This is a genomic window from Bradyrhizobium campsiandrae, from assembly GCF_014529705.1.
GTDB lineage: Bacteria > Pseudomonadota > Alphaproteobacteria > Rhizobiales > Xanthobacteraceae > Bradyrhizobium > Bradyrhizobium campsiandrae.
Genome location: NZ_JAANIH010000066.1, coordinates 1 through 48,810, shown reverse-complemented (window position 1 = coordinate 48,810; position 48,810 = coordinate 1). Strand labels below are relative to the sequence as shown.

Genomic DNA, 48,810 nt, shown 5'->3' with positions numbered 1-48,810 from the left:
CCTCGCTGGTGAACGCCAGGGCGTCGACGCCTGCTTTACGCTGATCTGGTCCCGCCGCAACGGCGACTGATCCGACTGGATTGATGTGCCGCATCGCCTTCGGAACGGATTCACGGGCGCCGGCCACAACGCGCCTTCCCCTTATTAGTCTTGAGCGGAAAGTGTCTGGCTTTCCACAATGCGCCGGTCGTGGGCGTGAGCATCATGAGCTTGGCCGCGCGCCATCAGGCGCGCGGCCAAAAACTTTCGACATCCTTGCGATGAGAAGCCGGGACCGCGTGGCGGTCCCGGCCGTGCCGATTACTCGGCGGCGGCGGAATACGCGTCAGGGTTTGTCTCCGTGACGAGATCGGCCTGTGGCTGCTCTGTACACTCCTGCGCGGTTCGCGGTGTCCGCATCAGCACGGGCAGCCAGCCGGTTGCGATCACCAACTGTTCGGCAGCTTCCGCCATGTCCTGCTTCTTCATGTCCGCCATCCGGTCAGCGGCCTCGATACCGACGGCTTCCCGCACGGCGGCAAGAATGTGCGGCTTGGTGACCCGACCGAAATAGGTCCGCGCGGTCGGTATCCAATGCGCGGTCATGTCGAGCGACACGGCCTCCGCCAGCCTGTCCGCCGTTGCCATCGCCCGGCGCCTGCGCTCCGTCGGCAGTTTTACAGCGTTGACCGTGAGCGCTGCGCAATGCGCGAACAAAGCCATGCGGCTGTCAGGGTCCAACTCCACGATAAACGTCCAGAGGCCACACACGTCGCGGGGCATCTGCGCCGCCCAACGGGCGTGGTGATCCGCCCATGCCTTCCCCGCTTTGGTATCCTCGATACCATCCGCATGGGAAGCCAGCATTGTGCTTGCGGGGCGGATATCGAGAGCGTGGGCGTCCGCGCCGCGATAGAAGATTTGCGCCGACAGCGCATGGGTGACAGCGACGACGGCGATCTCCGGCTGCTCGCTCAGAGCGAGGCGAAGCCCGAGGGTGCGGAGCGCGGTGAGATCGCGGATCAGGATGTCCGACAGCGGCTTGTGATCGTCGGCGTCCTCGTCCTCCCCTTCCAAATTCCCACTCCGGGCCATACCGTTCGGGACTGTTCCGCCGTCGTCATCGAGGGTGCCATCCTCCTCGCCCTCGTCGCTCGCGTTCACTGCCTCCGTGTCTGGCTTCTCGTCCTCGGCTCTTACAAAACCGCGCTCGATGCGCACGGTGCCGTCATGATTGAGGATGACAAAGGCCCCGCAACGGGCAATGTCGGCGGGATTGTAGGCCTGACGCTTGGCCTCAAGACGCTCGATCTCGGCCTCAAGCTCGCCGAAGCGTGCATCGACCTCATCAGGCAGTTCCTCGTCGCTTTCATGCTGGGCCGTCAGGCTGTCGAACTCGCACCTGACGGCGTCCAGAGCGGCCTGATCTTCCGCCGACAGTTCTACCGCTTGCGGATAGGTCCGACGCAGCCCGTGGCTGTGGGGGAAGTCCAGAAAGACCTGCGCCCATTTCCAGCCCTCAGCCTCCATCAGGGCGTTGGCCTCGCGCCCAAGCTTCGCCACGACCAGCATATCGAGAAGCGCCACGTCCTCGAAATAGCCGCCGCGATCCTCGGTGAAGAGGTCGCGCAGGATCGTGCCGCCCACTTCTGTATACTTTTCCGCGCCGACAAAGATCGCGCGGCGATCCGTGGCGGCTACATTAGTTTCGGTCAGCAAGCGGCGGATCGTGCTGGCGTCCCGGTTATGGGATAGCCGCTCGTAGGCGGCCTCCTGCCGGGCATGGTCCTCGGTGATGGCAAAGGCCATCAACTGGTCGAGCGCCAGATCGCCGTCGCGGTAGACTTGCATCAGCTTGGGCGAGACAGCACCCAAGCGCAGGCGCTGCCGCACTACGTGAGGTGTCACGCCGAACCGGGCAGCAATCTCCTCCGCACCGAAACCGCGTTCGTCCGCGAGCTTCTTGAAGGCCTCGAACTGGTCGGCGGGATGCATGTTTTCCCGGGTGACGTTTTCGTCGAGGCTGATTTCGTGCGGATCGTTGGCGGTGTCGATGACGCAACGGATCGGCTCGGTCTTCTTGATCTCCTTGCGCTTGACACGCAGAAGCTGCGCCAGCCGGCGGCCTTCGCCGATGGTGACAAAATAGAACCCGGTGGCCGCGCCACCCGCATCCAGTTCCGGCTCGACGACAAGGTTTTGCAGGATGCCCTTCGCGGCGATGCTGGCCGCATAGGCCTCAATCGACGCCTCGCTGTGCGGCGTCTTGCGGGCATTTTTCGGGGATTTCTTGAGCTTGTTGAGCGGAATGAAACGCTCAGTCCCGCTCTCGACAACGGTTTCGACATTCTTGGCAGACATGATCTTGCTCCTTTGAGCTTGGGTTGCAGCGCTGCGCTGCACCCCTGCCTCGCGGCGAGCAGCGGGGTAGCAAGGGCAAGAGAACTCTTCGGCACCGTGGAATAAATGGAGGGGCCCCGGCTTTCGGGGAGGAGGCCGTTTATGCCGCGAAAGGCCGAAGAATTTTCTTGTCCCGCGCGAGGGCGGAGCCATTAGCAAACCGGCAGGAGCATCTGGCGAGTGCCGGGAAAACGGGATGCACTGTTCTTCCGCGTTTCTGGATTCTGAGTAGAAACAGCAATCGTCGGGCCAGAATCCAATTCCTTCCCCGGAAAACGCGGCATCGAAGTGGCCTCGATTCTGGAGACCGCGTCAGTGGTTGCAACGTGGAATGTTGCGGCGTCCAGCGCCTATTATGTGCGCGGCGCCGAATACTATCTTGGCAGCCGAGAGCCGGAGGGCGTCTGGTATGCGCCGCGCGGCGACCTCGGCCGGCGGGATGCAGCAACGGTCCAGCGACAAGAATTCGCCCGCCTCTATGAAGGGCTCGGCGAGAACGGGCAGTCGCTCATCACCAACTCAGGCGGCAAGGCGATTCGGCGTGTCCCCGCCTTCGACCTGACATTTTCCGCGCCGCGCTCGGTGTCGCTGGCGTGGGCATTCGCGGATGAGGATCTGCGGCGCAACCTCGAAGCTGCCCAGGAGCGCGCCGTCCGTGCCACCCTTGCCACGATCGAGCAGGAAGCCATATACGCGCGCCGCGGCAAAGATGGCGCATACGTCGAAAAGGTCGCGCTGACGGCCGCGTTGTTCCAGCACGGCGAAAGCCGACCGGCGGAGCATGCCGATGGTCGCCTCTTCGGTGATCCGAACCTTCACACCCATGCCGTCGTCCTGAACATGGCGACACGCGCCGACGGCACGGTGGGTGCACTGCATTCCACCGTCTTGCGCGACTGGAAGATGGCGGCCGGCGCTGTCTATCATGCCGCCCTCGCAAACGAGATGACCGATCTCGGCTTCGGCATCGATCGTGTCGGGCGGAACGGCACGTTCGAGCTGGCCGGCATCGGCGACCAAGCCATCACCTATTTTTCTGCGCGGCGGCAGGAAATCGAAAAGGAGCTGGCGGAGGCGGGCACGACCAGCGGTTCATCGGCTGCGCTGGCCTCCGCTGTCGCCAAATCAACGCGCCACGCGAAAGAGCTGGACGCTGATCGCGAGACCGTCTGGCGTGAGGCGGCGCAATCGGCCGGTCTTGACGGTGATATCCGCGCGGCGCTCCAGCAGCGATCTGCCCGGGAGTTTGTCGTCGGGGATGCCGGGCGCATCTTCGCCGAGCGGGTGGCGACATTGCCGGCAGAATTGACGCAGCATGAAAGCGTCGTCGACCGCCGCGAATTGGTTCGCTCCGTTCACGCGGCAAGTGTCGGGCTCGGCCTGCCACTGTCGCGGGTTGACGGGGAGGTCGATCAGCTTGTCACCTCCGGGACATTCGTCGAAATCGGCCGCGATGCTATCGGTCAGGTGCGCTATTCGACGCCGGAGATGATCGCGATCGAGCGTGATCTGGTTGCGACCGCCTCAAGACTGGCTGACCGGCGCGGGGTCGGGATCGATCCTGCCGACATCAAGGCGCGAAGCGCTGCGCAAGGGTTGAGCGCCGAACAGACCTTCGCCGCTGAAGCCGCAACCGGCCCAAACGCCATCGTCGTCATCGAAGGCGCGCCCGGCTCAGGCAAGACCACGACGCTCGCGCCGATCGTCGGGGCCTATCAAGCGGCGGGGCATCGCGTCATCGGCACGGCCACCGCCTGGCGTGTCGCCCGCGCCATTCAGCAGGACCTGAACATCGAAGCGCGGGCCACCGCGTCCTGGGTCGAACGCCTCAAGAAGGGCGAGCGCTTCCTTGACGACAAGTCGGTTCTCATCGTGGATGAAGCCGGCCTTCTGTCCTCGCGGGAGATGCATGCGCTGCTGTCGGAGGTCGAACGCGCGCAAGCCAAGGCGATCCTCGTCGGCGATCGCCGGCAATTGCAGGCGATCGGCGCGGGCCCGGGCCTCGATCTCGTCGTTCGCAGTGTCGAGGCCACGCGCGTTGACACCATTGTCCGCCAGCGTGACGCCTGGGCGCGGCAGGCCGTGACGGATTTTGGCACGGGTCGGGCCAATGAGGCGCTTGACGCATTCCAGGCGCACGGCTGCTTCGAAGAAGCTCCCACCTACCGGGCTACGCTGCAGCGGATCGTCGAACTCCGGAACCATGCAAGAGCCGAGCATCCCGACAGCTTCACCCTCCTGATCGCCCGGACCAACAAGCAGGTCGCGGATATCTCGCGGGCGGTTCGCGCTGAACTCAAACGTGAGGGCGTCATTCACAGCGCGGAAGCCAGCGTCGAGGCGGTCACGCCATCGGGTCAGACAACCCGCATCGAAATCGCGGCCGGCGACCAAATCCGCTTCCAGCTCCGCAACGATCAGCTTGGTGTCGTCAACGGCACGGTTGCGACCGTGACCGCCGTCCATCCCGATCCGTCGAAAGAACCGAGTACGCCCGGCAACATCCGCATTGAGGCGGTCATCGACAGGCGCCGCATCAGCTTTGTTCCCGCCGACATCGCCGACGAGCGCGGGCGAGCCAGGCTCGGCTGGGCCTACGCAAGCACCGTGCACGGCGCGCAGGGCATGACCGTCGATCGGGCGGTCGTCCTGCTCGATCCCCGGTTCGATCGCCATGCCGCCTATGTAGCCGCAAGCCGCGCCCGCGACGAAACCCGGCTCGTCGTCGATCGCTCCCAGATAGAGGCGCTTCTTTCTTCCCGTCTGCCGCTGGATCGCACACAGCAGGCCGAACCCGCATCCGCGGAAGACCGGCGCGCGCAGCTCGCCGGGCGATTGTCCAGCGGACACACCAAGACGTCGACGATCGCCGTGATCGAACAGGCCGCTCTCCCGGTGAAACATGCCGACCGACTTCACAGCCGGCCATCGGCAGATCGGGCGATGCAGCCGCCCACAAAGCCACCTGCCGCGCAGGAGGCCGCCCGCGCCGCTCCGCGATCCAGCGCGCGCACACCTGACCGCGGGTTGGAATATGGCCGTTGAGCGGAAAGCGGCTCGCCCACCGCGGCGGCCGGCGACAGGGCGACGAAGAAATCTGGACAAGGAGGCCGGCTGGTCGGTTGAATTCGAGATCGACCGCTCTCTTCGCGTTTCCGACGCCGAGATCCAGGTGTTGGAAACCTGGCTCGGCAAGCAACTGGATGCGCTGTTTGGGGGTGCTCGCTCACCACGAAGCGGCACCGCCGTGCCCGATGAGCCGATGAACCCTCTAATACGGAAGCGGGGATGACGCCCGATGGGCTGCATGGGTCCCAGGACGGCGATACTTCCACTCGCGGAAAACAAACAAATCCGTCGGAATTGTCAGATCTTGATGTATTCATTGACATCACGAGTCTTTTGATGTAAGAATTTCCATCAATGGCCAAAGCGCGCAAGATCACGCGAACCCGGCTTGTCGTCAGCCCCGGCTTCGCCGAACTGGTTGTGTGGGAAGTTCCCGAGCCCATCTCGGGCAGTCCGCACAAGTACAAATACCGGCTCGCCTATGTGGTGAACGGCGTCTGCCGCGTGCGTTACGACAATGAGCGCGGCAAGGGCGATCATCGCCACCTGGATGGCAAGGAAAGCCCTTATGCGTTTCGTGGTCTGGAGCGGCTGCTGGCGGATTTTTGGCGCGACGTGAATAAACGGAGATAGAGCATGCGGACGGTTATCCTGGGCGTCGAGACACAAAACGACCTGACGCGCCGCATCCTGGCGACTGCGCACGGGCAGCGTAAGGCTGGCGACGACCGAATTTCATTCGAGAGTGTCAGCGACCTTTGGCGGGTGCTGGCGCCCAAGCGCATGGAGATCGTGCGCGCGATGACCGGAGCCGGCCCGCTGACGATCCGGGAGGTCGCGCGTCGGGTCGATCGAGACTTCAAGGGGGTTCATTCCGACGTGACGCTGCTGCTGGGCGCGGGGATTTTGGAGCGGACGGAACGTGGGGGCGTTGAATTTCCCTATGACCGCGTTCATGTGGAATTTGACTTGATGGCGGCGTGACGTCCCCGCCCGATCAATAGTAAGATTGAAACAGCGCGATCACGCGAAATCGCGCGAGACCGTAGAGATTTGTCAATGACCCAGAACTTGCAATCAAGAACAAGTCTTGCCGCAACGGACTGTCCCGCGCCGTTGAGAGCCGCTGTTTATCTGCGGGTCTCGACCGGGCGGCAGGCGGAGGGCGAGGTGTCGATTCCTTCGCAGCGCGACTTGACCACGCGTCATTGTCTGTCGAGCGGCTGGACTGTCGTCGATGAGTATGTCGAGCCCGGGGCCAGCGCGACCGACGATCGGCGGCCTGTGTTTCAGGCGATGCTGGAACGGGCCTGTGACGCAGATCATCCTTATGATGTCATCGTCGTGCATTCCTTTTCGCGGTTTTTCCGCGACGGGGCCACGATGGAGTTGACGATCCGCAAGCTTCGCCGTCACGGCGTTGAGGTCGTCTCGATGACGCAGCCGACTGGCACCGATCCGTCGCAGGAGATGATGCGCCAGATCATCGGCATCTTCGACGAGTACACCTCGAAGGAAAACGGCAAGAACGTCACGAGGGCGATGAAGGAGAACGCCAAACAAGGGTTCTGGAACGGCGCTTCAGCTCCGCTCGGTTACTCCATTGTCGAAGCCGAGCGGCGGGGGCAGAAAATCAAGAAGCACCTGGCCGTCGAGCCCGTCGAGGCCGAGACCGTCCGGCTCATCTTTCGCCTCTACGCGGAAGGTGACACCAGGACCGGCACCCCACCGCTCGGCATCAAGCAACTGGTCAAATGGCTCAACGGACGTGGTTATCGGACCAAGGCGGGCGGGACCTTTGGCGTCGGTCCCGCGCACCATATCCTGACCAACACCGTCTATGTTGGCCGCTGGCGTTACAATGTTCGGTCCGCCAGGACGGGCGAATGTAAACCCGCCTCGGAAATCGTCGAGATCGCAACTCCCACCATTGTCGAGCAAGACCTGTTCGATCGCGTCCAGGCCCGCCTCGTGGCCAATAATCCCAAGGTCACAGCCCCGCGTGTGGTCACTGGTCCGATCCTTCTGACCGGACTTGCCAAATGTGCTCATTGCGGCGGGGGGATGACGCAGCGGACCGGAACCTCCAGCACGGGGCGCATCTACGCCTATTACACCTGCGCCAGCCGTGCGCAGAAGGGACCAACGGCCTGTCGGGGGAACACGATCCGGATGGCTTTCCTGGATGATCTGGTTCTGACGGCGCTCAAGGAGAACATGTTCACGCCCGAGCGTCTGACCGAACTGCTCTCCGCGATTGCCGCCCGGCGCCGGGAACGCACCGCCGCCGTTGATCGCCGCCTCGCTTCGTTGAAATCCCAGGTCGTCGATGCCGAAGATCGCCTCAAGCGGCTCTATCGCGGAATCGAGGAGGGCATCGTCGAACTCGACGATCTTCTTCGCGAGCGAATCGTCGAACTCAAAGCCGACCGCGAGAAGGCTCAAGCGGCCTATGACCACGCAGCATCGCAAGCGCTGCCATCGGCCAGCATTGACCCTGAAAAGGTTGCTGCGTTCAGCAATCTCATGACCGATCTCCTCGATAATGGCGAAACGCCCGCGCGCAAGGCGTATCTGCGCACGCTGATCGGCGCTATCATTGTCGGTGACAAATCGGTGAAAATCGTCGGCAGCAAGGAAGCCGTCAGAGCGGCTATTCTCGGCAAACCCAGCCCCCTCCAAAACGTTCGTGGTTTGGGACCGGAATGGCGCGCTCGGAAGGATTCGAACCTCCGACCCTCGGAATCGAAATCCGATGCTCTATCCAGCTGAGCTACGAGCGCCCTGGCCCCAGGTATTGGGCCGAAACCCGAACTGCCGTGGTTTTGCGCTGGCAGGCCAGCCCATCGAGTTCGGACCGGTCCGAATTAGCAGAGAGGTCAGACAATAAAAAGCCCCCTCAACCTTATTCGAGGCGCGGAGGAAGGCGTTGTTACCAAGTCGTGTTGAACAGGCCGAAATGCGGCTGCTGTGCCACCAGCATCATCGGCTGGCCACGCTGCGGCGCAGGACGGGCCCGGGCCACCTTGCGCTTGGGCTGAGCCGGCGCCTGGACCTGCGGAGCCTGGGTCTGGGCAAGCTGAGCCTGCGGCTTGGCATCGGCTTTCGGAGTGAACTGGGCAAATGTCTCGCGCACCCGGGACTTCGCCGACAGGTCGGCCAGCGGGTCCGCCTGCGTCGGCGGCTGAGGGGTGGCGGCGGCCGCTGTCTTCACCACAGGCGCTGCGATGGTGGGCTGGCTGGTATCGAGCACCACACGCTCAGGCAGATGGCGATCGGACCGAATCCGGATCAGCGGCTGGTCATAGCCCGCACTCGCAACAGCCTGCACGGCCGGGGATGCCGGCCAAACCAAACCCGCCGCGAACAACAGTGCGAGCAGTGCTCCACCGACGAACATGAAATACCGAAAGATGGGCATTGGCCACGCTCCGCCCGCCGCACCCGCGCGTGGGCTTTTCGCCTCAACCGGCGATCCTTCAATTGGTTCCTGCGCCCAGCCCTCAGGTTCAAATGGCAACGCCAACAATTTGGCCAAGGGGCGACCATGGTAACTTTTCCGATAGCCGAATGCGGCCCCTAGGCGCGCCGCGCCGTGACCAGCGAACACTTCGCCTGATCGGCGTTCACGTTGACAAATCCGACCGGGATTCGCGCAAAGGTCTTGCGGCTTTTCATGCCGACGATGTCGGCCAGAACGCGACTGCGGTCAGTCAGATGGCTGCCGTCGCGTCGCGTGAAAGCGCAGACGATCTCGACATCCCTTACGGCATAGTCATTGTCATTTCGCACGGTGAAGGTCACGAGTGCCTTCGCGCCGAGCCCACCGCGGCGCCAAGTCTGCGACGAGATCCTCAGCCCGTCGAGGCCGGCAGCCTGGATCGCGGAGGAGGTATCGGAGGCGCTCGCCGGGGCAGCTGGATCGATGCTTGCCAGCGCCAGTCTCACCGGCTGGGTCTGCGCGACGTTGCCCTGGGAAGGCGGCATCAGCAACCAGACCGCGCTGCCAACGACGATCGCGGCCAGCAGCCACAGCACGCCACGCTTGAACCAGATCTTTGCGGACCCGGGGCGCGGCCAACCCTCGCCATTCCTGACGAAGCTTCCCAGTCCAATCCGGCCAGACCCTGCGTTCATGGCTGCGCCACCCGCCTCCTCCCTCAATCCACGAGACGCACCAAGGTTCCCGCGACCGTGCCAATCTTGGACGGGACCGCAGTAGCGATCGTCGATCGGGGCCGCTAACATGCGCTGCCACATCGCCAAGCCCCTATTGGGAGGAATTGAAATGCCTGTCGTCGTCACCTGGGATCACGTCCATCTGCGCAGCCCCGATCCGGAAGCGACCGCGGCTTGGCTACGGGATATCCTCGGCGGCGAGATCGTGCGCGCACCGGGGCGGATAGACGTGAATCTCGGTGGGGCGAAGATCTTCATCGCGCCGCTGCAGGGCGACAGCGCCGTCAGCCCACCACCCCCGCACCCGCACCAGGGCCTCGACCATTTCGGCCTGACCGTGAAGGACATCGACGCCGTCGCCGCCGAGATCAAGGCCAAGGGCGTGACGTTCACGCGCGAGCCGACCACGATCCGACCCGGCGTCCGCATCTGCTTCATCCGCGGGCCCGAAGGCATCTCCATCGAGCTGCTCGAACGCGACAAGAAATACACCTGACACGGACGATTGGCGCGCCGGGAGGCTTACTGCCGCGCTAGGTCATGCTACCGGGCATAAAGCAGCGGATGGTGACGCCCATATAGCCGTAGATCGGCCATACCATGGTACGTCCAACCCGGTTGGGCTCCGAGATCACGGCCTCCTCGGGCACGTCGACCCAGACCAGCTCCTGCTCCTTGCCTTCGATGACATAACCGAGGCGCGGGATGCGGACACGATAGTGCCCATCCTTGCTCTCCCAATCGGAGTCCGAGATCGCGGAGCCGTCGGCATCGGAGCAGCATGGCCCCTTGCCGCTGCGCAAGCCGTCGAACCAGGCCTTCAGCTCGGCGCTGGTGTTGACGAACTGGCCGCGGTCGCGTGCGTGCCCGAGGGGGGCCACCGCCGCGATCAGGGCCAGCGCACAAGCAAGACCTGCCGCGCTGCGCCAGCGTGTCGGACGGCCAGTCCGCCGTCGTTGTTTACTAAAATTGGTGGGACGCGCACTGTACAGATGCGGCTCATCGCCGCCGGAATTGATCCAGTTGCTCACGTTCGTCTTGCTCCAGCACCCCGCGGCCAGTGCAACAATGGTTATGCATTTCGCGGGCCAACTCTGATTCGCAACGACTGGCCCCACTGCATGATCAGACAGTCATTTCAGCGTCACACACAAGCCGGGACGATTACGGTTCGCCTGCCGTCACGGGGGCATCGCCGCCGCCAAAACTGCCGCGTTGCGCGGGGAGTTGCGCTTTGGCATAAAAGCTCACCGGTTACGCCATTGGGCGATGGCGGCCGGCCTCGGGACGTTATGAAGAACGGCCTCTATTCGATTCACGTGAGCCTGCTCGATGGTCGAACAGGCAAGGGCAGCGGCGTGATTCTTTTTCGCGACGGCAAGATTCTTGGCGGCGATGCCTACCTCTATTACACCGGCAGCTACGTCGTGAAGGACGACCACAGCTTCAAGGGCGAGGTGCTGGTGCAACGGCACACTTCGCCGCGCGGCGATGACAATCCGCTGTTCGGTGGCCCTGCCCCGGTCGGTATCGGCGTCAGCGGGACCTACACGGACACCCGCGCGGAAATGACCGGCACCGCGCTAGTCGGCAAGGCCAGTCTGATTTTCGGCGCCACCCTGCACAAGCTCGTAGACGTCGATTAGCCACAGATCTATTCGGCAGCCTGCTCCAGCGGCGCGGTGCGCGGCAGGATGATCTGGATGCGCGTGCCGCCGCCCGGTTCGGAATCGAGGTCCAGCCGCCCACCGAGCCGGTTGGTGACGATGCTGTAGACGATGTGCAGTCCAAGACCGGTGCCGCCCTGGTCGCGCCGTGTCGTGAAGAACGGATCGAAGGCACGGCGACGCACGTCGAGCGACATGCCGCAGCCATTGTCGGAGACGATGATCTCGACATTGTCCTTGCCGGACTCGCGCACCCGGATGTCGATGACGCCCGCGCGTCCATCCGGGAAAGCGTGTGCCACGGAATTCAGGAACAGATTGGTCAGCACCTGGCCGTACGGACCGGGATAGCTGTTCATGGTCAGGTTGGGCTGGCACTCCACGTTGAGGGTCAGGTTCTGCTTGCGCAGGCCCGGGCGCAAGCTCATCACGACCTGCTCGGTGAGGTCGGCGAGGTCGAAGGTGCGCTGGTCCGAATAATTGCGGTCGGCCGCAACCTGCTTGAACGACTGGATCAGTTCGGCCGCGCGGTTGAGATTGGAGACGAGCTGTGAGGACGCATCGCGGCTGGTGTTGAGATAGTCGTTGAGCGTCGAGCGGCGAAGCTCGCCGCGCTCGACCTCGGCGCTGAACATCGCCGTCTTGCGCTCCAGCGCGGAGGCGACAGTCAGGCTGATGCCGACGGGATTGTTGACCTCATGGGCGACGCCGGCGACGAGGCGCCCGAGGGCGGCGAGCTTTTCCGCCTCGATCAGCGAGGCCTGGGTTTCGCGCAGATTGCGCAGCGCGGTTTCGGCGGCGTCCTTGGCCTTGCGCATCTCCTGCTCGCCGCGCTTGCGTTCGCCGATGTCGAGCGCCACGGTGACGATCCGTTCGATCTCGCCCTCGGCATCGAGCAGCGGCAGCTTGTTGACCAGCCATTGCCGCATGTTGCCGGAAGCGTCCTGGTACTCCTCCTCGTAGAAACCCAGCCCCTTTCGCAGGGCCAGCACGCGCTTGTCGTTCTCGTCGGTCTTTGCCGCGCCATAGCGCGACATCAGATCGGCGGTGGTGTGGCCGAGCGCCTCGCCAGGCTCGATGCCGAAGATGCCGGCCATATAGCGGTTCATCAGAACGTAGCGCAGGTCGCGGTCCTTGACGTTGATGACCGCGGGTACCGTGTCGATGACCTGCTGGAGCAGGCGCCGGCCTTCGGCGATGGCGTCTTCCGCCCGTTTCTGGTCGGTGATGTCGCGCAGCGTGCCCTCATAGCGGACGATCCTGCCCTGCTCGTCCCGCACGCCGGTTGCGCTGTCGGAAAGCCAGAGAATGTTGCCGCTGCGCTGGCGTACCTGATACTCGAACTCGCGCACCATGCCGTCGCGGTGCATCAGCCGCTGATATTCCTCTCGGGCCTCGGGATGGACGTAGATGGTATGGGCGATGTCGTTGATGCTGTCGATCAGGTGTTGTGGGCTGTCATAGCCCATCATCCGCGCCAGTGCCGGATTGGCGTTGAGCAGATCGCCCGCAGGCGTCGTCACGTAAATGCCGTCGACCGAGCCCTCGAACAGTTTTCGATAGCTCTCTTCGGCCAGCCGCTGCTCGGTGAGCGCACGTACCGCCGCCTCGCGGGCCGTATCGGCCTCCTCCAGCGCGCGACGGAACACCTCGGCGGCGCGTGCGATATCGCCGATCTCGTTGTCGAGATCGGCCGAGGGGATCGAGGTCCTTTTCTCGCCCGCCGCAAGCGCACGGATGGAGCGCGCGATCTGGGCGAGCGGACGCACCGTCCGCCGCACCACGAAGCCGGCGGCGAGGATGCCGATCAGCACGCCCATGCTGCCGAGCACGATGCTCTGCCAGCGCGCCTCCGCAAGCGTGCGGGCGAAATCGCGCGACAGCACATGGCCGCGGCGGTCGCTGACGTCGCGAAGCAATTCGGTGACGCGGCCGATCAGCCGGCCCTCGGTGCCCAGCACCTCCCGGTCGATATCGGCGATCTGCCGTTCGCGGACGGCGACCGCGATGAGGGCATCGGCGTAGTTGTTCACGGCCGACTTCAAGCCGCTGTCCGCGATCTCCATGGCCCGCATGCTCTGCGCGGCTTGCTCGGCAGCGGACGGATTGCGCGCCAGCAGCCCGAGCGCAATCCGGCTCTGCGCCTCCGACAGGCGGGCGGCGAGTTCGCGGTCCCGGCTTGCGGAAACCGCTGCGTCGAACTGGTCGCGCAGCGGCGGCAGCCCGGCGAGCAACTGGGCGCGGCGGTCGATCAGGGTCGAGATCCGCTCCAGCCCGCTGCGATAGGTCGCAAGCCGCTCGGAGACGCCGTCGATCATGTCCTGCTGCTCGGGGGCAAGCTCGATGCGGGTCTTCTTGAGGAGGTCGCTCAAGGTCGAGGCGGCTTCCCCGACCTGCTTGAACTGGATGCCGGCGCCGGGATCGGTGACGAAGTCACGGGCAGCGAGCCGTAAATCGTTCATGCGGCGGTCGATATCTTCGGCCAGATCGCCGACGCTTTGCAGCCGCTGCAGCTCGGCGAAGGTCGCATCGATATGCCGGATCGCGATCACGCTGGCGGTCGAGGTGACGATGATCACCGCCAGAACCAGGATGAAGCTGCCGAACGTCATCTGGCCGATCGACAGCGAAAACGATCGCTTCGGCGGCGAATTCGGTGGCGTTTCGACGGGCATTGGGGCGGAACCGGACTCCATATGAACCCAATATACGCCGTCTCGCCCCCTGGGGGGAACATGCCTCCGACCTCCGGAACGGCCTGTTTTTCATGATGGTTTAGCGACAGCCGGCCGCCGTGCCGGGATCGTCATGGCGGCCACCCCGAGGACGACGCAGGCAAGGCCAATCCAGGCGGTCCGGCTCAGGGTCTCACCCAGGATAGCGACGCTGATCGCAACCCCGATTGGAACGCGCAAATAAGCCTGGGCCGTGGTGCCGACCGAGCCGAGCGTCTGGATCAGGCGGAAATAGATCGCGAACGCCGCCGCGGTCGAGAAGGTCGCAAGCGCCAGCAGCGCCAGGACCGAGCTCAGCGAAGGCGACAGCGTCCAGGGTTGCTCGAGCGCGAGCGAGGCCGGGATCAGCGCGGCCGCTCCCGCCAGCAGCGAGCCGGCGGCGGGCGCCATGGGATCGAGGCCTTTGAAGCTGCGGCCGAAGATCGCGGCGCAGGCGTAACAGATGGTGGCGGCGACGATTGCGGCTTCCGCAACGAGGCCGCGTCCGATGTCATGGAACGCATCGACGCCAACGATCAGGAGGATGCCGGCCATGCCCGCGACCACGCCGAACAGTTTTCGCGGGGTGGTCGCTTCGTGGCGGGTGACGATGGCGGTGAGCAGGAAGGTGAAGATGGGCCCGGCCGAATTGAGGATGGTCGCGAGCGCGGCATCGACGTGGCGCTCGCCCCAGGCGATCAGGGTCCAGGGGATGACGCTGTTGAGCACGGCCTGGAACGCGAAGCGCTGCCAGGTCGGCCCATCCGTTGGCATTCTGATGCCCCTCGCCCGCATGACGACGAGCAGCAGCAGGCCCGCCACCGTCGTGCGCGCGGCGATCAGCGTCACCGGCGGGATGGTGGCGACGCCGAGCTTGATGAAAGTGTAGGAGCCGCCCCAGAGCGTCGCCAGCGCGACCAGCAGCGCCAGCTCGACGGCGATGTTGGTGTCCTGCCTGGTATCCATGACGCGCCCCGTCCTTTCCACGACGGACGGAACCTAGCGCGTTGGCGCTCACCAATACTTCGTTGCGTGTCGAAGTGTATTAACCGACCGCACCCACCTCGAATACCTCGCCGTCATAGCCGGCTTCGCGGGGAATGCGGAGCTGTCGGCCGGTGTCGGTCTTGGTCATGACAGGCATCACCGTGACGATGGACATGCCTTTGGCATGGTCGAGTGCAGACTTCACCGTGGGCTGCTTCGCCAGCCGGATCAGATTGCGCGTGGTCGGGAACGGCAATTTGAAGCGGCCACTCTCGCCGCCTGCCACCGCCTCGCGTGCCGACAGCCAGATCGAGTCGGTCGACTCGCGGCCGTCATGGAGGCCGAGCTGGTCGGGCGGCGCGGCCGCGAGGAAAAACCAGGTATCGAACCGCTTGGGCATGCCCTCCGGCGTGATCCAGTGCGCGTAAGGCACCAGCGTGTCGAGCGCGAGCTGAAGGCCGTTGTCGGCCAAAATGCTGAGAAAGCTGGTCTTGTGCTCGTTCAGCGCAACGCGATGCGCGTCGGCGATCTCGCCGGCGCGCTTGGCATCAACCGGCGAGCCGGAGTCCTTGGAGCGCGCCAGCAGGATGCCGCTCTCCTCAAAGGTCTCGCGGATCGCGGCGATTCGGAAACCGCGCTCCGCTTCGCTCAAGCCCTCGCCGCCGGAATAGAATTCGGGGCGGGCAACGATCTCATTGTCACTGGCATCAACGCTGCCTCCGGGAAACACCAGCGCGCCCGAGTTGAACTCGATCTGATGATGGCGAACCATCATGAAGATCTCAACCTCCTGCGCGCCGTCGCGCAGGAGGAGGATCGTCGACGCCGGGCGCGATGGTGATGTCTCTGCCATTCAACTAGCCTGCAGCGCTGGATTGCGGGCCGAGATTGGCGCGCTTGTCGACGCGGGCAACGCGCGACAAGAGGTACTCGACCTCCGCCTTCGCCGCCGGCGTGATGGTGGCGCCAGGCTTGCGCTGGGCGCTAGAGGCGATGATGCCGCGTTTCTGCAGCACATATTTGCGCACGGCAAGGCCCGCACCCGGCTGCTGCTCGTAGCGGATCAGCGGCAGATGGGCGTCGAACAGATCATGCGCGGCGTCGCGCTTGCCGGCCTTGGAGAGGTTCACGACATCAATCAGCAACTCCGGGAACGCATAGCCGGTCATGGCGCCATCGGCGCCGCGCTCCATCTCGAAATCGAGGAACAGGCCGCCATTGCCGCAGAGGATCGAGAGCGGACGGAGCGAGCCGTCCTTCTGGAAGTTGCGGAGCGCCGAGATTTTCTCCAGTCCCGGCCAATCCTCGTGCTTGAGCATCACGCAGTTCGGATTGTCCATGACGATCTTGCGGATCACGGCCGGCGTGAACACCACCGACAAGGTCAGCGGATAGTCCTGAAGCACCCAGGGCACATCGGGGCCGATCGCCTCGGCCGCCTGTTTGAAATAGCCAACGATCTGGTCGTCGGTGCGCAAGCTCGGCGGCGGCGCAATCATGACGCCGGCCGCGCCTGCGTCCATCGAGGCCCTGGCCAGAGAGCGCATGGTGGCAAAGCCCGGCGCGGAGACGCCGACGATGACCTGCATCTTCTTGGCGCGCTTGACGTAGCGCACCGCCACCTGCTCGGCTTCAGTGGCATCGAGCTTCGGGGCCTCGCCGAGGATGCCCAGCACCGTGACACCGTCGCAGCCGACCTCCTCGTAGAAGTCGGTCAGGCGGTCGATCGAGCGCTCGTCGATCCGGCCGTCGTCGTGGAACGGCGTCGGCGCGATTGCGAAGGTGCCCTTGGCGTCGGCGGTCAGTTTCATCGTCGTCCTTGTTTCTCTCTGTCGTGTCGCTAGAACCGCCGCGCACCCATCTTGATTTGCTCCTCGGAGAAGAAGATCTCCTTGGCATGATCGACGATGTCCTGGGCGTTCCAGCCCGTATGCGGCGGTTTCCAGCCTTCCATTTCCATCATCCGCATTTCGCGCACGCCGCGGGGCCCGGACACGCCCAGCACCTTGCCGGTCTGATCGCCCGACAAATCGCTGACCATGTATAGCACGGCCGGCGCGATGCCGTCCGGCCCCAGCGCCGCGCCGGGGTTCTCCTTATAGCGGGGCAGGTCTGCGGTCATGCGGGTCAGGGCCCCCGGCGCCAGCGTCCAGATCCGGATGTTGTACTTGCGGCCCTCGATCGCGAGCACGTTGGAGAGGCCCCAGATGCCGCCCTTGGCCGCGCCGTAATTGGTCTGGCCGAAATTGCCGATCAGGCCCGAGGTCGAGGAGGTGTTGACGATGACGCCGCCGCCGTTTTCGCGCATCCAGCGAAACACCGGCATGGTGCAACAAAAGGTGCCCTTCAGATGCACCTTGATGACCTTGTCCCAGTCGGCCTCGCTGGCCTTGTGAAAGGTCTGATCGCGGAGAATACCCGCGTTGTTCACCAGAATGTCTGCGCGGCCGAAATGCTTGATGGCATCGTCAAACACCGACTGGCCGCCTTCCATGGTGGAGATATCGGCGCCGTTGGCGACCGCCTTGCCGCCCTCGGCCTTGATCGCGTCGACCACAAGCTGCGCCATCGATTTGTCGGCACCGGAGCCGTCCCGGGGACCGCCGAGGTCGTTGACGACGACCGCGGCGCCTTCCCGCGCGAACAGTTTTGCGTAGGCCTCACCGAGCCCCCCGCCCGCGCCGGTGATCAGCGCGACCTTGCCGTCGAGTAGTCCCATGGTGGCTTCTCCCTGTTTGTTTTTCTTACCTCGCCCCGCTTGCGGGGAGAGGTCGGATCGCCCTTGCGATCCGGGTGAGGGGGTACAGGCCTCACGACTGTCACAGGGCGTGGTGAGAGCCCCTCATCCCACCCTCTCCCCGTAAGAACGGGGCGAGGGAGACCACGGCCCGTGCGCTCCTATCCTAAGACCGTCTTGCCGTTCTTGATCACCGTCACCCCGCGCGACTTCACCTTGGCTTCGAACGAGACCACGTTGCCGTCCTTCCAGAGGTCCATGGTCACGGTCTCGCCGGGATAGACCGGCGAGGAGAACCGGGCGACGTGCTGGCGGAAGGCTGACGCATCGTAGTCGGCATAGGTCTGCAGCACGCCGCGGCAGGTGATGCCGTAGGTGCACATGCCGTGCAGGATCGGGCGCGGGAAGCCGGCCTTCCTGGCGAACTCGGGATCGGAGTGCAGCGGATTGCGGTCGCCGCAGAGGCGGTAGACCAGCGCCTGGTCAGGGCGCGTGACGATGTCGATGGTCTTGTCGGGGCTACGCGAGGGAATCTTGTGTGGGTCCGGCTGGATCAGGTTCGGCCCGCCAAAACCGCCGTCACCGCGGGCGAAGCGCGAGGCGACCAGCGTTGCCAGCTTCTCACCCTTCTCGTTCTTCAGCACGGTCTGGTGGCTGATGACGACGCCCTTGTCCTTGCCCTTGTCGTAGACTTCGAGCACCGAGGAATCGGCGGTGATGTTGGCCGCGACCGGCAGCGGCTGATGGAAGGTGATGTCGCGCTCGCCGTCGACCACCATGACGCGGTTGAGGTTCATCTCGCCAGGACCCGAGCCCCACGCTGCGACGGAGGCGAAGGTCGGCACCACCTTCAGCGGCCGCGGCGTGAACGTGCCCTCGTTGACGAAAGCGAGTTCGTTCTCATCCATCGGATCGGCGCCGAGACCAATGCCGTAAGCGTAGAGCATCACCTCGCGATCGGTGTAGGCATATTTCTGGCCGAGGTTTTTCAGGCCTTTCAGGTCTTCGTATCTGGCGGACATGTTGCTGGCTTCCTCCCGGTAGTTGTCTCAGCGAGCAGCGGCGCCCGTTAGTGTGCCCTCTCCCCTTGTGGGAGAGGGCTGCGAGAGCCGTGCAGCAAACTCGTTTGGGTGAGGGGTTGCTTCCGCACAGAAAGTTTTCCGTCGAGAAAACCCCTCATCCGGCGCTTCGCGCCACCTTCTCCCACAGGGGGAGAAGGGAATAACAACTACGCCACCGTAAAGAATGGCAGCGGTGCGCCGTCGGTCGGCTTGAACACCACCTTCACCTTCTGGCCGATCTTCAGCTTCTCGAGATCGCAGTCGACGAAATTGGTCTGCACCGACGGTCCCTCCTTCAGCGTCACGTAGCCGATCGCATAAGGACCGGTCGGCGATTTCCGCATCAGGCTGTAGGTGTAGATCGTGCCCTCGCCCGATGCCTGCTCCCACACCGTCTTGTCGGAATAGCAGAACGGGCAGATCGAGCGCGGGAAGTAATGCGCTTCGCCGCATGCGGTGCAGCGCTTGATCATGAACTTGCCCTCTTTCGCCGCGTCCCAGAACGCTGATGTCTCAGGGTTCGTGACCGGGGCCGGATACTTTTTCACTTCGCTCATCACACGCGCTCCAGAATGGCCGTCGAGGCGGCGTGGCGAACGCCCAAAAGGCCGCCGGTGCCGTGGGCGATAGCGAGATCGCAATTCGGAACCTGCACCTTCGGATGCGCCTCGCCGCGCAGCTGCCTGACGGCTTCGAGGATCTTGGTCATGCCACCACGGTTGACCGGATGGTTGCTGCACAGGCCGCCGCCATCGGTGTTGAACGGCAGCTTGCCGACGCCCGAGATCAGATTGCCGTCGGCGACGAACTTGCCGCCCTCGCCCTTCTTGCAGAAGCCGAGGTCTTCGAGCTGCATCAGCACCGTGATGGTGAAGCTGTCATAGATCGAGGCGTATTTGATGTCCTTCGGCGTGATGCCGGCTTCCTCGAACGCGCGCGGGCCGGACCAGACACCGGCCGAGTATGTGAGATCGAGATCCTTGCCGCCGCGCGGGCCCTTCATCGCCTCGCCATGGCCGATCAGGCGCACAAGTGGCTTCTTCAGGCTCCTCGCGATCTCCGGCGTCGTCACGATCAGCGCACCGCCGCCGTCGGAGACGACGCAGCAATCCATGCGATGCAGGGGATCGGAGATCATCGGCGAGTTCAAGACGTCCTCGACGGTGACGACGTCCTTGAGCATCGCATGCGGATTGTATTGGGCGTGATGCGAGGCCGCGACCTTGATCCAGGCGAGCTGCTCGCTGGTGGTGCCATAGTCGTGCATATGGCGCATGGCACACATGCCATAGGCATTGTGCGTGGTCGCGCCGTAAGCGGACTCGAAATCGGCCTCGGCACCGGCCGCGCGCGGCGGCATCACGCCGGTGCGCGGCTTGCCGGCGAGCGTGATGAGCGCGATCGAGCATTTGCCGGCCGCAATGGCTTCGGCGGCATGGCCGAGATGGATGATGTAGGAACAGCCGCCGGTCTCGGTGGAATCGACGTGGCGCAGCTTCTTGGTGTTGAGGCCGAGATAGTCGACCATCGGCCAGGCGCCGCCGGGCGCATCGCCCGCGCAGAAATAGCCGTCGACATCGTCCTTGCTGATCCCGGCATCCTCGATCGCCCCCTTGGCGACCTCGGCATGAAGCTGGGCGGTGGATTTGTCCGGCGCATGCCGGGTCGGGTGTTCGTAGATCCCGGCAATGTAGGCTTTGCCCTTAATGGTCAAAACAGAGGTCTCCGCTCGCGTTTCTTCTTCGCTCTTTTTTCTGAACCGCACCGGACGGATTGGCAAGCGCGGAAATATTCCGCCCTGCGGGTGCAGCGGGTGAGCGCAACTTCTCGCTTGCGGTGGCTAAAATCCTAAAGGTGTTTTGCCCGACGGCACAAGCGATTTTTCGCTTTCTGCGAAAACGGGCCGATCGATCGAAAACAACCCCATGCACAGTAGAACGGGGACTGATTTCAAAGAGAAATTTGTAGGGTGGGTTAGCGATAGCGTAACCCACCTGTTGCTTTCAACACGGTGGCGGAACGGTGGGTTACGCCTAGCGGTTTGCGCTTCGCGCAATCCGCAAGGCTAACCCACCCTACGAGACCGTTTTACTCCGCCGCGATCTGCCTTGGGGCCGGCGGCGGGTTGGCCAAATCAGCCGCGAGCTGCGCGTACCGCGCCTTGGCGTCAGCGACCGCCTTCTCCTTCACCGGGCCGTAGCCGCGGATGCGGTCGGGCAGCGAGAGGAGTTCGACCGCGGTGTCGTGCGTGACCGGCGACAACAGCCCGAGCACGGTGGCGACGTCCTTCTCGTAGCCCGCGATCAGGTCGCGCTCGAGCTTGCGGTCGGCGCTGCGGCCGAAGATGTCGAAGGGCGTGCCGCGCAGGAATTTGAATTTTGCCAGCACGCCGAACACCTTCAGCATCCACGGGCCGAAGGCGCGCTTCTTCGGGCGGCCGAGGGCGTCGACGCCGCTCGCCAAAATCGGCGGGGCCAGGTTGAAGCTGAAGGTGTAGTCGCCCTCGAACTGGTCCTGGAGCTGCTTTGCGAAGGCGCCATCGGTGAAAAGGCGCGCGACCTCGTACTCGTCCTTGTAGGCAAGCAGCTTTGCGTAGTTGACCGCGACCGCGCGCGGCAACGCATCGCCGTAGCCGCCCTTGACCGCGGCATCGCGGACCTGGTCGACCAGCTTACGATAACGTTTTGCGAGGCGGCCGTTCTGGTAGGCAGTGAGATGCTTGCTGCGATGCTCGATGATTTCGTCGAGCGTCATGGCGTCCAGCGTCCTGGGCGCGGCGACTTCGTCCGTTCCCTTCAGCATCTCGGCGAGACGCGCAGGGTTCGCGACCGCGAGGCGGCCGAGACGGAAGGCTTCCTTGTTCATCTTGATCGAGACGCCATTGATCTCGATGGCCTGCTCGATCGCTTCGGCCGACAGCGGAAACAGCCCCTTCTGATAGGCGTAGCCCATCATCATCATGTTGGTGGCGATGGCATCGCCGAGCAGCTGCTCGGCCGGCGTGGTAAAATCGAAGAAGACGGTGTCTTTGTGCAGCGCCGTCTCCAGCAGGCCGTTGAGCTTGCGGGTCTGGAAGTTGAAGTCGCGGTTGAGAACGAAATCGGCGGTGGGGATGACGTGGCTGTTGATGATGCCGCGGGTGCGGCTGGTATCACACAGCGAGATCGTGTCCTTGGCGACCGCGACCACCTCGTCGGCGGCGAGCACGACGTCGGCGGTGCCGGTGACGATGCGCGAGCACGTCACTTCGGCCGGATGGTCCGACAGCCGCACGTGGCTCAGCACTGCGCCGCCTTTCTGCGCCAGGCCGGACATGTCGAGGATCATCGAGGCCTTGCCTTCGATGTGCGCGGCCATGCCGAGCAGCGCGCCGATGGTGAGCACGCCGGTGCCGCCGACGCCGCCCACGGCGATGTTATAGGGCTTATCGAGCGTCGGCTTTGAAGCGGGCTCGGCGATCGCCCCGATGTCACCGAGATCGGCCGGCGCGCGGTGACGCGGCTTGCCGCCGTCGACGGTGACGAAAGACGGACAGAAGCCCTTCAGGCAGGAATAGTCCTTGTTGCAGGCGGACTGGTTGATGGCGCGCTTGCGGCCGAACTCGGTTTCCAATGGCTCGACCGAGATGCAGTTCGACTGCACCGAGCAATCGCCGCAGCCCTCGCAAACGGCCGGGTTGATCATGACCCGGCGCGCCGGATCCTCCATCAGGCCCCGCTTGCGGCGGCGCCGCTTCTCGGCTGCGCAGGTCTGGACGAACACGATCGCGGACGTGCCCTTGTATTCGCGGCACATCTTCATGACGTCCTGAAGCTCGTCACGATGGTGCAGTTTCACGCCCGGCGCGATGGTGCTGGCTGGATAAGCATCGGGATTTTCCGAGACCAGATAGATCTCGCGGATGCCCTCGGCGTGGAGCTGGAAGGTGATCTGCTGCGGCGAAAGATCGCCGTCGTGGCGCTGGCCACCAGTCATGGCGACCGCGTCGTTGTAGAGGATCTTGTAAGTGATGTTGGTCTTGGAGGCGACCGCCTGGCGGATGGCGAGAAGGCCGGAGTGGAAATAGGTGCCATCGCCAAGGTTGGCGAAGATGTGGTTCTCGTTGGTGAAGGGCGCGATGCCGACCCACGGCACGCCCTCGCCGCCCATATGGGTGAAGGTCTCGGTCGAGCGGTCCATCCACAAGGCCATGAAATGGCAACCGATGCCGGCCATCGCGCGGCTGCCTTCGGGAACTTTCGTCGATGTGTTGTGGGGACAGCCGGAGCAGAAGTAAGGGGTTCGGGAGACAGGCGCCGTGGGGATCATCTGGGACGCTTGGCGGCCGTTGAACCAGTCGGCCTTGGCGCGGAGCATCTCCGCGATCTCGGGGTTGAGATCGAGCTTGAGAAGTCGCTCGGTGAGCGAGGTCGCAAGCGAAGCGACGCTGAGCTCGGCGGCGAAGGTCAGGAAGCGCTTGTCGTGCTCGTCCATCTTGCCGACGATGCGCGGCCGCACGTCGTCGCGCCAGTTGAACAACACCTGCTTGACCTGATTCTCGACGATCTCGCGGCGCTCCTCGACGATGAAGATCTCCTCCAGGCCGACGGCGAATTGATGCACGCCCTCCGGCTCCAGCGGCCAGGGCATGCCGATCTTGTAGAGACGAAGCCCGATCTTGGCGGCGACCTCCTCGGTGATGCCGAGCTCGCGCAGGGCTTGCCGGACGTCCTCATAGCTCTTGCCCGAGGCCATGATGCCGAAGCGGGCGTTCGGCGAATCCATGGTGACGCGGTTGACCTTGTTGGCGCGGGCAAAGGCGATGGCGGCAAAGCCCTTGTAGTCCTGCAGGCGGCGGTCCTGCTCGAAGCGGTCGTCGGGCCAGCGCAGATTGAGGCCGCCGGGCGGCAGCTCGAAATCCGGGGGGATGATGAAGGGCTTCATCTCGTCGGTGAGGTCGATCTCGGCGGTGGTCTCCACCGTCTCCGTGATCACCTTCATGCCGACCCAGCAGCCGGAATAGCGCGACATCGCGATGCCTAAGAGGCCCATCTCGATCATCTCGTGGATGCTCGAGGGATAGAGATACGGCATCAAGGCCGAGATGAAGGCGTGGTCCGACTGATGCGGAACGGTGGAGGATTTGGCGCCGTGGTCGTCGCCGGCAAGGCACAGCACCCCGCCGTTCTTGGCGGAGCCGGCGGCATTGCCGTGGCGGAAGACGTCGCCGCAGCGGTCGACGCCGGGGCCCTTGCCGTACCAGATGCCGACCACGCCGTCGTATTTCGCGCCGGGCGAGAGGTTGAGCTGCTGCGAGCCCCAGACCGCGGTCGCCGCCAGATCCTCATTCACGCCGGGCTGGAATTTGATGTTGTACTGTTCGAGGTGCTTGCGGGCGGCGAAGAGCTGCTGGTCGTAGCCGCCGAGCGGCGAGCCGCGATAGCCGGAGATGAAGCCCGCGGTGTTCAGCCCATTGGCGCGGTCGCGGCGGATCTGGGCCATGGGCAGACGGACCAGCGCCTGGATGCCCGTGGTGAAGACGTGTCCTGTCTGCTGGGTGTATTTTTGATCGAGACTGATCGGACCCTGGTTGATGCCCATTCTTGTCCTCTTCCGCCCTTTTGGGCGTTTGGCCACTTAAGCCGTTGCCTGCCCGTTGTTTTCAGCTAGGGCGCGCCGACCACCGCCGCCACTCTATGTCGGATATTTAACGCTCCGCATCACAAATCTGGAGCTTCCGCGACGACGGGAAAAAAACGCAATTTCGTGGCCGGAAAGGCATTGGCGATTTTCAATTTGTGTCACCATACCCCTGTCGCCGCGAAACGACATGACGCCGTCACGATCCGGCGCTCGACGAATGGTCGCAGGAGAAGGCCTTTGATGCGGACGATTCTGGCTGTTGTGTTGTTGTGCAGTGCGGTTACGACGGCCGCTCTCGCCGCCGAGCCATCGCCCGAGCTGATCGCCTATGGCAAGACGCTGGTCGAGGCCGGCGACTGCGCGGGCTGCCACACCGCCGATCCCGCCAAGCCGTTTGCCGGGGGCAAGCGCATTGACACGCCGTTTGGCGCGATCTATGCGCCGAACCTGACCCCGGAGCGCGACACCGGCATCGGCGCCTGGACCGACGCTGATTTCACCCGCGCCTTGCGCTACGGCACCGCGCCTGACGGCTCGTTGTATTACCCCGCCTTCCCCTACCCCTATTTCACCCGCATGACCAAGGACGACACGCTGGCGATCCGCGCCTATCTCGGCACGCTCGCCCCCCTCGTCAGCCGCAACAAGCCGCCCGAGCTACGCTGGCCGCTGAATTATCGTCCCCTGATGCGGGCCTGGAATGCGCTGTTCTTCAAGCCCGGCCTGTTCGAGCCGGACCAGAGCAAGAGCGCGACGTGGAACAGAGGCGGCTATCTCGTCACCGGGCTCGGCCATTGCGGGGCCTGCCATACGCCCAAGAACTATTTTGGCGCGGACAAGACCGCGCAGGCGCTGTCGGGCAGCGAGCTCGATGGCTGGTACGCGCCGCGGCTCGACGGTGCCGCGCGGAGCGGGCTGCAATCGTGGAGCGCCGAGGACATCACCGAGTATCTCCAGAGCGGCCGCAATGCGAAGAGCCATGCCGGCGGTCCGATGGCGGAGGTGATCGTCAACTCGACCTCGAAGATGAGCGATGCCGATGTGCGTGCGATCGCGGTGTATCTGAAGGACCTGCCGCCGGTGCGACGCGAGCCGAAGGTGACACCGCCTGACGATGCCGAGATGAAAGCGGGCCAGGCGGTCTACGCAAAATTCTGCATCGCCTGCCATGAAGCCGACGGCTCGGGCGCGCCGCGCATCTATCCGCCCTTGCCGGGCAATGCGCTGCTGCAATCCATCAACCCCTCCTCGACCTTGCGCGTCATCCTCGACGGCGCCCACACCGTGACGACGCCGCGCGCCCCGAACACCGGGGAGATGCCTGGCTATGCCAAACAATTGTCGGACGCAGAGATCGCGGCGGTGACCAACTACATCCGCAATTCCTGGGGCAATGCCGGCCCGCTGGTGACACCGGCGCAGGTGGCGAAGGCGCGCGGACAGGGGCCGTAGTCAACGCTCCTTCTCCGTCATTGCGAGCGCAGCGAAGCAATCCAGAGTCCCTCCGCGGAAAGATTCTGCATTGCTTCGCTGCGCTCGCAATGACGACGTGGGTAGAGCTGTGGAAGAGAACGCCTAGCGTTCCTCATCCCCCGTGAAGACGAATTTCGGCATCTCCCATTTGTAGCGCACCGCGAGCAGACGAAAACTGATGCCGAGGACGAAGGTCAGGATGGTCCAGAGCTCGGCGTTGAGCTTCAGGCCGAACGCGGTGGCGTAGAATAACCCCGTCACCACCGAGACGCTGGCGTAGAGCTCGGAGCGAAACAAGAGCGGCACGTCGTTGCAGAGCACGTCGCGGAGCACGCCGCCGGCGCAGCCCGTCACCATGCCGGAGACGATGACGATCGGCAGCGAGGCATCCATCTGCCAGGCGATGTCGCAGCCGGTCATGGTGAAGACGACGAGCCCGATGGCGTCGAGCACGATGAAGGCAGTCTTCAGCCGGTGCACCAGTCGTGCGACCAGGATGGTGAGGAAGGCGGCACCGCCGGCGAGTGCGAGATAAACAGGGCTTTGCACCCAGACCAGCGGATAATGCCCGAGGAAGAGATCGCGCAGCGTGCCGCCGCCGAGTGCGGTGATGCAGCCGAGGAAGCAGACCCCCAACCAGTCCATGCTGCGGCGGCCGGCTGCGAGCGCCGCGGTCATGCCTTGCGCTGCCACCGCGACCAGCGAGAGGACATGCAGCACGCTATCGCTCGGCGGCAGGTTCCACATCGCCTTGTTTCCTTGCTTCCCCGATGGAACCGCTCACGGTTCCGACATCGACAGGTTCCCGATTCCGCGTCCGAGGGCAACATGCGACGAAAGCATAACGCGCGCGGAACAGAACCGCGCATCCACGGGTTGTCAGACCGCAATCAACGAGGAGATCTATCGATGGCTGACGACCGTTTTCCCAACGATCCGTACCGCCCGAGTCTCGCCGACGATGAGTACCTTCGCGCGGCGCGGAGGGATGCCGACCTTCAGGCCGATCCCGAGCTTGGCGAAGGCCCCGCCTCCAGCGGCAAGATCGCGCTGTTCGCGGTGGCTATTGCCCTGGTGCTGGGCGCCGTGTTCTATGGCCTGAACAATAGCGGCACGGGCAACCAGGCGAGCAACACGCCGGCGACGCAGACCGCCCAGCAGACGGCTCCTGCCAATCCGGCCGCGCCTCCCGGCATGCGTGACGTGACGCCGCGCAACAACACCGAGCCGGGCGTGACCACGGGTGCTGCGCCGAGCAAGCCGGCCCCGGATACGCAGACACCGTCTGACGGCGCGAAGTAACGAATCACGACACGACGCGACAGCGGCGGGATCGAAAGATCCCGCCGCTTCGCTTTTTAGCCGAACATCTTGTTGAGCTCGCCGCCGGGATAGCCGCCGCCGAGCTCGTTGAACGTTCCCTTCTCCGCCATCTCCTGGGCCGCGCGCATGAAGCCGCCCCAGGCGGCGCGCGCGAGCGAGCCGCCGACGCTGATCCGGCGCACGCCGAGATCCTCGGCCTCCTGCAACGACAGGCCGGAGCCGCCGATCAGCAGGTTGAACGGCTTGGGGGCGACAGCCTTCACCACCGCGGCGATGTCCTCGCGCGTCTTCAGGCCCGGCGCATAGAGACAGTCGGCGCCAGCATCCGCATAGGCGGTGAGCCGGTCGATGACGAGCTTGAGGTCGGTCACGCCCCAGAGATACGCCTCGCAGCGGCCGACCAGCAAGGTGCCGCTGTCGCCGATCGCCTTGCGCGAGGCCTTGATGCGCTCGACCGCGAGCGCACGCTCATAGAGCGGCTTGTCCTTGTCGCCGGTGGAATCCTCGATCGAGAGGCCCGCAACACCGGTGCGCACGCCGCGCTCGACATGATCGGCGACCTGATCCGGCTCGACCGCAAATCCGCCCTCGAAATCCGCATTCACGGGGATGTCGACCGCAGAGCTCAATGCTGCCAGATGCTGACAGACATCGTCCACGGTGACGCGATTGTCGGCCTTGCCGATGGTCCAGGCAAAGCCCGCGCTCGAGGACGCAATCGCCTTGAAGCCGAGATGCTGCAACGCCTTGGCGCCGCCGACATCGACCGGATTGGGCAAGATGAAGCAGCCGCTCTCGTGCATCTTCCTGAACGTCGCGCGCTTGTCAGCAGTCGTCACATGCATGTTTCGCTCCCTTGTTGGCCGCGCAGAGATAGGCACGTACCTTCATGAGCGCTAGTGCGCGTCGTGCACGGCGCGGCTGTCCTTCGGCGCCTCTTCGCGATCATTCATGCCGTAGTCCCTGATAACGCTGGCAATGCGCAGGTGATAGTCGGCGAAGATCTTGGCCCTGCCCTTGGCCTGGGTGCGCCGGTGCTCCATCGTGTTGCGCCAGGCTTGCACGGCGGCCTCGTCCCGCCAGAACGACAGCGACAGGATCTTGCCCTTCTCGGTCAGGCTTTCGAACCGCTCGACCGAAATGAAGCCGTCGATGGTCTGCAGAAGCGGCTTCAGATCGGCCGCGAGGTCGAAATAATCCTGGCGATGGTCCGGCTTGGGCCAGACCTCGAAGATCACGGCGATCATGGGCGTCTCCTCGTCAGTTGACGGCCTACACTACCACCTTGCGCAGAAAGGTGCGCTCTTCGGCGAGGATGAATTTGTTGTCCTCGGCGAAGTGGAAGTTTGCCATGCCCTCGGCATCCTGCCGCAGCCGCGCGCGATAGGCTTCATACGCAGCAAGGCTGTCGAATGTGATCAGCGCGAAGGCGATGTTGTTGGTGCCCTCATGCGGCATGAAATAGCCGATCAGGTCGCCGCCGCATTTCGGGATGATGCTGAGCCAGCGCTTCGAATAGTCCTCGAACTGGGCACGCTTGAAGGGATCGAGCTGGTAGCGGATGAAGACGGTAACGGACATAATGGGGGCTCCTGATTTTTCCCTCGTCATTGCGAGCGCACGAAGCAATCCAGGAATCTCTCCGTTGAGACAGCCTGGATTGCTTCGTCGCTGCGCTCCTCGCAATGACGAGGCCGTGAGAGGCTACGCCCTTGCCCTGCTACAATGCTTCGGCTACCATCGAAGCATGAAATCCGGACCCGACATCGCCATGGTCGCTGCGCTGGTCGGCGACCCCGCCCGCGCCAACATGCTCACGGCGCTGATGAACGGACGCGCGCTCACGGCGAGCGAGCTGGCGCAGGAAGCGGGCATCACGCCGCAGACTGCAAGCTCGCATCTTTCCAAGCTCGAGGCCGGCGGGCTGGTCGAGCCGGAGAAGCAGGGCCGTCACCGCTACTACCGCCTCACCGACGACGACGTCGCCGGCGTCCTCGAAGGCCTCGCCGGCCTTGCCGCGCGCACCGGCCACATGCGCGTGCGCACCGGGCCGAAGGATCCGGCGCTGCGCCGTGCGCGGATCTGCTACGACCACCTCGCCGGCGATCTCGGCGTGCAGATGCTGGACTCGCTCCGGTCGCGCCACCTGGTGAAGCAGAAGAAGCAGGACATCGAGCTGACGGCCGAGGGCGAACGCTTCCTGGCCAAACATCTGCAGATCTCGCCTGAGATGCTCAGCCATCCCCGCCGCCCGGTCTGCAAGGCCTGCCTCGACTGGAGCGAGCGGCGCCACCATCTCGCCGGCACTTTGGGCGCCGCCATGATGCAGCGCTTCGCCGAGCTGAAATGGGCCGCGCGCGATGCCACCCCCGGCAGCCGCGTGGTGAACTTCACCCGCACCGGCGAGAAGCAGTTCGCCGCGCTGTTCGGGAACGGCAAGGACTGATCACGCTCTGCTCGTGACGGCACACAATCGCGTGTGAACGCTCGCTCTCGTCGTGGCCGGGCTTGACCCGGCCATCCACGCCTTTATTGCCGCTGGCACGTGGATGCCCGGGCCTTTTGCGCGAAGATGCGCTTCGCGCTTTTGCCCGCGCATGACGGAGATCCTTATGACCCGCATCTTCTCGACCGTCCTCGCAGCCGCCCTGCTCGCTCTACCACTCGCCACATCGCACGCCGCCGACGCACACCAGCGCGAGCCCTATGGCATCGCGCTCGAGGGCTTTGCCTATCCCTATGCGGTGCATCTGCTGCCGGTCGTGAACGACGGCGAACAGCTCAACATGGCCTATATGGACGTGGCCCCGGCGCAGCCGAATGGCCGCACGATCGTGCTGCTGCACGGGCGCAATTTCCCATCGAGCTATTGGGCCCCGGTCATCAAGATGCTGGGCGAGGCCGGCTACCGCGTCGTGGTGCCGGACCAGATCGGCTTCGGCAAATCGTCCAAGCCGGTGGGCGAACTGCATTTCGACACGCTCGCGCGCAACACCGTCGCGCTGCTGGATCATTTGGGGATCAACAAGGTCGACATCGTCGCGCATTCGCTCGGCGGCATGCTCGGCGTGCGCATCGCGCGCGCCTATCCGGATCGCATCGCCCACCTCGTGCTGACGGCGCCGATCGGCCTCGAAGACTATCGCCTTTACGTGCCGCCGACGCCGACCGAGACAATCATCGCGGCCGAGGACAAGCTCACCGCCGACGGCTATCGCAAACAGCTCCAGACCAATTACGCGATCAAGCTGCCGCCGGAGGCGATCACGCCGTTCATCGACGCGCGCTTCAACATCAAGGGCAGCGCAGACTACCCGCGCTGGCTGCGCGCCTTCGTCTCCTCCGGCCAGATGATCTATCGTGAGCCGGTCGCGCATGAGATCACCGAGATCACCGAGCCGACACTGTTCATCATGGGCGCCGACGATCACAACGCGCCGGGCCGACCGAATGCGCCGGAATCCTTGCGGGCGAAGATGGGACAGAACGCGGAGCTCGCAAAGGCGTTTGCCGCGAAGATGCCGAATGCGCGGGCCGAGGTGATCCCGGACACCGGGCACCTCGTCTTCCTGGAGGCGCCGGAGAAGTACAAGGAGCTGGTGCTGGGCTTTCTGGGTCACTAGCGACGTGGCCTGTCGCTTCAGGCCATATGGGGGCAGTGTTCAGGCCGCATTCAGGTCATGATTGGCAGGTTTGGATCGCGACGTGCCGGCACGTGCCAGATTTAACGTGTCGAATCGTGTCTTTTGATTCAATGTGCGCCGCAAGCGCGCAGCCCGGGGATTTGCCCCAAGGACAAGAAGGCCAAGGACAAGAAGGATCATCAAATGAAATATCTGTTTGCCGCCGTGATGCTCGCCAGCGCGGTTGTCAGCTTCAGCGAGGCGGCCAGCGCCGCCGGCGGTTGCGGCCCGGGCTGGTACCGCGGCCCTTACGGCGGCTGCCGTCCGATGCGTGGTCCTGTTGTCGTGGCCCCCGGTCCGGTCGTGGTTGCCCCGCCTGTCGTCGTGGTGCGTCCGCGCGTTTGTCCCTATGGCTTCCGCTGGTACGCCGGCCGCTGCCGTCCGTTCTGATTGCTTGCATCAGCGAAATGGCCGCCTGCGCGGCCATTTCTATTGAGAGCCCGAGACCAAAAGGGGATCGCCATCGCGATCCCCTTTTTCATCCCGGCTCGCCGTTACCAGTGGCGCCAATGGCGGCGGTGCCAGCGCCGGCGCCAACCCCAGTGACGATGGCGCCAACCCCAGTGACGGTGATGCCAGTGGCCGTGACCCCAGCGCACTTGCTCGGGCTTGAGCTGGGCCGCTTCCTCGCTGCTGGTGACGGCGGGATGGGCGTCCGGATTGGCTGATGGCATGCTGCCGTTCCCGAGCACCTGCGGCGCCAGCGGCGCAGCCTGTGCGGCGGTGGTGAACGCGGCAGCTCCCGCCGCGACCCCGATTGCAAGTTTCAAAAAGTTCCGGCGCTCCATGGAGATATCCTTTGATTCATCGATCGCGTGATGCAGAGGAAGTGTCGCGACGGCGACATGAACTGCGGCTGAATCGCGCGTTCAGGTTCCTTGCACTGGTGACAGGACGGCGCGCTCCCGCGTAGATTGAGATCCACGATCCGCGGCAGTCGAAGAGCGAATACTCATACCCTCTCGCACAAATTCAATTTCCCCAAGCAGTTGAGGAGAGCACCTTGAAACGATGGCAGCAATTGGCGCGCACGCTGGGCGCCTTCGCATTCCTTTTCACTGTCGGCAGCATGGCCGGACAACAGGCCCATGCCGACGGCTCGGTATCGTCCCTGCATATGGGCTACGGCGCGGCCACGCCGGCCGAGTTCGATCGATTCCTGTCGGTGATCCAGCAATACAACGCCTCGGGCGAGCGCTTTCGCATCGACAGCCATTGTCAATCCGCCTGCACGATGTTCCTGTCGATCCGCAATGTCTGCGTCACGCCAGGCGCGACCTTGTTGTTTCACGCCGGCGGATCCATGAAAAAGGGCATCCTCAGCCCCGCGCGCACGCAGCAAATGGCCAGCACCTACAACGCCGCCCTGCGCCAATACGTCACCGACAACCATTTCATGGACACTTTCGCCTTCCATTCGATCTCGGGAAGCGACATCGTCAAACGCTTCGGCTATCCGGCCTGCCGGTAGGCTGGCGGGTTGCGACCCTGCCTGGAGAGCTCCGTGAAAAAATTCGCGCCCACTGTCGGGACGCGCCGCCTCCGTCCGTCCTCGGCTTGAGACAGCGCGGAGACTTCGCATGGCCGACCTCACCCTCACCACCTACGACTGGGTTCCCCCGCCGCCGCGCGGCTATGTCCGCGACCTCAGGGTGCGCTGGGCGCTGGAAGAGGCTGCGCTGCCCTATCGCGTCGTCAGCACGCCTTTCAACGATCGTGGGCCTGCGCATCTCGCGCACCAGCCGTTCGGCCAGGTGCCGTGGCTGACCGACGGCGACATCTCGATCTTCGAGAGCGGCGCGATCCTGCTCCATCTCGGCCAGCGCAATCCGGAGCTGATGCCATCGGATCCGCGCGGCCGGAGCGAAGCAGCGGAATGGGTGTTCGCCGCGCTCAATTCGGTGGAGATGGCAAGCCTGCCCTGGACGATGTCGAAATTCATGAAACATCCGACCGACACCGCGGCGTGGAAGTTCGTGGACGATTTCCTCAAGCTTCGCCTCAAGCATCTCGAGCCGGTGCTTGCGGCGCGCGAATGGCTGGCAGGCTCCTTCTCCGTCGCCGACATCCTGATGGCGGACGTGCTGCGCGTCGTCGACGGCTTCGACGGTCTGGCAGACAGTCTCGCCTGCCGCGCCTATGTCGCGCGCGCCACCAGCCGCCCGGCCTTTGCCAAAGCCCACGCGGACCAGATGGCGCATTTCGCGGCGGCGGATCCGGCGCGCGGGATGTGATCCACCGCACATCGTTAACCCGGAGTTAGCCATACGCTCAGGGACACCGGAACGAAGCAATTTGCTTCAAATTATCGACTCAAGTTTCTTGCCGCGGAAGGTGACACATGGCCCGCATCGATTATCTCAGAGAGCAGATCGCCCGTGCCGAGCGTCTGGCGAAAGCGATCCTCGACCAGCAGACGGCAGAGCGGCTGCAAGCCTTCGCCGCCGAATGCCGCGTGGAACTGCAGGCGCTGACCGTGAGGACTGCCGCGTGAGGCGCAGCGCTACACCAGCTTCATCGGCGTGTCGGCCACCACACGCAAATCGATGCTGCCGATCAGCGCCGAGCGGCGTGCCTCCGCAGCACCGATCGCATCGTCCGTCTGCCGCAACGTGCTGATATTCGAGCCGAGCGAGACGATGCCGCCGAGCACCAGCGCGATCGAACCGAGCGCGGCAGTCTGACCCAATCCAAACAATCCGAGAATGGTGATCAGCAGCAGCGCCGCACCGCTGCCGATCGCGATCTTGGAGGCCAGAATGTACTTCCGACACCGCTCGGCGATCTCGGCGAGCCGCTCGATCCGGTCTTCGATGTCGGAGATTTCGTCGGTGAGATCATCTTCGGTCATAGGATTTTGATCGAACCTGTAGGGTGGGTTAGCCTTGCGATTGCGCGAAGCGCAATTCGCTGGGCGTAACCCACCAAGATCTCGGCACGGTCAGTTCCGCTGGTGGATTACGGCTTCGCCTAAACCACCCTACTCAGTTCTCACAACGGCAAATTGTCGTGCTTCTTCGCCGGCGCCTCGACCTTCTTGTCCTTCAGCATCGCCAGCGCGCGCGCGATGCGCTTCCTCGTCGAGTGCGGCATGATGACGTCGTCGATATAGCCGCGCTCGGCGGCGATGAAGGGTGAGAGGAAACGATCTTCGTATTCCCTCGTGCGGGCGGCGATCTTGTCGGGGTCGCCGATGTCAGAGCGGAAGATGATCTCGACCGCGCCCTTGGCGCCCATGACAGCGATCTGGGCGGTCGGCCATGCGTAGTTCATGTCGGCACCGATCTCCTTGGAGGCCATGACGTCGAAGGCGCCGCCATAGGCCTTGCGGGTGATGATGGTGACGAGCGGCACGGTGCACTGCGAGTACGCGAATAGCAGTTTCGCGCCGTGCTTGATCAGGCCGCCATATTCCTGCGCGGTGCCCGGCAGGAAGCCCGGCACATCGACGAAGGTGACGATCGGGATGTTGAAGGCATCGCAAAAGCGAACGAAGCGCGCCGCTTTCCGCGATGCGTCAGAGTCGAGCACGCCGGCCAGCACCATCGGCTGGTTGGCGACGAAGCCGACAGTGCGCCCCGCAATGCGGCCAAAGCCGGTGACGATGTTCTTGGCGAAGGCTTCCGCAATCTCGAAGAAGTCGCCCTCGTCCACGACCTTCAGGATCAATTCCTTCATGTCGTAGGGCTTGTTCGGATTGTCGGGGATCAGCGTGTCCAAGGACATGTCGATCCGCTCGATGGAATCGAAGCTCGGCCATTCCGGCACGCCGTCCGAATTGTTGGACGGCAGGAAGTCGATCAGGCGCCGCATCTGGAGCAGCGTCTCGACGTCGTTCTCGAAGGCGCCGTCCGCGATCGAGGAGCGGGTGGCGTGCACCGAGGCACCGCCGAGCTCTTCGGCGGTGACGACCTCGTTGGTGACGGTCTTCACCACGTCGGGGCCGGTGACGAACATGTAGCTGGTGTTCTTCACCATGAAGATGAAGTCGGTCATGGCAGGCGAATAGACATCGCCTCCGGCGCAGGGGCCCATGATGACGGAGATCTGCGGGATCACGCCCGAGGCGAGCACGTTGCGGCGGAACACGTAGGAATAGCCGGCGAGCGCGGCGACGCCCTCCTGGATGCGGGCGCCGCCCGCGTCATAGAGGCCGATGATGGGCGCGCGCGCCTTCATCGCCATGTCCTGCAACTTCGTGATCTTCAGCGCGTGCGTTTCGGAGAGCGAACCACCGAATACGGTAAAATCCTTCGCGAAGACGAACGTCTTGCGGCCGTTGACGGTGCCCCAGCCGGTGACGACGCCGTCGCCGGGGATCTTGTTCTTCTCCATGCCGAACTCGGTGGAGCGGTGCTCGACGAACATGTCGAACTCCTCGAACGATCCCTTGTCGAGCAAGAGCTCGATGCGCTCGCGCGCGGTCAGCTTGCCGCGGGCGTGCTGCGCCTCGATGCGCTTCTCCCCGCCGCCGAGCTTGGCGGCGGCACGACGATCTTCAAGCGCGTCCAGAATATGTTTCATTTGCTCCCGCCAGTTCTTAAGCCTTAAGTGCGGTGCGTTCTAACACGGCATTTTGCGGACCGGGAAGCCGCTTTCGGCGCCGCAGGGCTGCCCTGATGCAGCGTGAAAGCGCAAGGAATTCCAAGGTTTTGCCCCCCGGGAGACGAGCATGAGCGAAGCAACGGCCGAGACCGGCGCGGCAACGGGCGGCGTCAACATCCTGCTGCGGCTGGAGGGCCTGACCTTGTTTGCCGGGATGGTGGTGCTCTACTGGGCCTGGGATGGCTCCTGGTGGGTCTTTGCCCTGCTGTTCTTGGTCCCCGATCTGAGTTTCCTGGCCTACCTCGTCGACGCCAAATTCGGCGCGCTGGTCTACAACGCCGCCCACAGCTACATGGCCCCGGTGGCGCTGCTGACGCTGGGTTTCGGCCTCGCCTCGCCCCTCACCCTGTCCATCGCCCTGATCTGGCTCGCCCATATCGGCATCGACCGGGCGCTGGGCTATGGCCTGAAATATGCTGCAGGCTTCGGCTTCACCCATCTGGGGCGGATCGGCCGGCAAAACGGCGCCTGAACTGTCGCGGCCGGCGGGACCGCCAATTTGTCGCGCCGCGCCGGTTGACCGGGCCTGCCGATTCAGGCTTGCTCCACGCTTGCGATCAGGCGCCGAATGTTGCGTGAGCTCAGTCGGTACGGCGGCGGTCATCACGTCCGGCTGCAAGCATCACCCCCATGTCCGCCACGGTCGTTCCCTTGCCTGCGAACAGCGCATCCGAGACCACCGACTTCCTGCGGCGCATGGCCAGCATGGTGTCGGGGCGAAACGGCGAGATGCTGCTGCGCGCAGCAAGCCTGATCGAATCGTTGGCGCAGCGGGCGATGTCGGCCGAACGCCTGTTTCACGAGCAGCAGGAGGAGAACAAGCGGCTCGCCGAGCGGTATGAAGCCGCCGAACTCGCCTCCGACGCCATGGTCAATCAGATCGCCGCGCTCCGGACGCAGCTTGCGGAGGTCACCGCGGCTGCAGCCGCCGAACGGGCCGGCTTCGATAGCGAGCGCAGCAAGCTGCTCATGCTGATGCAGGATGCGGAGAGCCATATCGGCAAGCTCACCGCCGAGCTCGAGACCTTGCGCGCCTCCGTCGACGCATTCAACGAGACGGTGATCTCCGTGCCGATCGAGGTGCTGCGGCTGGCGCGGACCCAGTTCGACTATCTCTCCAGCGGCTTTGCGCGCAAGGGCGACGTGATCTCGCAGGCGATGAGCGAGATCGGCGGATTCGCCATCGACCAGGCGCTGACGGCGAAGAAGCCGGCCGAGAAGGCATAGCGCGACCGCGCAAATTGACAGCGTGCGCAGCCGTTGATCTACTTCCCAAAAATATCGAGGGAGGATCAGATGCCAACGGCATTTCGTGTCGCGGTGACGCTCATTGCGCTCTGCGCTTCAGCCGGGTTGGCCGGCGCTCAATCGCTTCCCAAGGACTCCCCGGCCCGGACCGAGATCTTCCCGATCCCGTCCCTCACCCTGTCCGACCAGCAATTCCTCAGCGGCGATGCCGCATCCGGCAAGCCGGTGACGGTCGCCGGCGAATTCCGCGTGGCACAGGGCACCGGCAAGATGCCCGTCGTGGTGCTGATGCACGGCTCGAGCGGCGTCGGCGCCACCACGGACGCCTGGGTGCGCGAATTCAACGCCATGGGCATCTCGACCTTCGTGATCGACGGCTTTACCGGGCGCGGCCTGACGGTGACGGGCCCGAACCAGGCCCTGCTCGGCCGGCTCAACCTGATCATCGACACCTATCGCTCGCTGGAGATTCTGGCGAAGCACCCGCGCGTCGATCCTGACCGCATCGTGCTGATGGGTTTTTCACGCGGCGGACAGGCGACGCTTTACGCGAGCCTCGACCGCTTCAACAAGCTCTGGAACAAATCGGGCGTGCAGTTCGCGGCCTATATCCCGTTCTATCCGGATTGCTCGACGACCTATCAGAGCGACACCGAGGTCGGCGCGCGCCCGATCCGCATCTTCCACGGCACGCCCGATGACTATAACCCGGTGAAGAGCTGCAAGGCCTTGGTCGAGCGGCTCAAGGCCGCGGGCCGCGACGTGGCGCTGACCGAATACCCTGATAGCGCGCATGGCTTCGACAGCGGCTTGCTCGGGGTCAGCACAGTCACGGTGTCGGCCAATGCGCAGACCGTGCGCAACTGCCACATCAGGGAAGGCGACGGCGGCGTGCTGATGAACGCCGATACCAACGCACCCTTCACCTACAAGGATGCATGCGTCGAGCTCAACCCGCATGTCGGCGGCAATCCCACAACGGCTGCGGAATCGCGCAAGGCCGTGGTGGAGTTCTTGCAGGCGTTGTTCAAGCTGGGTTGAGAGGCAGCCAAGCAGGCGGTGCCGTAGGGTGGGCAAAGCGCAGCGTGCCCACCATATGGAAATCGTGGGCACGGCGCTGCGCGCCTTTGCCCACCCTACGGCAGCTCGCAATGACGCATGGATAGAGGCGCGCTACCGGCCCCGGCCCGACAGCCGCAGCACGAACACCAGCACTTCGGCGACGGCCTTGTAGAGGTCGGGCGGAATCTCTTCGCCGAGCTCGACCTTGGAGAGCGCGCCGGCCAGCACCTCGTTCTCCTCGATCGGGATGTCATGGGCCTTGGCGATCTCGACGATCTTGGCGCCGATCGTGCCCCTGCCCTTGGCGACCACCACGGGCGCGCCGCTGCCCTTCTCGTAGTGCAGCGCAATTGCGAGTTTGGATGGCTCGCTCATGTGGCGCGATCCAGGAAATGCCCGGCGCGTGCCGGCGCCGGTTGCGGCGGGATCCCATCGCGCACGACGATGTCACCGGGCTGGAGCTCGGCTTTGGTCAGCGCCTGGTTGAGCTCCCCAATCCCGGCGCGCAATTGCTGCGCGGTCGCCGGCCGCTCGGCCCACATCCGGACGAAGGTCTTGTCGCCGCTCAGCGTGATCAGCGCGTGCACGGGGCCTGCCGGCTCGATATTGAGCGAGAAGCGCGCGCGCCAGGCGCGCTTGGCGGTATCCGGCGTCTCGTTGCCGCCGTCACGCGAGATCTCGAACTGCGCCATTGCGGTCCCTTGCGGGGTCGCAAACGGGATCTCGAAATTCCAATGCGGCACGGTCGGATCGATGCGATGCCCGCTGGCGTCGGTGCGGTCGGGCAGCGAGGCAACCTGCAACAGCGTCTGTCGCGCGATCGCGGCATCGGTGTCGCCGAGCAGGCGATGCAGGGTCGCAGCGAGCGGCGCGTCTGGTGCGAGCGATGGCGAGGCGATCGCTTGCGGCGCCGGCAATGCTCCGCGAAACGGCGGTGGCGTCGTCCCACGCGCGGCCGCGTCGAAGACGTGGCCGTCGGGCACGGCCTTGTTGGAGCCCGGCAGGTTGCCGGTCAGGCGCGGAAGGTTCTGCGTGACCTCTTGCAGCAGGCTCGCAGCGAGACCTGCGGAGATGGCCCGCGGCAGCGCGGCCTGTGGCGCGCCACCAGCGATGTCGTTCAAGACGGCAGCCGCAAGCGCAGCGTCGCGCGGCAATGGGGCGGGTTGGGCAACGCCAGCGTCAGGCATTGGCGACGCCGTCTGCACGGCCTCGCCGACCACCTGAAGTGCGGCGGCCGTGGTCTGGGGCACAGCGGTAGCGCCCGTCGGCGGCGCGGTGGTTTGCACCGGGGCCGGCGACACGCCAGTTTCGACCGCGCCCGACGACAGCGCCAGTGTCTGGCGCAGCACGAGCAAGGCCGCCTTCAGATCCGGCGCCGCGCCCGACGGCGGCGTCGCGCCCGCGGCAAGCGAAGCCTCGAGAAACAGGCCGGATTTCTGGAAGGCGGATTCGATATCGCCGCCATCGAGGGCGGTGTTGAGTGGCGTCTGTTGCACCAGCACGTCCAGCACGGCCTGCTTCAGGCCTGCGGGCAGATCGCTGCCGGTCACGACCGAAGCCAGGTTGGCGAACAGCGGCGCCTGGCTGCCCTGCCTGGTCACGGCATCGGCCGACGCCACGGTGACGGCGACTTGCTCGGCCGGCGTCAGCGGATCGCGGACTGCGGTGGCGGCTGGCGCCAGCGACGGGCTGTCGACCAGCGAGGCTGCCGTCGGCGTCAGCGTGACCTGATCGGCACTCGCCCCGCCAGCGCCGTTGACGATCGCAAGCTTGATCGTGCCGTCGTTCTGCGACACCGCGAGCTGGAGATTTTGCCCTGGGGTCAGCGACACCTCGGACATCACGTCCATCGAGAGGTTGGCAATTGCGATCCGCACCAGATTGTCGGCGAGCAGGCTGACGACCCTGGCATCGACGACGCTACCGGCCTGCAGCACGAGATCGGGCGTTGCCGCATCAGCCACGGGGCTGGCGGCGCTGACCGGCAGGATCGAGCTGACTGGCGTCGTCATCACGGAAGGCCCAGGGAACGCTGGTCCCACCCTAAGGGGCCCTCGTAAACCTCTCGTTAAGGACCTTTGGCCGCGGCCGGGTTCACGGCCGCCAAGACGGTCACGGCGGCCTCGAAATCCCTGAGGCGGGCGGCCCGGCGGGCGGCCGCCTCCTCGTCCGCGCCCCATTGATCGACGTTCCAGTCTTCGTCGACATGGGCGGCAGACCAGACCTCGCCGGCGTCGCGCACGCCATGGGCCAGCGCCAGCGCCAGGAGCGCCGATCCGGTCAGGGTGGTCACCATGTGGAGCGCCGCAACCGACCAGGGGTTCCCCGGCAGCGCCGCCCGCGCGGCCCTGACCGCCTCGTCCGGCTGCTTCACATGCATGATGCCCTCGGAGAGGATGAAATGCGCTCCCAGCGTGTCCGCGGCCCAGTACAGCACGGGGTCCCAATGCGCGGCCTCGCGAGCCACCAGGCCCTCGGGATGGCCGGCGCGATAGAACAGCAGGTCCGTCTCGAAATATTTGGCGAGGTCGTCCGTGACGAGCTCGACGCGGTCGACCACACCCTCGACCACGCTGTTGGCGATCCGCGTCAGCGGCATGGTCACCGGATCGATCGCCTCGCCCTGGGTCGCCCATTCCGCGGCGACGGCATCGGCGAGCTCCCGCGCCGGGATGACCACATGGCGGCCGGATGGCGTGCGGATCGGCTTGCCATCCAGCGTGATGGCAAAGCCGCCCTCGGCCTCCGTGACGCCGGCCTCCTTGTAGAAGCGCTTGCGCAGCGGTGTCCGAGCGGAGGCACGCGCCGATTCCCGGGGATCCGGTGGGGGTTGCCCCGCTGCGTCTTCGAACAATTCGCGCATGTGAGTTTTCGGTCCCGGTCTCTGAAGGCAGTTTTTAGAGTAGGATCGGCTTTTAAAGTAAGACCTGTGGCCGATAAAGCGAGCGGCGGGCATGAGGGAACTTGCGGGCATCGTGGCCCTGTTGGCCGGGCTTTGGCTCACCGCCGCCGAGGCCGGCTTTCGCACCCCGGAATCGCTGGTCCGCAACGTCTATGCCTATTACGGCGAGGGCGCGCCGGAGCTGTCCCGGGGCCTGCCGCGGGATGACGCCACGGCCCGGCAATTCTTCGATCCCCCCTTGCGCCAGGCATGGTCGGCGCCGCGCACGGAGCCCTATGATTTCCTGGTGCAGAGCCCGAGCTGGAAGCTCGGCCCCGTTGCGATCGCAATCCTCCGCAAGGAATACGACAAGACCTACGTCGCGGCGAATTTCGACAATCACGGCCGGCCCGTGACGCTGAACTTCATCCTGGTCAACGGTCCCGAGGGCTGGCTGATCACCGATGTCGAGAGCCCGCATGATAGTTTGCGGATGTTTCTGGAGCAGTTTCGGAATTGAGGGGCCAACAGCAGAGGCTCCGCCCTACTCCTCCGGCGCGTTCTCGATCGGATCGAACCGGCTGGCGTCGAGCCCGAGCAGATTCCACGACTGCTGCATGTGCGGCGGCAGCGGCGCGGTGGCGTCGATCAGGCCGCCGCGGGGATGCGGGATGACGATGCGGCGCGCCAGCAGATGCAGGCGGTTCTGCAAGCCGCCCGGCAGCTGCCAGTTCTCGATGTTGAAATATTTGGGATCGCCGACAATGGGATGGCCGATATGGGCCATGTGGGCGCGAAGCTGGTGCGTGCGGCCCGTTACCGGCTTCAGCGACACCCAGGTCAGCTTGTTGCCGGCAGTCTCGACCACCGCGTAATACGTCACAGCGTGGCTGGCGCCCTCGTCGCCGTGCTGCGCGATGCGCATGATGGTGTCGTCCTCGCTCTCCTCTTTCGCAAGGAAGGTCGAGATGCGGCCCTGCTTCGGCTTCGGCAGGCCCGGCACCAGCGCCCAATAGACCTTGCGCGCCGAGCGCGAGCGGAACGCGCCGGTCAGATGCGAGGCGGCAAAGCGCGTCTTGGCGATCAGCAGACAACCCGAGGTCTCGCGATCGATGCGGTGCACGAGGCGCGGCTTCTGGCCCTTGGAATCGCGCATCACCTCCAGCATCTGGTCGATGTGCCGCGTCATGCCCGAGCCGCCCTGCACGGCAAGGCCGGCCGGCTTGTTCAGCACGAGGACGTCGTCGTCCTCATAGATCGTCATCTCCTTGAGCGCCTTGAGCGTCTTCTGCGCGGCCTCCGAGAGCTCGCCAACGACCTTCGGCGCATCCAGCTTCAGCGGTGGAATACGGACGCTCTGCCCTTCCTTCAGCCGATCCTTGCTGTCGACGCGCTTGCCATCGACGCGCAGCTCGCCTTTGCGGACGACGCGCTGGATATGGGAAAACGACAGGCCGGGAAAGCGCGCTTCGAGAAAGCGATCGACGCGCATGTTGTTCTCGTCGGCCGTCACCGTGACGGTCTGCACCTTGGTCGGCAGCAGCGCCTCGATCGGCTTTGCCGGCGCGACCCTTTCCGCCTCTGCCCTCTCCAGCTTAGCCCTGGGCCGATGCCGCTCGGCACGCTCGCCCGCAAAGCGCGGCGGCTTGCCACCGGACTTGCCACCGGGACGCGGCCCCGCCTTCTTCACGCTCCGGGCCTTGAACGGGCGCGATTCCTTGCGCTCATCGCGCGAACGGGGCTCTTGATTGGTTCTCTTGATACGGCGGCTCATGCTTGCCTGCCTAGCCTAAAAGCGGCCTGCCGTCACGACGAAACGACGAGCTCTAGCGTGAGCCACCCCGCTCCTTGCGCAGCTTGGCCCAATAGTCCAGCCGCTTGCGGATCTCGCGCTCGAAGCCGCGCTCGGGCGGGTCGTAGAAGGTCTGGCGTCCCAGGGCCTCCGGAAAGTAGTCCTGGCCGGAAAAGGCGTCGGGGGCGTCGTGGTCGTATTCGTAAGCTGCACCGTAGCCCTCCGACTTCATCAGCTTGGTCGGCGAGTTCAGGATGTGCTTGGGCGGCAGCAGCGAGCCGGCCTGCTTGGCCACCTGCATCGCGGTGCCGAATGCCGTATAGACCGCATTCGATTTCGGCGCGGTGGCGAGATAGACGACGGCCTGCGCGATCGCGAGCTCGCCTTCGGGATGGCCGAGGAAGTCGAACGCGTCTTTTGCCGCATTGGCAATGACGAGCGCCTGCGGATCGGCAAGGCCGATGTCCTCCACCGCCATGCGCACGACGCGGCGCGCGAGGAACAGCGGATCCTCGCCGGCATCGAGCATGCGGCAGAGATAATACAGCGCGGCATCGGGATCAGAGCCGCGCACCGATTTATGCAGCGCCGAGATCAGGTTGTAGTGGCCGTCCGCCGATTTGTCGTAGATCGGGGCGCGGCGCTGCAGGATGTCCTGCAATTGCGCCGCATTGAAAATCTCGTCCGGGCGTGCCGAGCGCCAGACCTCTTCGGCCAGCGTCAACGATGCGCGGCCATCGCCATCGGCCATGCGCACGATCACGGCGCGTGCTTCCGCATCGAGCGGCAGCTTCTTGCCCTCGACCGCCTCGGCATGCGCGAACAGCTTTTCGATCGCGGCGGCATCGAGCGAGCGAAACACCAGGACGCGCGCGCGGGACAAAAGCGCCGCGTTGAGCTCGAACGACGGGTTCTCCGTGGTGGCGCCGACCATGACGACGGTGCCGTCTTCCATGACGGGCAGAAACGAATCCTGCTGGGCGCGGTTGAAGCGGTGCACCTCGTCGACGAACAGGAGCGTGCCCTTGCCCATCTCGCGCCGCGCGCGCGCAGCATCGAACGCCTTCTTCAAATCGGCAACGCCGGAGAACACCGCGGAGATCTGCTCGAAGTGCAGGTCGGTCGCATCCGCGAGCAGCCGCGCCACCGTGGTCTTGCCGGTGCCGGGCGGCCCCCAGAAGATCAGCGAACCCAGCGTGCGCGTCTCCAGCATGCGCGTCAGCGCGCCGTCCGGGCCGAGGATGTGATCCTGGCCGACGACTTCCGACAGTGCGCGCGGCCGCAGCCGGTCCGGCAGCGGATGCGGGGCATCGTGATCGAGCCCCGCCGCGGCGAAGAGAGTTGGCGTCTCCTGTGGTCGCTTCGGACTCATCCGCCCAGCGTGACGTTGATCTGCTGGCCGCCGCGCACGACCGCAATGCGCCAGAGCCGCGGCTGCTCCTTGGCGGCCTTCTCCAAATCGCTCGTCCTAGTGATCTTCTGGTTGTTCACGGACAGGATGATGTCGCCCTTCTGGAAGCCGACATTTTGCGCCGCCGTGCCGTCGCCAATGTCGGTGACGACGACACCTTCGGTGTCGGCATCGAGATGCAGCTCGTCAGCCACCGCGGGCGTGATGGTGGAGATCCTCGCGCCCTGGAACGGAGAACGCGTGGTGATGACAAGCTCGTTGCGGCCGGTGTCGGGCGCGGGCTCGAGCGCGATCGTCAGCTTGAGCGGCTTGCTGCTGCGTTGCACGTCGATTTGCGCGGTGCCGCCGAGCGGACGCGTGGCGAAGCGATAATCGAAGGCGTTGGGATCATCGACGGTCTGGCCGTCGATGCCGGTGATGAGGTCGGACGATTTCAGGCCGGCCTTCGCAGCCGGGCCGTTCGGCACCACGCTGGCGACCAGCGCGCCGGTCGGCGAGCGCAAGCCAAGGCTCTCGGCGATCTCGGGCGTGACCGCCTGCAGCTTCGCCCCGAGCCACGGCCGCTTCACCGCCGTGCCGCCGCTCTTAGCGGAGGCGACGACGACGCGCACCATGTTGGCAGGGATTGCAAAGCCGATGCCTTGCGAGCCGCCGGAGCGCGAATAGATCGCGGTGTTGATGCCGGCGAGCCGGCCGTTCATGTCGACCAGCGCGCCGCCGGAATTGCCGGGATTGATCGCAGCGTCAGTCTGGATGAAGAACTGGTAGTCGGTGATGCCGACCTGCGTGCGCGCCAGCGCCGAGATGATGCCGTGGGTCACGGTCTGGCCGACGCCGAAGGGGTTGCCGATCGCCATCACGACGTCACCCACCATCAGCTCGTCCGAATTGGTGAACTCGAGCGCCGGAAACTTCTCCTTGGCGTCCTTCAGGCGCAGCACCGCGAGGTCGCTGCGGGAGTCCTTCAGCACGATCTCGGCCTCGAACTCGCGCTTGTCCGACAGCGACACCTTCACCTGGTCCGCGCCTTCGATGACATGGACGTTGGTGACGACGAGTCCGGAGGAATCGACGATCACGCCCGAGCCGAGCGATCGCTGCACCTGCTCCTGCTGCAGGCCGCCGCCGAAGAAGCGGCGGAAGATCGGGTCGTCCAGCAACGGATTGCGGTTCTGCACCACCTTGGCAGCATAGACGTTGACGACCGCCGGCTGCACCCGCTGCACGATCGGCGCGTAGGACAGCCGCAGTTCGGCCGGCGACGACGGCACGCGACGGTCCTGCGCCGCGGTCGGATTCAGGCAGGCCGCAAGGGCTATGCACAATGCCGTGAGGACGGCGGTCGAGATCGATCGAAACATTCCTACCTCTTGGAAAAGACGACGGAATATAGGCGCGTTCGCCCCCCAATAGAAGGGCGCCGGGCGGCAATATTCGGGGTTCGTCCGCACCTTCGGCATACAAGCCCTGCGTGCGGAATGACAATTTGCCTGGGACCGCGAGTTGGCATGATGCGCATCATCTTGCATTCTCATCGCGGGCAGATTCGGTTGCGGCGAATTTGCATCAGTGGGAACCGCGCAACCGGCCGCGCTCGTCGCGGGACAGTCATCGATCAATCCTAGACTCTCCCGTTCTCGACTTGGGGAAGTTCGTCAAACGATGGAGTCATGACGTGAGCAGGACAAGACTTGCAGCCACGGCGATTGGTCTCGCCGGTGCTCTGGCGGCCTCGCAGGCCCAGGCCCAATCGGCAAGCAACAGCGAACAGGAGATCGCGCTGTTGAAGCAGCAGTTGAAGATGCTGGAGCAGAAGCTCGACAAGCTCCAGAACCAGACGGCCGCGAACACGGCGGCCACGGCGAAAGCAAGGCAGGAAGCGAAAGCCGAAGCCAAGGCCGAAGCGCGCTCGGAGGCGAAGGTCGCCATCGCCAATGCGAACGCCGCCATTCCGGTCAAGGGCCCGGTCGCCCCGTCCGGCGTCGTGGTGACGATGCCGAACAATCGACCCACCATCTGTACCGCCGACGAGCAGAATTGCATCGCCATTACGAGCCGCGTGCACTGGGATGTCGGCGGCTACAATTATCGTCCCGACACCGCCGCGACGAGCCCGCAAAAGCTCGACAGCGGCGAGAACCTTCGCCGTGCGCGCATCGGCGTCGTCGGCAAATTCCTCGGCGACTGGAACTATGCGCTGATCTACGATTTCGGCGGCTCGTCCGACGGCTTCGGCGGCACCGGCGCCGCCGGCGCCACCGCTGTCGGTTTCCTTCCGGGCGGCGGCACATCGGGCGTCGAGAATGCCTATCTCAGCTACACCGGCCTGAAGCCGTTCGGCGGCAAGATGGCGGTCGAAGCCGGCGTCATGGACATCGCCTGGACGCTCGATGAATCCACCAGCTCCAACGACATCATGTTCATGGAGCGCGCCTCGGTCGGCCTCATCGCCCAGAACATCGCGGCCGGCGACTTCCGCTCGGCCATCGGCACCCGCTGGTGGAACGATCAGCTGTGGATGGGTGCCTATGTCACCGGACCGACCACGGGCCAGATCCACTCTGCGTCCAGCATCTCTCCGGCCGGCAGCAGCGAGCAATATGGCGCGATCGCCCGCATTGCCGGCAACCCGATCAGCGGCAAGGATTATTCGGTGCATATCGGCGCCGATGCGGAGTGGCTGATCCAGCCGCCACGCAATCTGGTGACGCAGGCGCAGACGCTCACGCTCAGCGATCGACCCGAGCTGCGGATCGATCCGACCTCGCTCATCTCCACCGGTGCGATCGCCAACGTCTCAGGGGCGCAAGCCTACGGTGTCGAAGCGGCCGCGACTTACGGCTCGTTGATGGCACAGGGCGAATATTACTGGTTCAACGTCGACCGCTCGGCCAATACCGGCCTGCCGCCGTTCGGCGCGCCCAGCCTGAAGTTCGAGGGCGGCTACGCGCAGGTCGGTTACGTCCTGACCGGCGAGAGCCGTGCCTACAATGCCGCAAACGCCGCCTATGGCGGTGTCAAGCCGGCCAATCCCTTCTCGCTCGCCGGCGGCGGCTGGGGCGCCTGGGAAATCGCAGGACGCGTCAGCACGATGAACCTGAACGATCAGCTCGCAACCGCGGCCGGCATCGCCGGCGGACGGCAAACCATCTACACCGCCGCGCTGAACTGGTACGTCAACAACAACGTCCGCTTCATGCTCGACTATCTGCATGGCGACATCTCCAAGCAGGCCAGCGCCACCTCCGCTGTCAATGCGGGCTCGACGTTCAACGCCGTCGCCATGCGCACACAGGTCGCGTTCTGAGGCAATCGCTTCCGGGAGCGGCACGCCGCTCCCGGATCTTTACGCCGCGCGAGTCGGCTTCCTCACGACGACAGGTGGTGGCGCGCAGGACAGCCGCTGCTGGTGGCTCTCGCCCCAGGCCTTCAGAATGTCGATCACCGGCCGCAGGCTCTCACCCAACTCGGACAGGCAATATTCCACGCGCGGCGGCACTTCGGCATAGACTTTGCGGATGACGAGCTTGTCTTCTTCCAGCGCGCGCAGCTGCTTGGTCAGCATGCGCTGGGTGATGCCGGGCATCATGCGGCGCAGTTCGCCGAAGCGCTGGGTGCCGCTCTGGAGGTGGTAGAGGATCACGCCCTTCCACTTGCCGTCGATGAGGTCCAGCGTCGCTTCGACCGAGCAGCCGGGACGACGGGCAAATTCGCGCCGTTTCATCTGTGTTTTCCCAATAGTATCCAAACAGGGACTATCTCCCCGAATGTACAGTACTTGCCAAATGGGAGCCAGCGCGACAGTTAGGACCGCAGGCGAACACGCCATCTGATGGAGACAAGCCATGAAGGCCGTCGGTTACAAGAAATCGCTTCCGATCGATGATCAGGACGCACTGTTCGATTTCGAGACTGCCAAGCCAGAGCCAAGGGGACGCGACATCCGCGTCGCCGTGAAGGCGATCTCGGCCAATCCGGTCGATTACAAGGTGCGCAAGCGCGCCGCCCCGCCCGAGGGCGAGACCAAGATTCTCGGCTATGACGCCGCCGGCGTGGTCGATGCCGTCGGGCCCGAAGTGACGCTGTTCAAGCCGGGCGACGAGGTCTTCTACGCGGGCTCGATCCTGCGCCAGGGCACCAATTCCGAATTCCACCTGGTCGACGAGCGCATCGTCGGCAACAAGCCGAAGAGCCTGTCATTCGCGCAGGCCGCGGCCCTGCCCCTCACCTCGATCACCGCCTGGGAATTGCTGTTCGATCGTCTGGGTGCTGTTCCCGGCAAGAGCGTCGATCCGCGCACGCTTCTGATCACCGGCGGCGCCGGTGGTGTCGGCTCGATCCTGATCCAGCTGGCGCGCCGCCTCACCGGCCTCACCGTGGTCGCGACCGCGACGCGGCCGGAATCGCAAAAGTGGTGCCTCGATCTCGGCGCACATGCGGTGGTCGATCACGGCAAGCCGATGAAGGAGCAGATCGAGAAGCTCAAGCTGCCGCCGGTCGCGCTGGTTGCAAGTCTCACCTTCACCGAGCAGCACTACAAGTCGATCGCCGAATTCATGGCGCCGCAGGGCAAGTTCGGCCTGATCGACGATCCCCCGGAATTTGCAATTGCCGCCTTCAAGGGCAAGGCGATCTCGGTGCACTGGGAATCGATGTTCACGCGCTCCTCGTTCCAGACGCCTGACATGATCGCGCAGCATCATCTGCTCAACGACGTCGCCGACCTCATCGACAAGGGCGTCTTGCGCACCACGCTCGACCAGACCTTTGGCACGATCAACGCAGCCAACCTCAAGCGCGCGCATGCGCTGCTCGAAAGCGGCAAGTCGCGCGGCAAGATCGTGCTGGAGGGGTGGTAGGCGACCGCAACGCTGGAGCGTAGGGTGGGTTAGACCAGCAGCTGCGCAAAGCGCAGTT

The 48,810-nt window shown here is 64.7% G+C and carries 46 protein-coding genes, 1 tRNA gene and 1 pseudogene; 20 read left to right on the top strand and 28 right to left on the bottom strand.

Going from position 1 to position 48,810, the window contains the following annotated elements:
• Positions 1–300: 300 nt before the first annotated feature.
• Positions 301–2,340, bottom strand: a complete 2,040-nt coding sequence (locus tag G8O24_RS34285; RefSeq protein ID WP_006022513.1) for a ParB/RepB/Spo0J family partition protein — start codon at positions 2,338–2,340, stop codon at positions 301–303.
• Between the two features lie 354 nt (positions 2,341–2,694).
• Between G8O24_RS34285 and mobF the strand changes: the two genes are divergently transcribed.
• The 4 genes and pseudogenes from mobF to G8O24_RS34265 all read left to right on the top strand — a co-directional run.
• Positions 2,695–5,424, top strand: coding sequence for a MobF family relaxase (gene mobF, locus G8O24_RS34280; RefSeq protein ID WP_006022512.1), 2,730 nt, complete (start codon positions 2,695–2,697; stop codon positions 5,422–5,424).
• 378 nt (positions 5,425–5,802) lie between these two features.
• Positions 5,803–6,081, top strand: a complete 279-nt coding sequence (locus G8O24_RS34275; RefSeq protein ID WP_006022510.1) for a toxin-antitoxin system TumE family protein — start codon at positions 5,803–5,805, stop codon at positions 6,079–6,081.
• Between the two features lie 3 nt (positions 6,082–6,084).
• Complete coding sequence (locus tag G8O24_RS34270) at positions 6,085–6,432, top strand: HVO_A0114 family putative DNA-binding protein (protein ID WP_006022509.1); 348 nt, start codon at positions 6,085–6,087, stop codon at positions 6,430–6,432.
• A 75-nt stretch (positions 6,433–6,507) separates the two neighbouring features.
• A pseudogene (locus G8O24_RS34265) lies at positions 6,508–7,599 on the top strand (recombinase family protein); the annotation flags it as partial.
• 555 nt (positions 7,600–8,154) lie between these two features.
• On the opposite strand, the gene G8O24_RS34260 reads toward G8O24_RS34265, so the two are convergent.
• The 3 genes from G8O24_RS34260 to G8O24_RS34250 form a co-directional block, all read right to left on the bottom strand.
• Positions 8,155–8,231: transfer RNA gene (locus tag G8O24_RS34260), tRNA-Arg, on the bottom strand.
• Positions 8,232–8,380: 149 nt separating this feature from the next.
• Positions 8,381–8,869: a hypothetical protein gene (locus tag G8O24_RS34255; RefSeq protein ID WP_188106946.1), complete on the bottom strand. Its 489-nt coding sequence runs from the start codon at positions 8,867–8,869 to the stop codon at positions 8,381–8,383.
• Between the two features lie 158 nt (positions 8,870–9,027).
• Positions 9,028–9,585 carry a hypothetical protein gene (locus tag G8O24_RS34250; RefSeq protein WP_188106945.1) on the bottom strand — a complete coding sequence of 186 codons (558 nt, stop codon included), beginning with the start codon at positions 9,583–9,585 and terminating at the stop codon, positions 9,028–9,030.
• A gap of 151 nt (positions 9,586–9,736) precedes the next feature.
• On the opposite strand from G8O24_RS34250, the gene G8O24_RS34245 reads away from it, so the two are divergent.
• Positions 9,737–10,123, top strand: a complete 387-nt coding sequence (locus G8O24_RS34245) for a VOC family protein (RefSeq protein ID WP_188106944.1) — start codon at positions 9,737–9,739, stop codon at positions 10,121–10,123.
• Between the two features lie 37 nt (positions 10,124–10,160).
• Here the strand turns inward: G8O24_RS34245 and G8O24_RS34240 are convergent, their stop codons facing one another.
• Positions 10,161–10,658 (bottom strand): hypothetical protein, encoded by a 498-nt coding sequence (locus G8O24_RS34240; RefSeq protein ID WP_188106943.1) that lies wholly within the window; start codon positions 10,656–10,658, stop codon positions 10,161–10,163.
• A 261-nt stretch (positions 10,659–10,919) separates the two neighbouring features.
• On the opposite strand from G8O24_RS34240, the gene G8O24_RS34235 reads away from it, so the two are divergent.
• Positions 10,920–11,273, top strand: coding sequence for a GrlR family regulatory protein (locus G8O24_RS34235; RefSeq protein ID WP_188106942.1), 354 nt, complete (start codon positions 10,920–10,922; stop codon positions 11,271–11,273).
• An 8-nt stretch (positions 11,274–11,281) separates the two neighbouring features.
• On the opposite strand, the gene G8O24_RS34230 is transcribed toward G8O24_RS34235, so the two are convergent.
• The 9 genes from G8O24_RS34230 to G8O24_RS34190 form a co-directional block, all read right to left on the bottom strand.
• Entirely contained in the window at positions 11,282–13,969 is a 2,688-nt protein-coding gene (locus tag G8O24_RS34230) for a PAS domain S-box protein (protein ID WP_188106941.1), read from the bottom strand.
• 90 nt (positions 13,970–14,059) lie between these two features.
• Positions 14,060–14,974 (bottom strand): DMT family transporter, encoded by a 915-nt coding sequence (locus tag G8O24_RS34225; RefSeq protein WP_188106940.1) that lies wholly within the window; start codon positions 14,972–14,974, stop codon positions 14,060–14,062.
• Positions 14,975–15,053: 79 nt separating this feature from the next.
• Complete coding sequence (locus tag G8O24_RS34220; protein WP_188106939.1) at positions 15,054–15,848, bottom strand: NUDIX hydrolase; 795 nt, start codon at positions 15,846–15,848, stop codon at positions 15,054–15,056.
• 4 nt (positions 15,849–15,852) lie between these two features.
• Complete coding sequence (locus G8O24_RS34215) at positions 15,853–16,806, bottom strand: dihydrodipicolinate synthase family protein (protein ID WP_188106938.1); 954 nt, start codon at positions 16,804–16,806, stop codon at positions 15,853–15,855.
• A 29-nt stretch (positions 16,807–16,835) separates the two neighbouring features.
• On the bottom strand, positions 16,836–17,714 hold the full coding sequence (locus G8O24_RS34210; RefSeq protein WP_188106937.1) for an SDR family oxidoreductase: 879 nt from the start codon (positions 17,712–17,714) through the stop codon (positions 16,836–16,838).
• 179 nt (positions 17,715–17,893) lie between these two features.
• Complete coding sequence (locus G8O24_RS34205; RefSeq protein ID WP_188106936.1) at positions 17,894–18,754, bottom strand: MaoC family dehydratase; 861 nt, start codon at positions 18,752–18,754, stop codon at positions 17,894–17,896.
• A gap of 206 nt (positions 18,755–18,960) precedes the next feature.
• Positions 18,961–19,350 (bottom strand): Zn-ribbon domain-containing OB-fold protein, encoded by a 390-nt coding sequence (locus G8O24_RS34200; protein ID WP_036011139.1) that lies wholly within the window; start codon positions 19,348–19,350, stop codon positions 18,961–18,963.
• Positions 19,350–20,507, bottom strand: a complete 1,158-nt coding sequence (locus G8O24_RS34195) for a thiolase family protein (RefSeq protein ID WP_188106935.1) — start codon at positions 20,505–20,507, stop codon at positions 19,350–19,352. The genes G8O24_RS34200 and G8O24_RS34195 overlap by 1 nt, the downstream gene beginning before the upstream one ends.
• Positions 20,508–20,881: 374 nt before the next feature.
• On the bottom strand, positions 20,882–24,373 hold the full coding sequence (locus G8O24_RS34190; protein ID WP_188106934.1) for an indolepyruvate ferredoxin oxidoreductase family protein: 3,492 nt from the start codon (positions 24,371–24,373) through the stop codon (positions 20,882–20,884).
• Positions 24,374–24,655: 282 nt separating this feature from the next.
• Here G8O24_RS34190 and G8O24_RS34185 point away from each other — a divergent pair, with 282 nt between their 5' ends.
• Entirely contained in the window at positions 24,656–25,867 is a 1,212-nt protein-coding gene (locus G8O24_RS34185) for a cytochrome c (RefSeq protein WP_188106933.1), read from the top strand.
• Between the two features lie 123 nt (positions 25,868–25,990).
• Here the strand turns inward: G8O24_RS34185 and G8O24_RS34180 are convergent, their stop codons facing one another.
• Entirely contained in the window at positions 25,991–26,635 is a 645-nt protein-coding gene (locus tag G8O24_RS34180) for a trimeric intracellular cation channel family protein (RefSeq protein WP_188106932.1), read from the bottom strand.
• Positions 26,636–26,797: 162 nt separating this feature from the next.
• On the opposite strand from G8O24_RS34180, the gene G8O24_RS34175 reads away from it, so the two are divergent.
• Entirely contained in the window at positions 26,798–27,190 is a 393-nt protein-coding gene (locus tag G8O24_RS34175) for a hypothetical protein (RefSeq protein WP_188106931.1), read from the top strand.
• A 56-nt stretch (positions 27,191–27,246) separates the two neighbouring features.
• Here G8O24_RS34175 and G8O24_RS34170 read toward each other — a convergent pair whose 3' ends face one another.
• The 3 genes from G8O24_RS34170 to G8O24_RS34160 are packed head-to-tail and all read right to left on the bottom strand — an operon-like array spanning position 27,247 to position 28,792.
• Positions 27,247–28,056, bottom strand: a complete 810-nt coding sequence (locus G8O24_RS34170) for an isocitrate lyase/PEP mutase family protein (protein ID WP_188106930.1) — start codon at positions 28,054–28,056, stop codon at positions 27,247–27,249.
• Positions 28,057–28,107: 51 nt separating this feature from the next.
• A complete protein-coding gene (locus G8O24_RS34165) occupies positions 28,108–28,458 on the bottom strand; it encodes an antibiotic biosynthesis monooxygenase family protein (RefSeq protein ID WP_188106929.1) in 351 nt (116 codons plus the stop codon).
• Positions 28,459–28,483: 25 nt separating this feature from the next.
• Positions 28,484–28,792 (bottom strand): NIPSNAP family protein, encoded by a 309-nt coding sequence (locus tag G8O24_RS34160; protein ID WP_188106928.1) that lies wholly within the window; start codon positions 28,790–28,792, stop codon positions 28,484–28,486.
• Between the two features lie 166 nt (positions 28,793–28,958).
• Between G8O24_RS34160 and G8O24_RS34155 the strand changes: the two genes are divergently transcribed.
• The 3 genes from G8O24_RS34155 (at position 28,959) to G8O24_RS34145 (ending at position 31,284) form a co-directional block, all read left to right on the top strand.
• Positions 28,959–29,657, top strand: a complete 699-nt coding sequence (locus G8O24_RS34155) for a metalloregulator ArsR/SmtB family transcription factor (protein ID WP_188106927.1) — start codon at positions 28,959–28,961, stop codon at positions 29,655–29,657.
• A gap of 166 nt (positions 29,658–29,823) precedes the next feature.
• A complete protein-coding gene (locus G8O24_RS34150; protein WP_188106926.1) occupies positions 29,824–30,834 on the top strand; it encodes an alpha/beta fold hydrolase in 1,011 nt (336 codons plus the stop codon).
• A 204-nt stretch (positions 30,835–31,038) separates the two neighbouring features.
• Positions 31,039–31,284, top strand: a complete 246-nt coding sequence (locus G8O24_RS34145; RefSeq protein ID WP_188106925.1) for a GCG_CRPN prefix-to-repeats domain-containing protein — start codon at positions 31,039–31,041, stop codon at positions 31,282–31,284.
• 104 nt (positions 31,285–31,388) lie between these two features.
• On the opposite strand, the gene G8O24_RS34140 is transcribed toward G8O24_RS34145, so the two are convergent.
• Positions 31,389–31,682, bottom strand: coding sequence for a twin-arginine translocation signal domain-containing protein (locus tag G8O24_RS34140; protein WP_188106924.1), 294 nt, complete (start codon positions 31,680–31,682; stop codon positions 31,389–31,391).
• A gap of 233 nt (positions 31,683–31,915) precedes the next feature.
• On the opposite strand from G8O24_RS34140, the gene G8O24_RS34135 reads away from it, so the two are divergent.
• From G8O24_RS34135 to G8O24_RS34125, 3 genes are all read left to right on the top strand, one after another.
• Positions 31,916–32,365 (top strand): hypothetical protein, encoded by a 450-nt coding sequence (locus tag G8O24_RS34135; protein ID WP_188106923.1) that lies wholly within the window; start codon positions 31,916–31,918, stop codon positions 32,363–32,365.
• A 109-nt stretch (positions 32,366–32,474) separates the two neighbouring features.
• Positions 32,475–33,128 carry a glutathione S-transferase family protein gene (locus G8O24_RS34130; protein WP_188106922.1) on the top strand — a complete coding sequence of 218 codons (654 nt, stop codon included), beginning with the start codon at positions 32,475–32,477 and terminating at the stop codon, positions 33,126–33,128.
• Between the two features lie 107 nt (positions 33,129–33,235).
• The gene (locus G8O24_RS34125; RefSeq protein WP_188106921.1) at positions 33,236–33,388 is read left to right on the top strand and encodes a hypothetical protein; all 153 of its coding nucleotides are present in this window, start codon (positions 33,236–33,238) and stop codon (positions 33,386–33,388) included.
• Positions 33,389–33,397: 9 nt separating this feature from the next.
• Here the strand turns inward: G8O24_RS34125 and G8O24_RS34120 are convergent, their stop codons facing one another.
• On the bottom strand, positions 33,398–33,745 hold the full coding sequence (locus tag G8O24_RS34120) for a hypothetical protein (protein ID WP_188106920.1): 348 nt from the start codon (positions 33,743–33,745) through the stop codon (positions 33,398–33,400).
• Between the two features lie 140 nt (positions 33,746–33,885).
• Positions 33,886–35,418 carry an acyl-CoA carboxylase subunit beta gene (locus tag G8O24_RS34115; protein WP_188106919.1) on the bottom strand — a complete coding sequence of 511 codons (1,533 nt, stop codon included), beginning with the start codon at positions 35,416–35,418 and terminating at the stop codon, positions 33,886–33,888.
• A 148-nt stretch (positions 35,419–35,566) separates the two neighbouring features.
• Between G8O24_RS34115 and G8O24_RS34110 the strand changes: the two genes are divergently transcribed.
• From G8O24_RS34110 to G8O24_RS34100, 3 genes are all read left to right on the top strand, one after another.
• Positions 35,567–35,971, top strand: coding sequence for a DUF4260 domain-containing protein (locus G8O24_RS34110; protein ID WP_188106918.1), 405 nt, complete (start codon positions 35,567–35,569; stop codon positions 35,969–35,971).
• 158 nt (positions 35,972–36,129) lie between these two features.
• On the top strand, positions 36,130–36,726 hold the full coding sequence (locus tag G8O24_RS34105) for a hypothetical protein (RefSeq protein WP_188106917.1): 597 nt from the start codon (positions 36,130–36,132) through the stop codon (positions 36,724–36,726).
• Positions 36,727–36,795: 69 nt separating this feature from the next.
• Positions 36,796–37,788, top strand: coding sequence for a dienelactone hydrolase family protein (locus G8O24_RS34100; protein ID WP_188106916.1), 993 nt, complete (start codon positions 36,796–36,798; stop codon positions 37,786–37,788).
• 132 nt (positions 37,789–37,920) lie between these two features.
• Here G8O24_RS34100 and G8O24_RS34095 read toward each other — a convergent pair whose 3' ends face one another.
• From G8O24_RS34095 to G8O24_RS34085, 3 genes are read right to left on the bottom strand one after another with little or no spacing between them, the layout of a single operon-like run.
• Positions 37,921–38,184, bottom strand: coding sequence for an EscU/YscU/HrcU family type III secretion system export apparatus switch protein (locus G8O24_RS34095; protein ID WP_188106915.1), 264 nt, complete (start codon positions 38,182–38,184; stop codon positions 37,921–37,923).
• A complete protein-coding gene (gene fliK / locus G8O24_RS34090) occupies positions 38,181–39,821 on the bottom strand; it encodes a flagellar hook-length control protein FliK (protein WP_188106914.1) in 1,641 nt (546 codons plus the stop codon). The genes G8O24_RS34095 and fliK overlap by 4 nt, the downstream gene beginning before the upstream one ends.
• Positions 39,822–39,877: 56 nt before the next feature.
• A complete protein-coding gene (locus G8O24_RS34085) occupies positions 39,878–40,672 on the bottom strand; it encodes an ATP12 family chaperone protein (protein ID WP_188106913.1) in 795 nt (264 codons plus the stop codon).
• 91 nt (positions 40,673–40,763) lie between these two features.
• On the opposite strand from G8O24_RS34085, the gene G8O24_RS34080 reads away from it, so the two are divergent.
• Positions 40,764–41,210 (top strand): hypothetical protein, encoded by a 447-nt coding sequence (locus tag G8O24_RS34080; protein WP_188106912.1) that lies wholly within the window; start codon positions 40,764–40,766, stop codon positions 41,208–41,210.
• A gap of 24 nt (positions 41,211–41,234) precedes the next feature.
• On the opposite strand, the gene G8O24_RS34075 is transcribed toward G8O24_RS34080, so the two are convergent.
• From G8O24_RS34075 to G8O24_RS34065, 3 genes are read right to left on the bottom strand one after another with little or no spacing between them, the layout of a single operon-like run.
• Positions 41,235–42,464: an RluA family pseudouridine synthase gene (locus G8O24_RS34075; protein WP_188106911.1), complete on the bottom strand. Its 1,230-nt coding sequence runs from the start codon at positions 42,462–42,464 to the stop codon at positions 41,235–41,237.
• A 52-nt stretch (positions 42,465–42,516) separates the two neighbouring features.
• Positions 42,517–43,854, bottom strand: a complete 1,338-nt coding sequence (locus G8O24_RS34070; RefSeq protein WP_188106910.1) for a replication-associated recombination protein A — start codon at positions 43,852–43,854, stop codon at positions 42,517–42,519.
• Positions 43,851–45,254 carry a DegQ family serine endoprotease gene (locus tag G8O24_RS34065; RefSeq protein ID WP_188106909.1) on the bottom strand — a complete coding sequence of 468 codons (1,404 nt, stop codon included), beginning with the start codon at positions 45,252–45,254 and terminating at the stop codon, positions 43,851–43,853. Before G8O24_RS34065 ends, G8O24_RS34070 begins: the two co-directional genes overlap by 4 nt.
• A 314-nt stretch (positions 45,255–45,568) precedes the next feature.
• On the opposite strand from G8O24_RS34065, the gene G8O24_RS34060 reads away from it, so the two are divergent.
• Positions 45,569–47,200, top strand: a complete 1,632-nt coding sequence (locus G8O24_RS34060; protein ID WP_188106908.1) for an OprO/OprP family phosphate-selective porin — start codon at positions 45,569–45,571, stop codon at positions 47,198–47,200.
• A 39-nt stretch (positions 47,201–47,239) separates the two neighbouring features.
• Here the strand turns inward: G8O24_RS34060 and G8O24_RS34055 are convergent, their stop codons facing one another.
• Positions 47,240–47,617: a winged helix-turn-helix transcriptional regulator gene (locus G8O24_RS34055; RefSeq protein WP_188106907.1), complete on the bottom strand. Its 378-nt coding sequence runs from the start codon at positions 47,615–47,617 to the stop codon at positions 47,240–47,242.
• Positions 47,618–47,738: 121 nt separating this feature from the next.
• Here G8O24_RS34055 and G8O24_RS34050 point away from each other — a divergent pair, with 121 nt between their 5' ends.
• On the top strand, positions 47,739–48,752 hold the full coding sequence (locus tag G8O24_RS34050; protein ID WP_188106906.1) for a zinc-binding alcohol dehydrogenase family protein: 1,014 nt from the start codon (positions 47,739–47,741) through the stop codon (positions 48,750–48,752).
• Positions 48,753–48,810: the final 58 nt, after the last annotated feature.

Excerpts from the sequence above, each read along its gene's own strand:
- G8O24_RS34285 (WP_006022513.1), bottom strand. The coding sequence starts at position 2,340 with ATGTCTGCCAAGAATGTCGAAACCGTTGTCGAGAGCGGGACTGAGCGT.
- G8O24_RS34275 (WP_006022510.1), top strand. The coding sequence starts at position 5,803 with ATGGCCAAAGCGCGCAAGATCACGCGAACCCGGCTTGTCGTCAGCCCC.
- G8O24_RS34270 (WP_006022509.1), top strand. The coding sequence starts at position 6,085 with ATGCGGACGGTTATCCTGGGCGTCGAGACACAAAACGACCTGACGCGC.
- G8O24_RS34255 (WP_188106946.1), bottom strand. The coding sequence starts at position 8,869 with ATGCCCATCTTTCGGTATTTCATGTTCGTCGGTGGAGCACTGCTCGCA.
- G8O24_RS34250 (WP_188106945.1), bottom strand. The coding sequence starts at position 9,585 with ATGAACGCAGGGTCTGGCCGGATTGGACTGGGAAGCTTCGTCAGGAAT.
- G8O24_RS34245 (WP_188106944.1), top strand. The coding sequence starts at position 9,737 with ATGCCTGTCGTCGTCACCTGGGATCACGTCCATCTGCGCAGCCCCGAT.
- G8O24_RS34235 (WP_188106942.1), top strand. The coding sequence starts at position 10,920 with ATGAAGAACGGCCTCTATTCGATTCACGTGAGCCTGCTCGATGGTCGA.
- G8O24_RS34230 (WP_188106941.1), bottom strand. The coding sequence starts at position 13,969 with ATGCCCGTCGAAACGCCACCGAATTCGCCGCCGAAGCGATCGTTTTCG.
- G8O24_RS34225 (WP_188106940.1), bottom strand. The coding sequence starts at position 14,974 with ATGGATACCAGGCAGGACACCAACATCGCCGTCGAGCTGGCGCTGCTG.
- G8O24_RS34220 (WP_188106939.1), bottom strand. The coding sequence starts at position 15,848 with ATGGCAGAGACATCACCATCGCGCCCGGCGTCGACGATCCTCCTCCTG.
- G8O24_RS34215 (WP_188106938.1), bottom strand. The coding sequence starts at position 16,806 with ATGAAACTGACCGCCGACGCCAAGGGCACCTTCGCAATCGCGCCGACG.
- G8O24_RS34210 (WP_188106937.1), bottom strand. The coding sequence starts at position 17,714 with ATGGGACTACTCGACGGCAAGGTCGCGCTGATCACCGGCGCGGGCGGG.
- G8O24_RS34205 (WP_188106936.1), bottom strand. The coding sequence starts at position 18,754 with ATGTCCGCCAGATACGAAGACCTGAAAGGCCTGAAAAACCTCGGCCAG.
- G8O24_RS34200 (WP_036011139.1), bottom strand. The coding sequence starts at position 19,350 with ATGAGCGAAGTGAAAAAGTATCCGGCCCCGGTCACGAACCCTGAGACA.
- G8O24_RS34190 (WP_188106934.1), bottom strand. The coding sequence starts at position 24,373 with ATGGGCATCAACCAGGGTCCGATCAGTCTCGATCAAAAATACACCCAG.
- G8O24_RS34185 (WP_188106933.1), top strand. The coding sequence starts at position 24,656 with ATGCGGACGATTCTGGCTGTTGTGTTGTTGTGCAGTGCGGTTACGACG.
- G8O24_RS34180 (WP_188106932.1), bottom strand. The coding sequence starts at position 26,635 with ATGTGGAACCTGCCGCCGAGCGATAGCGTGCTGCATGTCCTCTCGCTG.
- G8O24_RS34175 (WP_188106931.1), top strand. The coding sequence starts at position 26,798 with ATGGCTGACGACCGTTTTCCCAACGATCCGTACCGCCCGAGTCTCGCC.
- G8O24_RS34170 (WP_188106930.1), bottom strand. The coding sequence starts at position 28,056 with ATGCATGTGACGACTGCTGACAAGCGCGCGACGTTCAGGAAGATGCAC.
- G8O24_RS34165 (WP_188106929.1), bottom strand. The coding sequence starts at position 28,458 with ATGATCGCCGTGATCTTCGAGGTCTGGCCCAAGCCGGACCATCGCCAG.
- G8O24_RS34160 (WP_188106928.1), bottom strand. The coding sequence starts at position 28,792 with ATGTCCGTTACCGTCTTCATCCGCTACCAGCTCGATCCCTTCAAGCGT.
- G8O24_RS34155 (WP_188106927.1), top strand. The coding sequence starts at position 28,959 with ATGAAATCCGGACCCGACATCGCCATGGTCGCTGCGCTGGTCGGCGAC.
- G8O24_RS34150 (WP_188106926.1), top strand. The coding sequence starts at position 29,824 with ATGACCCGCATCTTCTCGACCGTCCTCGCAGCCGCCCTGCTCGCTCTA.
- G8O24_RS34145 (WP_188106925.1), top strand. The coding sequence starts at position 31,039 with ATGAAATATCTGTTTGCCGCCGTGATGCTCGCCAGCGCGGTTGTCAGC.
- G8O24_RS34140 (WP_188106924.1), bottom strand. The coding sequence starts at position 31,682 with ATGGAGCGCCGGAACTTTTTGAAACTTGCAATCGGGGTCGCGGCGGGA.
- G8O24_RS34130 (WP_188106922.1), top strand. The coding sequence starts at position 32,475 with ATGGCCGACCTCACCCTCACCACCTACGACTGGGTTCCCCCGCCGCCG.
- G8O24_RS34125 (WP_188106921.1), top strand. The coding sequence starts at position 33,236 with ATGGCCCGCATCGATTATCTCAGAGAGCAGATCGCCCGTGCCGAGCGT.
- G8O24_RS34120 (WP_188106920.1), bottom strand. The coding sequence starts at position 33,745 with ATGACCGAAGATGATCTCACCGACGAAATCTCCGACATCGAAGACCGG.
- G8O24_RS34115 (WP_188106919.1), bottom strand. The coding sequence starts at position 35,418 with ATGAAACATATTCTGGACGCGCTTGAAGATCGTCGTGCCGCCGCCAAG.
- G8O24_RS34110 (WP_188106918.1), top strand. The coding sequence starts at position 35,567 with ATGAGCGAAGCAACGGCCGAGACCGGCGCGGCAACGGGCGGCGTCAAC.
- G8O24_RS34105 (WP_188106917.1), top strand. The coding sequence starts at position 36,130 with ATGTCCGCCACGGTCGTTCCCTTGCCTGCGAACAGCGCATCCGAGACC.
- G8O24_RS34100 (WP_188106916.1), top strand. The coding sequence starts at position 36,796 with ATGCCAACGGCATTTCGTGTCGCGGTGACGCTCATTGCGCTCTGCGCT.
- G8O24_RS34095 (WP_188106915.1), bottom strand. The coding sequence starts at position 38,184 with ATGAGCGAGCCATCCAAACTCGCAATTGCGCTGCACTACGAGAAGGGC.
- fliK (WP_188106914.1), bottom strand. The coding sequence starts at position 39,821 with ATGACGACGCCAGTCAGCTCGATCCTGCCGGTCAGCGCCGCCAGCCCC.
- G8O24_RS34085 (WP_188106913.1), bottom strand. The coding sequence starts at position 40,672 with ATGCGCGAATTGTTCGAAGACGCAGCGGGGCAACCCCCACCGGATCCC.
- G8O24_RS34080 (WP_188106912.1), top strand. The coding sequence starts at position 40,764 with ATGAGGGAACTTGCGGGCATCGTGGCCCTGTTGGCCGGGCTTTGGCTC.
- G8O24_RS34075 (WP_188106911.1), bottom strand. The coding sequence starts at position 42,464 with ATGAGCCGCCGTATCAAGAGAACCAATCAAGAGCCCCGTTCGCGCGAT.
- G8O24_RS34070 (WP_188106910.1), bottom strand. The coding sequence starts at position 43,854 with ATGAGTCCGAAGCGACCACAGGAGACGCCAACTCTCTTCGCCGCGGCG.
- G8O24_RS34065 (WP_188106909.1), bottom strand. The coding sequence starts at position 45,254 with ATGTTTCGATCGATCTCGACCGCCGTCCTCACGGCATTGTGCATAGCC.
- G8O24_RS34055 (WP_188106907.1), bottom strand. The coding sequence starts at position 47,617 with ATGAAACGGCGCGAATTTGCCCGTCGTCCCGGCTGCTCGGTCGAAGCG.
- G8O24_RS34050 (WP_188106906.1), top strand. The coding sequence starts at position 47,739 with ATGAAGGCCGTCGGTTACAAGAAATCGCTTCCGATCGATGATCAGGAC.